Source organism: Oceanisphaera sediminis (assembly GCF_039539745.1).
Lineage (GTDB): Bacteria > Pseudomonadota > Gammaproteobacteria > Enterobacterales > Aeromonadaceae > Oceanimonas > Oceanimonas sediminis.
Genome location: NZ_BAABDS010000036.1, coordinates 171,244 through 228,336, shown reverse-complemented (window position 1 = coordinate 228,336; position 57,093 = coordinate 171,244). Strand labels below are relative to the sequence as shown.

The window sequence follows — 57,093 nt, the reverse complement described above, 5'->3', positions numbered from 1 at the left end:
GCTTGTAGTCGATTCTTTCCGGGGCTGACCTTTCTTTGGGCGGCCCTTTCCGCTATAAATCGGCTGTGCCAAGGTGTTTCCCTGCTCTATCCGCAACACGCTGAGTCCACGGCTGAACTCGGCTAGGGCCTGCTCTGCACCTTGCTGACAGGCAAAGCGTTTTTTGCATAATTGCTGGAACTGTTTGAGCTCACGCGTGCCGGTTTTGAGCAGATTTTTGGTGACCGTCTGTTGTTCACGTTTGGTGGCCTGTTCGCTGCGCACCAATAACCAGCGTTGCGGTACACCGGCATAATCGGCCTCGATCCAGTAGCCATGGTAGCCATCCCCCAAGGTCTCCAGTCGCTCCGTTTGTAGGTTCGAGACGGCATGCTTGGCATCCTTCAGTGTCATCGGCACTCGAGTCACGAATAGCTGCTCCTGCTGATGCAGGGCTGAAAGCGAATCGGCCGTATAGAGTGCGGCATCACCGACGAAATAACGGCTTTGCTGTGCGGCTTGCAGGGACTGCACATGCTGGCGGGTCACTTCCGCAAAGGCTTTCTGGTCATTGGTATTGCCGCTCAGCGCCTGCATGTAGACCGGCAGTCCAGCCTGATTCTCGCAGATCAGCTCCAGGATGACCTGATTCAGCTCTGGCCGATGATCTCGGCTACCAATTTGATGCAAGCAGGGTCCTCTTCGTCACGCTCATAGGCACCATCCACATGGAAGCTGGTGATCGAGGTGGACCGCCGTACTGTTCAATCCCAGCCGGGCGACGACTTGCTTGGCCATGACCTGGTAAAGCGCGGACACATCGGCCCCAACGTCCCAAGGCATCATCATTGAGATGCTCAGGCAGAATACCGGGGCGTAGCAGGCGTTCGGTGGGCTTATCGGCAAAAAACTGGGGAAACATGTGCAGATTGCGACTGTGAAATCCCGGACCATTGATGATCATGGCCACCAGGGCTTCACCGTGAGAGACCTGATAATCTCCTTGCTTCGGCACGATGGCATCGACCATCTGGGCCAGTCCCAGTTCACGGTACATTCCAGCCACCAAGCCTAGGTGATCGAGGTTTTTAATGCGATAAGAAGGAGTTGCCATGCTGCTGCCGCCAAATAGATGTAATAGATCAAACTGGCGGATCGGTGTCAAGCACCGGAAATCAGAAAATCAGGTGAGGAATGACGGATATTTAATTTTGTTTTCTGTTCAGCCAGCTCTTTTGGAAGTGCTGGCTGACAGTTTTCACTTGATTTTTTATTTATATCTTGTAGCCGAAAGCAAAGAAATCGTCTTTGTAAAATCTGACAATATTATCGTAATGCTTTTCAAAGGAGGCCTCTATTACGTTATCTTTTGTTGACTTTTTTTCATGCCGGTCGAATAACGAGGGGGGTATTTCATTTTCATTACTTTCAGGAAAAAAACCAAAAGGTAGTACTTCTTTTTTGTTCGGATGGCGAAAGCTTAAAAATAAATCTCTTGCCTTGCTTGTTGCGTTGCCCTCTAATTTGAATACATTAACATTCTGGTTCTTTGGTATAAATTCTATTTGAGGTCTTATATGGTTATCATATATGTAGCTATTTTTATAGTAGCTACTGAACATCTCCTCAACCCATTCATCTACACCTAGGCTCGTCAAGTGTTGCCTGCGCTGCCAATAGTACTCAGATTTGAATCTTATGAAAGGGTTTCTGACCACTGTGAAGATGGAGTCAAATGCATCAAGATTTAATATTTCGGACAGGGGTTGAGCGTGCAAGTGTTGAAAAGAAGACCTGTAAACGCTGAGCTCGCTTAGCGGTTTCCCTCTAATGGAAAAGCTTTCTCTCCATCCTAAATCATTACCTATTCTCTCTATGCTTGAGCCGGCAGATTTTGGTATGTGAATGAATAAAATATTTTTTTCATTTTTTGTGAAAATAGGCAATGGATACTCCTGATAAAATTGAAGTGTAACTTCCGCTGATTTACTGTTTATTATTTAAGTAAAGGGCATCTTTGGTAAAGGTAATCGATAATGATGCGTGTTTACGCCCCTAAAGTATATTTTAATATTTGGAAATATTTCGCCTAATCCAAGCATGTGGCCAGTGAGTGATATTCTGATTCAGCTCGCTTTCATTAAAGGGCCAGGAGGGTTGTTCTATGGTGAACTCTTCATGGCTGGCAACAAAGTCTAGCGCAGCTCGTGCCGGATTGTCCTGGTGCCAAGCGGCATAACCCCTTGGCACATCGGTCAGGTCTAACATGATGCCATCAGTGGCCACTATGTAGGAGCCGGGAGTGACCAAAGGCGCATAGGTATTTAGTTCGTCCATCACATGCTGGTAACTGTGGTTGGAGTCGAGGATCACCAGCACGGTTTCGCCGGGCTTGGCGAGGGCATGCACCCGGTCGACCACTTCCGGTGCGGTGGAACTGCCCTCAATCAGGGTAATGCGATCACTGAGTGGATGAGCTTCAATGGCGCTACGGTTATGAGGGCGGATTTCAATATCGATGCCGACGACCCGGCCTTTTTCCATTGCCTTGCACAGGCTGGAGTAAAAAATTAGCGAACCGCCGTGGGCCACGCCGGTTTCAATGATTAGCTCCGGCTGCAGAGCAAAGATGACTTCCTGAATGCGCAGCATGTCTTCTGGTAGCTGAATAATGGGGCGGCCCATCCAGCTAAATGTATATGTATATTTCTGATTCCAGCCGACTTTGACCCAATGACGTGAAATTGTTTCAAAAGCTTCTTTTGAGTACAGTGGGAGCGTTTTTTCTTTGTCGTTTTCTACAATGAATAAGGTTTCATTTTCAGTGTCTAGAGTTATTTTCATTTCTTGATTCTGCCTATAAGTTTTTTTTAACGATGCTAATTTAAATAAAGTTTTAGTTAATGTGAGGGTTTAAGTTTTTTAGTTTAAAGGCTCTTATTCCTTTCTCTAGTGGCGTGTGGCAACACCAGCTAAGTTTAGTGAGTTTATTGATGTCTGCAGTTATCAATGGCGGCTCGTCTTGGCGGTCAACGCTTAGGTTTAGTAGTGGAAAAGGATCCTGATTCAATTCCTCGGCCATGTGTTTGATCAGCTCGGCAAGCCGCACCGGCTGGCCGGAACCGATGTTATAGGCACCCTGAGCTGGGCTGGTTAACAGGGTCAGAAAAGCGGCGGCTACATCCGATACATGGATGTAGTCCCGGCGGGCCTCGGTATTGATGGCAAACGCTGGACGTTGGCCTAGCAAGGCGTCGCGCACCGAAGGCAGTAGCTTGCCCACGGGCTCCCCCTGGCCGTAGGGAAAGAAAACTCGTCCCCAGGCTAAACGGACTTGATGCCGGTGGCACAGAGTTTCGTACTGCAGACGGGTGGCGTTCTTGGCCTGGCCATACAGGCTGGCCGGGTTCAAGGCGGTCTCGTCTTCACAGCAGAGGCCAAGGGACCAGTCGTATTCGGCGCAGCTGCCCGCCGCCACCAGGTGTTGACCACCTTGGGCGATAAAGGCCTGGGCCAGGCGTTGGCTGGCCCGCTGCCAGTCGGTGTTCAGCGGCGAGTGCCAGAACTGCCCGGGTTCGGTGTACCAGGCCAGGTGCAGCAGATGGCTGGCTTCGCAGCCTTTAAGCCGCAGTGCCAGATCATCGTGCAACAGATCGGCCTGAATAAAGCCGCCATCACCTGGCGGTCGGTGTCGGCCCAGCGTCAGGGTATCTATGCCTCTTTGTTGCAGCGCATCAAGCACGTGCCGGCCGATAAAGCCGGTGGCGCCGGTCAGCAAGACTCTCATGCCTGCTCTGTCCCGTGTACCGTCAGCGCCGGAATGGCGACGACGAACCGGCTACCCCATTGGCGGACTGCGTCCAATTGTTGAATGAGTTCGTCGCGCAGGTTCCAGGGTAACAGCAGTACGTAATCGGGCTGGTCGTCCAGCAGGTGCTGCTCGGCCACGATGGGAATGCGGCTGCCGGGCATGAATTTGCCCTGCTTGGCCGGGTTCAGATCCACCACATAGGGCAACAGGTCCGGGCGCACGCCGGCAAAGTTCAGCAGGGTATTGCCCTTGGCGGCGGCGCCATAGGCCGCGACCTTGCAGCCTTGGCGCTTGGCGTTGAGCAAAAAGGCCAGCAGCTCATGCTTGATGTGCTCTGCCCGTTGCTGCAGGCCGGCATAAAAGGCCGGTTGTCTTATGCCGGCTTGCTCTTCGCAATTCACCCAGTGGGCCACGGCCGGCTCGATCGTTCGCTGGCCGGTGTCGGTCCGCTGGGCAAAGACCCGCAGGCTGCCGCCGTGGGTGGGCAGAGACTCAACGTCAAACACCGTCAGTCCGTGCTGCTGGAAAATGCGTTCCACCGCAGTCAGGGACAAATAGGAGTAGTGCTCGTGATAGATGGTGTCGAACTGGTTCTGCTGCACCAGATTCAGCAGATGGGGAAACTCAAAGGTGGCCACGCCATCAGGCGTCAGCAGCAGCGGAAAACCGGCGACAAAGTCATTTATGTCCGGCACATGAGCCAGCACATTGTTGGCGACCATCAGGTTCGCCTGTTGGCCCTCGTCGGCCAGGCGCCGGGCCAGAGCGCGGCCGAAGAAATCCTCGACCACGGTGAGTCCCTTGTCCCGAGCGGCCCGCGCCGTGCTGGCTGTGGGCTCGATGCCGTAGCAGGGCAGGCCGGCGGCCTGCACATATTGCAGCAGATAGCCGTCGTTGGCCGCCACTTCCACCACTCGTTGAGCGGTCGTCAGCCCGAAACGGCCGATCATGTCGTCCACGTAACGGCGGGCATGATCCAGCCAGGAGCGGGAAAATGAGCTGAAATAGGCGTAATCGGCGTCGAACAGCTGCTCTCGCTGAGCGTGGTCCTCGGTCTGCACCAGCCAGCATGCCTCGCACACCAGAATATGCAGCGGATACCAGGTCTCGGGCGTGGCCAGTTGCTCCGCGGTCAGGTAGGCATTGGAAGGCGGGGCGCTGCCGAGATCGAGAAACGATAGCGTCAGCTCATGCTGACAATGACGACATTTCATCTACTAACTCCTTCAAAGCCGGGCTCGATCAAGGGAAACGCCTGGTCCCGCGCCGACAGATTTTTGACAGCTAGCGGCCAGAGAATGGCCAGGGCCGGATCGTCGACGCGCAGGCCGGCCTCAAAGGCCGGTTCATAGCCGGCCGAGTGGCAATATATTAATTCGACATTCGGCGTCAGGGTCTGAAATCCGTGGGCGAAACCGGTGGGGATCAGCAGGGCGTTGTCCTCGTCGGCATCCAGGGTTTCGGCGTGCCAGTGCAGAAAAGTGAAGGAGTCGGGACGCATGTCCACCACCAGATCCCATATGCGGCCCTGCAGGCAACTGACCAGTTTCATTTCTTCATGGGGCGGACGTTGATAGTGCAGGCCTCGCACCGTGCCTTCATGTTGGGTAACGCTGTGATTGATCTGGGCAACCGGGCCCTGCCAGCCGGCTTGTTGCAGCGCCGTCGGGCAGAACAGGCGGCTGAACCGGCCCCGCTGGTCTTCAAAGCGGCGGCGGGTCAGGCGCTTCAGGCCCGGCAACGGCAGCTCGGTCACGGTAAAGGTGCTCATAAGAAGTCTGCCTCTTGTGCTGGCGCTATCCAGGGCTGGCCGCTGCGGCAGGCGGCGTCGAAATACTGTTGCAGCTGTTCCCGTGTTCGGGCCTGGCCGGTGGCGTAAAAGTGCCGGTACCAGGTCGCCGTCATGGCCAGGGCCTGCTCCAGGCTCCACACCGGCTGCCAGTTGAGCTCGGTGTGGGCCCGGGCGCAGTCGAGGTAAAGCTGCCGGGCTTCATGGGGCTGGGGAGTCGTGCCGGTGTGCCAGTTCAGTTCGGGCCAGTGTTCTTGCAGACTGGTCAGTACTTGCTGCACGGAGCGGTTATCGGCGAGTGCCGGGCCGAAGTTCCAGGCCTGAGCCGCGCTGGCGTCTCTCTCCAGCAGATGTTGCCCCAGCAGCAGATAACCTGACAGGCATTCCAGCACATGCTGCCAGGGGCGGGTGGAGTGGGGCGAACGTATCTCCAGCGGTTGCCCCTGGGCGAGGGCCCGCACCAGATCGGGGATCAACCGGTCTTCGGCCCAGTCGCCACCACCGATGACGTTGCCGGCCCGGGCGCTGGCGATCAGTAATGATGACTGGGGCGGTCCGAAAGAGCGACGGTAGCTGTCGATCAGCAGCTCGCAAGCGGCCTTGGAGGCGCTGTAGGGATCATGGCCGCCCAAAGCGTCGGACTCCCGGTAGCCCCAAGCCCATTCCTGGTTCTGGTAGACCTTGTCGGTGGTGATCATGACGGCGGCCCGAGCGCTGCTCACTTGGCGGCAGGCGTCCAGCACATGGGCACTGCCCATCAGGTTGCTGGACCAGGTATCCAGTGGCGCCCGGTAGGAACGCCGCACCAGGGGCTGGGCCGCCAGGTGAAACACCAGCTCCGGTTGAACTTGTTCGACCAGGCGCAGCACCAGTTCGGCATCGCGAATGTCACCACGCACATCGGTGGCGCTGGTGTTTAGCAGTTGCCAGTGGTTGGGCGTTCCTTCAGGATCCAGCGCCAGGCCGATGACCTCGGCTCCCAGCTCGGTGAGCCAGGCGGTCAGCCAGCTGCCCTTGAAGCCGGTGTGGCCGGTGACCAGCACCCGTTTGCCTTCGTAAATATTGCCGAATTGGATCATGCCCAGCACTTCCAGGGAGGAGTGCCGGTGGCCCAAAGATCTTCCAGCTGGTTCTTGTCCCGCAGAGTGTCCATGGCCTGCCAGAATCCAGCGTGGCGGTAGGACATCAGCTTGCCTTCATGGGCCAGCCGATCCAGCGGCTCGGCTTCCCAACTGGTCATGTCACCAGCGATATAGTCTATAACCTCGGGGTTGAGTACAAAGTAGCCACCGTTGATCCAGGCACCGTCACCGGCGGGTTTTTCCTGAAAGTTGTTGACCCGCTCTCCCTGCAGATTGAGCGCGCCGTAGCGGCCGGGGGGCTGAATGGCGGTAATGGTGGCGGGCTGGCCGTGGCTGTGGTGAAAGTTGATCAGTGCGCTGATGTCGATATTGGACACGCCGTCGCCATAGGTGAAGCAAAAGGGCTCGTCACCCAGGTGTTCCCGCACCCGCTTAAGGCGGCCGCCGGTCAGGGTGTGCTCGCCGGTGTCGATCAGCGTGACCCGCCAGGGCTCCACATAACGGTGGTGCACCTCCATACTGTTTTTCGACATGTCGAAAGTGACGTCGGACATGTGCAGAAAGTAGTTGGCGAAATACTCCTTGATCACATAGCCCTTGTAGCCGCAGCAGATGATGAAGTCATTAATGCCGTGATGGGAATACTGCTTCATGATGTGCCAGAGGATCGGTTTGCCGCCGACCTCGATCATCGGCTTGGGTTTGAGATGGGTTTCTTCCGAAATCCGGGTGCCGAGTCCACCGGCGAGTATGACTGCTTTCATGTCGATCCGTTTGCTAATCAATAAAGAGGGAGGCCGTCGATTTCCAGCAGCCCTGAAGTACCGAAGCGTTGCTCAAGCAAGCTGAGGATTTTATGTTCCAGATAGTGCTTAATTCTACTATCCCCACAATACAGTTCTGAAAAGTCATCGAGATAAAAACAATAGAAGTCATGCCGGCTCAGATAGTCCTTATTGCCAGAGATTCGTTCAGACTGAGTGCTGCTGCGTTGTTCGAAGTAACGCCGGTAATAGCAGGCTTCTTCAAGGAAATGCAGCTTGCCGTGCCATAACAGATGGCTGATAGTTACATGGTCTGCCGATATGGTCTTTCTTAGCACATGGCGCTGCAATGCCTGGCGGCGAAACAGAGAGTGAAAGATGGTGCAGTTGCCAAGCCCGGCGATGGAAGCCAGATATCGCTCCAGCCGATTATCAGAAGAGAAGTCGTATAGGGCTTCCTTGACCAGGCCGTGGCGTTGGCCGTTGAACACCGCATGGGGCTGGCCCAGCACCATGGCGGTCTGGGGGGAGCGGTCCAGCTCGGCGGCGGCGTAAACTAGGTAGTCGTCGGAGAGGTAATCATGGCCGCCCAGCCACATGAAATACTCGGACTGGCTGAGTGCAAAGGCGGCCTGAAAGTTGGGCATGGCACCTCGGTTTTCATGTTGCTGTAGCAAGGTAAAACGCTCGTCATTGCCGATGATATCGAGACATAGCTCGACACTTTGGTCGGTTGATGCGTTGTCGATGATAAGAAAATGCAAATCGTTCAGGGTTTGCCGTTTCAGCGAGGTCAGGGTTTCGCCCAGGTAGTCGGCCTCATTGTAGATGGGCACGCCGACGCAGACGCGGCTGGGGGCATGGGTGTAGCTTCCGGCCTTGATAATGCTGACTTGGCTCCAGTCCGCGGCCGTAGGCTCGGCGGCCGGCGCTGAGTGCGTTTTCAGCGGTTCGTCGATGACGGCGGCCTGGGTGCGGCGAATGGCATCTTGCGTGTTCATAGGGAGGCTTTTTAGGTAATCTGCGGCTTGGTCGATGTCCACGTTCTGAAGCAATTGATGTGCCAAGGCGTAGGATTCATATACCGCATGGAGCAAAAAGGCCAGTTTCAGGTGTTGGTTGGCACCAAGGGCGGCGCAGCGCTCAGCATTGGGAATAAAGACGGCGTCGGCGAAAAGCAATTGCTCATTGTGTGTGTCGCAGGCCTCCACCTTGTGCCGGTTGAACAGGCCGTGAAAGTTAAAGCCGAGCTCGTTCATTCGTTGCTGACACTCGGCGAGCGCCGCTTGCCCTTGATGGGTCGGCAAAAAATTGACCCGAATTTGGACCAGCAGCGGGTGGGCCAGGTTTTTTTTTCCGTTGGCAATAATGGCGCCGAGGTCATTCAGGTTGTCCAGCACCAGCCATTCTAGGGTATGAATGCCGGCGATATCGTCGAGCCGAATGGTATTAATGGGAACCTGTGCAATCTGCTGGTACTTCAATGCCGTCTGTTCGGGCTGCTGATCGAGGTCCAGTGGCAGCAAGGTTCCACTATAGGCGGGGTCTTGAGTAATGCTCAACATAACCTGTTCGCCATTGCCCAGGGTGGTCATGGGCACGTGTTGAAAATCACCATTTTGCTTCAATTGCTGGGCATTGGCGATGCGGCTTCCCGGATCGAGACACAAGGTGCTAAACGCATCCAGCTTATGAAAAACACTGAAGCGCTGTGAGCTAGAAAGAATGCCGCCATTATCCAGCGCTACTATCTTGCCGTTGAAACGAAACCGGAATTCATCCTCTTCAATCACCACGGGGGCTGCTGGTAATTGCAGCTTAATCTGTTCGGCTTCGTCTTCAAAGCGAGCCTGGCCTTCCTTATCCAGTATGAGTGCGGCGGGCGCCTTGTTTTCGCAGTGGCGCTGCCAGATGGCGCGCATGGCGTTACTGAAGTTACGAGCAAAACGGGGCGCATCACACAGCGGGGACTCCAGCAGCGCGGCCCTCAGATGGGAGCGGATATTCGACAGATTGTCCAGATCGCTGGCCAGGTGCACCACTATGTCGTGGTACTGCTGCCAGTCCTCGGCCACCAGTTGCCCCAGCCCTACATTGGTCAGGTGGGTGGCGGAATGGCGACCGGCAAAGGTGGGACCGGGCAGGGTGACCACGGGGACGCCCATGTACATTGCTTCGCAGGTGGTCAGACCGCCGGAATAGGGCCAGGGATCAAGGGCGATATCTATCTTGTTGTATGTTTGCAGCAGTTCGGCATGAGGAGAAGGGCCTTCTAGTAGAATACGATCTTCATTGATATCTAACTTGCTGAATTGCGCTTGGATATTGTTTCGCAAAGTTTCACTGCTGAATTGAAATCCTTTTAGCAGCAGTCGGGAGTTAGGCAAAGTGTGCATAATTCTGGCCCATTTTTCTAACAAAACAGCATTTAGTTTGGTTGGGTTGTTGAAGCAGCCAAGCGTGATGTAACCATTATATTTAGCCGGCGTAATATGTATGTCTGGAGTATAGATGGGCGAGTTGTAACAGATATAGTCATCCGGCATGCGAATGAGCTTCTCGGTATAAAATTCGTCTTCACCCTCGGGTGTTTCAATATTATCGCTCAGCAGATAGTCCATTGTGCTGAGTCCGGTGGTGTTGATTAGGCCGCCTACCCATTTGACCAGCAGAGGGGCAGGTTTCATGGACATGGTACGCATGTGGTTGCCACTGTTATGGCCGCAAAGATCGAACAGAATATCGATCTCATCTTCAATAAACTGTTGAGCTAGTTTCCGTTCGCTTAGATGAGTCACAGTCATCCATTTTGCGGACACATTTTTTATTCGTTGTGTTATGGCATCTTCAGACAGGTTAGTACTGTATGCATAAATTTTTATTTCATGGGTAGGTATCGATTCCAGAGCCGATGTAATCATCTGTCCCACGGGGTGGGTACGAAAACCATCAGAGATCATACCAATACGAAGAGTTTTGTCCGCTTTCAATGTGGTTGCAGGCTGACTAACTCTGAAGGATCTTTTCGCGTAACGCTCTTCCCAATTTTTATAAAGTTCTAACATCCTTTCTTTTGGATAGTTGGGGATGTAATGACAAAAGATAAGATAGTTATTGTACGCTGTGTCATCTTCACCAGAAAGTTTTATGGCTTCCAAGTAGCAACGTTCAGCCTCATTAAATAAGCCAACACCTTTGTAAAGATTAGCCAGGTTGTTCCAGTTGAAGTGGTGGGGTTTTCCATGTTTTATTATTTTTTCAAGGATGGCTGTTGCTTCACTATATCGGTTTAAGCCGCCCAGGATAATGCTTTTTTGCTCTTGGGTTAGTTGGTGTTCTGGCTGAGACTTTTCTGCAACTTCAATGTGATGGAGTGCAATTTGATTTTTATTGGCGTTATGATATAGCTTCGCCAACTCAAAGTTGGCTTCATGGTGATTTGGAGCAAGTGTTAAAATATTGTGGAAGCACCGAAGAGCATTTTTCGTTCCTCCTGAATCGCGATGGATTTTTCCTTTAAGCAGCAATACGGGAATGTCGTCAGAGTTCTCTGCCAAAGCTTGCTGTAGGGCACATATTGCTTTTTCCGGCTGCGAAGAGTGAAAATATTGTAGAGCCTTGTTCAAAATAAGGTTTGTTTGATCAGCATAATGAGCATGCTTTTCTATATTGCTTTTACTCTGCGCCATGAGACAGCCTCAATAGTGATAATATGACCCGTTACAAACAGCAGAACAGGATACAACCAGAAACCGTTGATGGTCTACCTTGAGTGTGCCTGAACAGCCGGGAGTAAATGAGTCCTAAAGTTGGTGGAGCCTGAGCCGATACCTAATGCACCCAAGGGAGCTGCGTAGTAAAAATTTTCCTAAAGTCATTTTTTTCACAGCCGATACCCTGAACAACACGACCTGACCGGCAGTGTGCCGGCAACCCTCAACGGAGAGTTTATTATGGCGATTACAGTCAACACCAACGTCACCGGCATGACCGCCCAGCGTAACCTGAATCAGTCTTCCAATGCCCTGGCCACCTCCATGGAGCGCCTGGCCACCGGCAGCCGCATCAACTCCGCCAAGGACGATGCCGCCGGTCTGCAAATATCCAATCGTCTGAACTCTCAGGTTCGCGGCCTGGGTGTTGCGATGAAGAATGCCAGTGACGGCATCTCCATCGCGCAGACCGCCGAAGGCGCAATGAACGAATCTACCAACATTTTGCAGCGTATGCGTGACCTGGCTCTGCAGTCATCTAACGGCACCAACTCTGCGGACGATCGCAAGGCAATACAGAAAGAAGTATCTGCCCTACAAAGCGAACTGACTCGCATTGCCGAGACTACCTCCTTCGGTGGTCAGAACCTGATCGACGGTACCTTCGGTAGCCGCACCCTGCAGGTAGGCGCCAACTCCAACGAAACCATCGACTTGAGCCTGAAGAGCGTGGCTGCCAATGCTATCGGCTCCAACCGGGTGACCCTAGCTGCCGGCACAACAGCAACGGCAGGACTGGGTGGTGGTATTACCGCCGTCGGTGCAATAACTACAGCAACTAACAATGGTATTGCTGCCGATACCATTACTATCAATGGCTCCGAGACCGCAACCGTGGCAGTTGCAAGTGGTGATTCGGCCAAGACCATAGCCTCAAACATCAACTCCGAAAGTGCCAACACCGGTGTAACCGCCGAAGCTCGCACCGAAGCGGTGATTTCTGGTCTGAGCGCTGCGGGTCAAATCAGTTTTGAACTGAATGGTACTGCTATTGCGGCTAACGTTTCCGATAAAAATGATTTGTCTACTTTGGCAGATGCTATCAACGCCAAGTCTTCTGAGACTGGCGTTAAGGCAACCGTGGACGGCGGCGAATTGACCATCGTTAACGACAGCGGCGAAAACATCAATATTGAAGACTTTAAGGGTGCAAATGCCACCCTGCAGGGTAAAGACATTGATGGCAACGATGCCGGTGATGCCGTGGCTCTGGCTACCGGTGCTCTTGACAGTACCATCGTGGCTGGCTCCATCCGCACCAACTCTAATGAGTCGTTCGCGCTTTCAGCGACCGGTGCAGCTACCACTCTCAACTTAACTGCAACTGCCGAGTTTTCTAAGCTTAATGCAGTTTCTGAGTTGGATTTTTCTACTCAAGGCGGCGCTCAGTCGGCAATTTCCGTTCTCGACGGTGCCATCGGTATGATCGACTCCCAGCGCTCCGACCTGGGTGCCATGCAAAACCGTCTGAACAGCACCATCAACAACCTAGCCAACACCCGTGAAAATGCGGCGGCCGGTATGTCTCGCATCAAGGATGTGGATTTTGCCCAAGAAACCGTGAACCTGACTAAGCAGCAGATTCTGCAGCAGGCCGGTACTTCTATTCTGGCGCAAGCCAAGCAAATCCCGCAGGCGGCACTGTCACTGCTGGGTTAATCGCTTAAAGCTACTACCGGGGGCTTTGCCCCCGGTTTTTCGCTGTTTAGCTTAATTTTCTGAAAATAAGGCAATTAAGCTAAACAGCGTTTTCATCAAGGTAAATGTGCACTGGCTACCAAGGCCCAAGGACATGACGATGGATACTCTTCCCGTAACGCAAAAAATACCTGTGCTGACCTCGGACGCTGGCCAAAAGCCTCAGGCTACAACTCAACCGGCGGGCAGTGAAGCCACGCAAACGACCCAGGCAGTGCAGGCGGCAGACAAGCCTGTAGCCTCAGAGCTTTCTACCGAACAGCTGGAAGAAATGGCCGGTCAGATGGAGTCTTTCATCGGCAGTTTCAACCGGGGGCTCAAGTTCAGAGTGGATGAAGAGTCGGGGCGAAATGTAGTGACGGTGGTAGATAATCACAGCGGTGATATCATTCGCCAGATCCCGTCTGAAGAACTGCTGGATGTGATCACCCGTCTGGCAGAAGCCTCTGGCGGGTTAATCGACACCAAAGCATAGGAGACAGCATAATGTCCGGTATCAAGTTACCCGGGGTCGGCTCCGGCTTTCCGATTCAAAGTTTTGTGGATGCCACCGTCGCCGGTGAACGGGCACCTAAAGAGAAGATGTTAGCCCGCCAGGCCAATGACATTAACGTACAGCTGTCTTCTTATGGCTCACTGAAAGGGGTGCTCAGCGAGTTTAAAGACTCGCTTAAAAAGCTGGGTGAAGAAGAGGCCTTTCAAAAGCGATCTACCAGTTTCAATAACAGTGGTTTTGCCAGCGCCACCGCCGATAAAACAGCAGTGGCCGGTAGCTATACCCTGGTAGTGAAAGAGCTGGCCGAGGCTCACAAGCTGGGCACCGCGTCCATCCCCAAGGCGGACGCGGAGAAAAAGCTGGGTTCGGGTACCCTGACCCTGGGGGTAGGTGACGAGTCGTTTACGGTCGCGATCGATAAAGAGAAAAGCACTCTGGCCGAAGTCGCCGAGGCAGTGAACAACTCGGAAGATAACAAGGGTGTGCGTGCCACCGTGGTCACCGACGATACCGGTTCACGGCTGGTCTTCTTTGCCGATAAAACCGGTACCGAAAGTCAGATTACCGTGTCGGCCACCGGCAATGCAGATGGCGAAGGCGGGGCCGATCTCGCGACGCTGGATGACGCCCTGACCACGGTGCAGGCCGCCAAAGACGCGGTGGTGACCATAGACGGCGCCACCGTGACCAGTCAGACCAACGAGATAGAAAATGCCATTCAGGGCGTGACCCTGGATCTGAAAAAGGTCAATGACACCACGACCGACAGTGAAAAGCCCAATACCAAGCTGACCATCGGTTACGACAAGAAAACGGTAGAAAGCAATCTCAAGGACTTTGTGACGGCGTTCAACAAGGTGATGGGAACCATCAACCAGCTTACTGCTTATGATGCAGAAACCGAGCGGGCCGGTCCGTTGAACGGCGACGGCAGCACGCGCAATTTAACGTCACAAATTCGTAACATGCTGAGCGAGCCGATAGAAGGTGCGGTTGCCCCCATCAAAACATTGACCGACCTGGGCATTACCAGCAAGCAAGACGGCACCATAGAACTGGACGAAGATATTTTGAAAGAGCAGGTAGAGGATAACTTTGAACGCATTGGTTTGTTGTTTGCGTCCGAAAAGGGGGTATCCAACAAGCTGGACGAGATGCTGGAAAGTTTCGTCGGCAAGGAAGGTGTGTTAACCGAACGCGATAAATCGCTGAACGAGCAAATGGCAAAGCTCGATAAAGACGCTGTTGACTTTGAGCTTTATATGGAAAAGTTTGAAGAGCGTACCTATAAGCAATTTACCAGCATGGATATTATGGTTGCACAGTTGAACCAACAGCTTAGTGCGGTCACATCCGCTTTTGCCAATATGCCTGACTTTAGTGGTGGCAAGCAGTGACGACCGCGTTGGAACAATTGGCAGAGCTGGATCGAGATTTGCTTATCGCGTTGTCGAACTCAGAGCAGCTGGATGAACACTGGCTGTCAGAGCAACTGGACGAGCGCGCTACCTTGTTACAGGCTGTTATTAAGCAGGCTGATGTAACACCACTGCAGTCGAGCGAACTGATTGCTCGCTCAAGAAAGTTAAAAGAAGCCGCCGAAAAGCTACAGAAGCAACTGGGTGAGCGGCTTAAAAAAATGAATAAAGGCCGTCGCTCAGTGCAGGCTTATCAATCTGTTAAACGTAATTAGACGTAATTTAGGAGTAACTCATGCGCGGCTCAATGAAAGCCTATAAATCGGTAGCACTAGACAGCCAGAAAACCGTGGCCAGCCCTTATAAAGTGGTGCAAATGCTATTGGCCGGTGCCTTGGAACGGCTGGCCAAGGCGCGGGTAGCCATAGAGCAGGAAAAACCGGCTCAGCGTGGCGAGCTGTTGGGCGGAACCATGATGATTGTTGCCGAGCTGCGCATGGCACTGGATCATGATGCGGGTGGCGATATAGCGGCCAACCTGGATAACCTCTATGAGTTCATCATGGCAGAGCTGGTGCTGGCCAATACCGAAAACAGTATCGACAAGCTGGAAGCCATCAGTGGCTTGCTGCGCGACATTAAAGAAAGCTGGGATGCCATTCCTACCGAGCAGCAGCAGGTTCCTGCTTAAGCGCTGACTCTTATCGCGGCGCCGATATTCGGCGCCGCTTTCTATGAATCATGTTTTTATCACAAGCTTTTACCCTTGTTCTTCCTGCAATATCCCCTATCCGGATCATCGCTTTTCTCGTTGTAAAAATCGAGCTTCATTCGTTTTTTCGCTCGGTATGGATATGGCCGTTGTGTAGCGGTCAGTGTCATAAATTTGCCAGCCCTTCCGCTCACTAACCCATTTTCGGTTTAAAACCAATCGGCTCTTAATGCTTAATTGATCCAGATCAACGATGAAGGCGCTTACGCGATCTTATCTGTCGAGTTATTTTGACGCACGTGTCAGAATTACGACTCTTCGGGTTCATATCGGCACCATCATGGTGCTATGCTATGACCGATTTCGGGATAATAATCGAGTAAATACTCAGAATAACCAATTGAATAGAAAGGATATTTACCCTATGGGCTTTAACGGCTGCGTCCTGATCATGGACCACAACCAGGAGCGACGCTCAAGGCTTGAAGCCATCCTTTCCTTTATGCAGGTAACATGGCGCAGTGGCAACCGGGCCGACGATTTAGCCTGGCTGCAGAGCCAGCCGCAAAACATGACGGTGCTGGTGGGCGAGGCCGATGTTTCCCTGTCCAGCCTGCTGGAGACGTTTCCTCACCATGCCTTTATCTGCCTTAACAAGACCGACTGTCGGGCCGACAACCTGCTGGGTGCCCTGACCGAGCTGACCTACGGTGAGCTGACCGCCTTGCTGACTCAGGCCCAGCAATGGCAACCGGTGCGGTCGTCCAGCGAGCAGGATGCGGGTCTGCAACAGTTGCTGATTGGCGACAGCGCCCCCATGCAAGAGGTGAAAAAGCTGATCCGTCAGGTAGCGGGCAAGCCGGCCAATGTGTTGTTGCTGGGCGAGTCGGGCACCGGCAAGGAAGTGATTGCGCGGGCCATTCATTTATTGTCGTTGCAGGCCGAAGGGCCGTTCGTGCCCATTAACTGCGGCGCCATTCCGGCCGAGTTGCTGGAAAGCGAGCTGTTCGGTCATGAGAAAGGTGCCTTCACCGGTGCGGTGGCGGCGCGCAAGGGCCGCTTCGAGCTGGCCGAGGGCGGTACCCTGTTTCTGGATGAAATTGGCGACATGCCGTTGCCGATGCAGGTCAAGTTGTTGCGAGTGTTGCAGGAACGTACCTTCGAGCGGGTGGGGGGCACTCGCCCCATCAAGGCAAAAGTACGGGTGATTGCCGCCACCCATCGCGATCTGGAGCAGATGATTTATGAGCAGCGCTTTCGGGAAGATCTCTATTACCGCCTGAATGTGTTTCCGATAGAAACGCCGGCCTTGCGCCAGCGGCAGGACGATATTCCTTTGTTGCTGAATGAGCTTATCGGTCGTCACCGGCTCACTCATGGTGCCGAGCTGTCTTTTTCAGCGGACGCCATCGCCTCGCTGCAGGCCTGGCACTGGCCGGGCAACGTGCGCGAGCTGTCCAACCTGGTAGAGCGCATGTTTATTCTGTGCCCCAATCAGGTGGTGCAGCAGAAAGACTTGCCGGCGAAATACCGTTTTTTGAGTGACGAACAGCTGGCGGTACAGCCTTTCGACGAACTGGACGAACGAGATGCGCTGTCGTCGATATTTCAGTCCGCTGACGAGCCGGCCGAAGACGAAGCCGATTTTTTCGACTTTCAGGCTATCGACGATATGGGGCTGGAAGAGCCGGAGCCGCTTGCTCCCTCGTTGTCGGCCGAAGGCGTCAACCTCAAGGAGATGCTGGCCAATATCGAGATGGACATGATTGGCCAGGCGCTGGAAGTGAACGAAGGCATAGTGGCCCGCGCCGCCGAGCACCTGGGCATGCGTCGCACCACCCTGGTCGAAAAAATGAAGAAATACGGTATCAGCCGAGAATATTAATCCATTCCCAATGACACCCCCTCCCAGCCGCCCCCTGGGGCGAATCTGCCGTTATGCCTGTGGCGCCGCTGCCAAGGGGGAGGGGGGGCTGCAGAAGGGGACCTCTCGAGTTTTCCTAAATGGCATGCTTATTGAATAACCGGTTCAACACTTCCTCAATTGTCGCCATCTTATGTTCAGTGATCCGGCCCTGTTGCCACAAGCGTCGTCAGATACGCCCTTGAGTATGGACTTATTGCTGAACGCCATGCCCAGCGGTGTGGTCTGGCTGGACGGCCGGGGCCGGGTACGGCTTGCCAACCCGGCGGCCCGGGCCATATTGGGTGAGCCCCTGCAGGACATCGCCTGGCCCGAGGTGATTGAACGGGTGTTTGCGCCCCAGCCGGATGACGGCCTGCAAATATCGCTCAAGGACGGTCGACGCATACAGCTGGCCATTTCCCATATAGAAGGCCAGCCCGGCCAGCTGATCCAATTGACCGACATGACGCCCACTCGAACCTGGGTTGAGCAGCAAAGCCACGCTCGGCGGCTGGCGGCGCTGGGGCAAATGGCGGCCACCCTGGCCCACCAGATTCGCACCCCCCTGTCTGCGGCCATGCTATATGGCGCCAACTTGTCTGCGCCCAGCCTCAACGAGGCACAACGGGCGCAGTTTCAGCAGCGGCTGATGGCGCGGCTGAGCGACATAGAGCGTCAAATAAGCGACATTTTGCTGTTTGCCCGGCCCGAGCAGAGCTCCATCGCCGAAGAGCTGGAGCTGAACGCGCTGCTCGGCGAGTGTGCTGAGGCCGTCATGCCTCTGCTGGCGGCCGAAGGGGCTACCCTGGACCTTGCTCCGGCACAGCCGGTGCACGTGCTCGGCAATGCGCACGCCCTCAAGGGTATCATCCTGAATCTGCTGGAGAATGCGACAGAAGCCGGAGCGATCCGAATCGCGCTGACGGTGCTGTCGGCACCGAATAATGAAGTCGAAATTCGGGTGCAGGATAATGGCAAGGGCATGGACGCCAGTCTGCTTAATCGGATTTTCACCCCGTTTTTTACCACCCGCAGCCAGGGCACCGGCCTGGGGCTGGCGGCGGTCATGGCGGTGATGAGTGCCCATCAGGGCCGGGTCACGGTGCAGTCGGTACCGGCGCAGGGCAGCCGTTTCAGCCTCTTTTTGCCGCAAGGGGTAAGGAATGAAGAATAAAGGGGAAACAGAGATTAAGGAGGCATCTTCATGACACATGATGTACAGCCCGATGTGGTTGATCTTCTTATCGTCGAAGACGATTCGGGTTTGCAGCAGGCGCTGCAGGATACCCTGCTGCTGGCGGGGTTTTCCTGCGCCGCGGTCAATAGTGCCGAGGCGGCCATCGTCTGGCTGCAGGAGCGGGCGGCGCGGCTGGTGATCACCGATGTGCAGATGGCCGGCATGGACGGCCTGGGGTTGCTCGGCTGGATCAATCGTCGCATTCCCGGCCTACCGGTGCTGGTGATCACCGCTTATGCCCAGGTTGCGGGGGCGGTGGCCGCCATGCGTGCCGGTGCGGTGGATTATCTGGCCAAGCCGTTTACCCCCGATGCGCTGCTGGCGGTGGTGTCGCCTTATGTGTCGCAACACAGGTCGTGCCATACGTCGCAAGAAGCGGCAGACGGCGGCGATCCCGTGGTGGGGGATGCCGGCAGCATACAGTTGCTGCAACTGGCCACCCGGGTGGCGGAGTCGGGCGCCAGCGTGATGATCAGTGGCCCCAGCGGCACCGGCAAAGAGGTGCTGGCGCGTTTTATTCATCGTCGCTCCGAGCGGGCCGAGGGCGCCTTTGTGGCCATCAACTGTGCCGCCATTCCCGAGAACATGCTGGAAGCCACCCTGTTCGGTTATGAAAAGGGGGCCTTTACCGGGGCGGTGCAGGCCTGCCCCGGCAAGTTTGAGCAGGCCAATGGCGGCACCCTGCTGCTGGACGAAATTACCGAAATGGATCTCAACCTGCAGGCCAAGTTGCTGCGGGTGTTGCAAGAGCGGGAAGTGGAGCGCCTGGGCGGGCGCAAGACCATTCGGCTTGATGTGCGGGTGCTGGCCACCAGCAACCGGGATCTGCGCCAGGCGGTGGCGGAAGGGCGCTTTCGGGAAGACTTGTACTACCGGCTTAACGTGTTTCCGTTGCACTGGCCGGCGCTGGCCGAGCGACCCGGCGACATTATTCCGCTGGCGGAATATCTGCTGCAGCGCCATGCGCGTGAGTTGGGGCGGGGCGTTTTGGTGTTGAATGACCAGGCCAAAGCGCGACTGCAGGCCTGGCACTGGCCCGGCAACGTGCGCGAGCTGGGTAACGTGATACAGCGAGCGCTGATACTGGCGCACGGCGAGGTGATTGAAGCGGCGGATATTCTGCTGGACGCCGCCTCATCCGTCGCACTCCCTGCCGCACCAACCGCCTCCGGGCGTGGTGAGCCGGATAGTGACCTCGGCAAGGAGCTCGCTACTCAGGAGCAGCAGCTTATTCTGCAGGCCTTGCACACCCACGCCGGCAGCCGTCAGCAGGTGGCGGAAAAACTGGGTATCAGCCCTCGCACCCTGCGCTATAAGCTGGCGCGCATGCGCGATGCCGGGATTAGCGTGCCGGTGTGAATTGAACCCTGAATGAGCAGATACAAGCCAGTAGGGTTGAATTCATTCGACCACATGCACTACGCCCTGGCTCAGGCAGTCCAATAAATTGGACCCTTCAAGTTCAAATAGAAGCCGGCGAGCAGATAAAGATAGACTGGCCCGTCGTTTGCATTATGATCTTCACGCTATTTATTTGACTGAGGATGACTGGGATGGACATTAGCGCAGCCGGACTATTAACAGACATGCAGGCCATCAAGGGCGAACTGCAACCGCTGACGCCACCCAATAGCGTAGCCCCGCAACAGGACTTTTCTGCCCTGCTGACCCAGGCGGTCAACAACGTCAATGGTCTGCAGCAAAGCACCGGCGATCTGCGCAACCGCTTCGAGCTTGGTGACGAGTCGGTCAGCCTGGAGCAGGTGATGATCTCGTCGCAAAAGTCGAGCATCGCTTTCGATGCCACCGTGCAGGTGCGCAACAAGGTGGTTGAGGCCTATAAAACCATCATGAACATGCCGGTATGAGGACTTGATTGGTGGCCGATAATCCGTTGGTGAATACCGACAAATCTGCCCTTGCCACCAGCGAGGACAACTCACTGGAAGCCCAGGAGCAAAAAAGCACGCCGTTCGCCTTGCTGGGCAACACCGACATTCTGCGCCAGGTCATTATTGTGCTGGCGCTGGCTATCTGTCTGGCGTTGGCGGTGTTTATTCTGCTGTGGGGCAAAGAACCCCAGATGCGCCCGCTGGGCGTATACAGCAATCAGGAATTGATTGAAACCCTCGACTTTCTCGATGCCCAGAAGGTCGAATACACCATAGACGGCAATACCGTGCTGGTGCGGGCCGATAAATTTGCCGATATTCAGCTTAACCTGCGTCGCTCCGGCCTGGATCAAAGCCCGCCCCAGGGGGATTCTATTCTGCTGTCCGACCCCGGTTTCGGCATCAGCCAACGCCTGGAGCGTGAGCGGCTTAACCTGAGCCGTGAACGGCAGCTGGCGCGGGTCATCGAACAATACAACAGCGTCGCCCAGGCCCAGGTGCTGCTGGCCATTCCCCGTGAAAACGTCTTTGTACGCGACAAGCGCCAGCCCAGCGCCACCGTGGTGCTGAACCTGCGCCGGGGCGGTACATTACGTCAGGAAGAAGTGGATGCCATCGTGGATACGGTGGCCTCGGCGGTGTCGGACATGACGCCGGATCGGGTCACGGTCACCGATCAAAACGGTCGCCTGCTCAACTCCGGCTCGCAAGACCCCTTGTCGGCCCGCACCCGTCGCGAATTTGAACTGCAGCAAAAGCAGGAAGCGGAGTATCGCCAGAAAATTGACGCCATTCTGAGTCCGGTGTTGGGGCTGGGCAATTACACCGCCGAGGTGGATGTACGGCTCGACTTCACCCGCAAAGAGCAGACCGTCAAGTCGTTCAATCCCGAGTTGCCGGCGGTACGCTCGGAAATGGTGATGGAAGACAATACGTCCGGCATGGGGGCTATTGGCATTCCGGGCGCCTTGACCAATCAACCGCCGGCCGAATCGGATATTCCCGAACAGGCCGGGCAGGCTCAGGAAAAACGAAGCAACGAACGTTCCCGACGCGAGGCGACCCGCAACTTCGAGCTGGACACCACCATCAGTCACACCCAGAGCGCCACCGGAGATGTGCGCCGGTTAACGGTATCGGTGGCGGTGGATCACAAGGCCATTACCAATGAGGATGGCACTACAGAGCGGGTCGCACTGACGCCGGAAGAGCTGACCCGTATCGATCGGCTGCTGCGTGGCGGACTGGGCTTCGACGTGAGCCGGGGTGATGCCATAGAGGTGGTGTCGGTGGCATTCAACCGGCCCCAGCTTGACGATATTGCCGGTGTGCCTTTCTACGAAAAAACCTGGTTCCTGCACCTCATGCGTATTCTCGGTGCGGTGATTGTGCTGATTGTGCTGTTGCTGACCCTGGTGCGCCCCATGGTCAGGCGTCTGCTGGGCAGCGATGAAAAGATGCCGGAAGAGGTGGATCTGGACGGCCAGAATGCGCTGCTGGGCAATGATGATCTGGCGCTGCTGGCGCAGCAGGCCGAGCAGGATGACGGCATGTTTGGTATTCGCGAGGGCCGTTTGCAACTGCCCGATCTGAACAAGGACGAAGACGTGCTGTCGGCCATTCGGGCCCTGGTGGCCAACGAGCCGGATCTGGCGGCACAGGTAGTGAGAAATTGGGTGAAAGCCGATGACTGATACTCAGCAACTGATGATTACCGATGAGCAGCGGCAACTGCTCACCAAGATGACCGGCACCGAAAAAGCCGCGCTCTTGATGCTGAGCCTGCGGGAAGAAGACGCGGCGCAGATATTTCGCCATCTCGATCCCAAGCAGGTACAGCGTCTGGGCATGAAAATGGCCTCGGTTGGCGACTTTGGTCCCGAGCGGGTGGGGGCGGTGCATCGGCTCTTTATCGAGGATATTCAGCGCTTCACCAAAATCGGCGTGGGCAGTCAGGACTTTGTGCGCAACGCCCTGGTCTCGGCGCTGGGTGAAGACAAGGCCGGACGCCTGGTCGAGCAGATTTCGGTCGGTGCCGGCTCGCGCGGGCTGGACTCGTTGAAATGGATGGATGCGCGCCAGGTGGCCAGCATCATTCATAACGAGCACCCGCAAATTCAGACCATAGTGCTGTCTTACCTCGAGCCGGAGCAGGCCGCCGAAATTCTGCAGCAGTTTGCCGAGCCGGTCCGGCTGGATTTGGTGATGCGCATCGCCGAGCTGGAAGAGGTGCAACCGGCGGCGTTGCAAGAGCTGAACGACATCATGGAAAAACAGTTCGCCGGTCAGAGTGGCGCCAAGGCCGCCAAGATGGGGGGCCTCAAGGCCGCCGCCAATATCATGAACTATCTGGATACTTCTATCGAAGGCACCCTGATGGACTCTATTCGTGATCAGGATGAAGAGATGAGCATGAAGATCCAGGATCTGATGTTCGTGTTCGAAAACCTGATTGATGTGGATGACCGCGGCATACAGATGTTGCTGCGTGAGGTGAACGGCGAGCTGCTGCAGCGGGCATTGAAAGGCGCGGATGACCAGCTCAAGGACAAGTTCCTGGGCAACATGTCCAAGCGAGCCGCCGAAATGCTGCAGGACGATCTGGACGCCATGGGCCCGGTACGGGTGAGCGATGTCGAGGTGGCCCAGAAAGAAATTCTGGCCATTGCCCGCCGTCTGGCCGACAGCGGGGAATTGATGCTGGCCAAGGGTGGCGGAGATGACTTCGTATGAGTCGTCATCCTTATTCCTCCGAGTATGATCGCATCCCCCGCGATAAAACGACGGACGCCGAGCACTGGCCCTGGCCAGAGATGACACAGCCTCGGGCCGAGCCAAGAGAACAGCAGGCGCTGAATATCAAGCGCCGGGCCGAGGTGGCCGATCCCGAGCCGATAGCGGAACCCGAGCCCGAGCCGCTGACCGCCGAGGCGCTGGAGGCCATTCGTCAGGCCGCCTACGAAGAAGGCTTTGAACAGGGCAAACAAGAAGGCCTGGTCGCCGGGCAGGAAGAGGGGCGCCTCACCGGGCTGCAACAGGGCCACGAGGCCGGTCTCAAGCAGGGGCTGGAACAGGGGCTGGCCGAAGGGCAGCAGCAAATAGAACAGCAGCAGCAGCAGTGGCAGCAGCTGCTTGAACAGTTGCAGGCACCGCTGGCGCAGATAGATCAGGTGGTAGAGCAAAGTCTGGTCACCCTGGCGCAGGAGCTGGCCCGTAATCTGCTCAAGACCGAAGCGACTACCTCGCCGCAGTTGTTGCTGGCCACGGTGCGTGAAGCGGTGGCGGCCTTGCCCGGGCATGAGGGAGACGTGACCCTGTTTCTGCACCCGGACGATATGGCCATTATCGAGCAGCATTTCGACGAAAAGAGCCGCCGTCAGCGACGGTGGGAACTGGTGAGCGAGCCGGATCTGGTCCGGGGCGATGTGCGGGTAAAAACCGCGTTATCCGAGCTGGATGTGAGCCTGGCACTGCGTATTGACGAGCTGATGGCCAACTTCATCAAGGCCAACTGGATTCGTTTCCATGACACTCCCTGAGCGGCTGGCGGCTTATCAGGCCAGGGGCTTGATGCCGGCCATGGCGGCCAGCGGCAAGCTGACCCGGGTGGTTGGCCTTACGCTGGAGGCGGTGGGCTGTACCGCCGCCGTCGGCAGTCAGTGCAAGATTCAGACGATGTTTGGTGAAATGGACGCCGAAGTGGTCGGTTTTGCCGACGACCGGCTGTTTCTGATGCCCAGTGAATCGCTCAAAGGCGTGATTCCCGGCGCCCGCGTCACGCCGGTGGGGCAAGGCGCCGGGGTACCAGTAGGCATGGAGTTGCTGGGGCGGGTGATCGACGGCATCGGCCAGCCGCTGGACGGCCTGGGGCCCATCGTCACCAGCAATACCGCCGATTTTACCGCCCAACGGCTTAACCCGATGGCGCGCAAACCCATCGAAGCACCGATGGACGTGGGCGTGCGCGCCATTAATGCCCTGTTGACCGTGGGGCGGGGTCAGCGCATGGGGCTGTTTGCCGGCTCAGGCGTCGGCAAGAGTGTGCTGTTGGGCATGATGACCCGCGGCGCCAAGGCCGATGTGGTGATAGTGGGGCTGATTGGTGAACGGGGCCGGGAGGTCAAAGAGTTCATCGATGTGATTCTCGGCGAAGAGGGGCGCGCCCGATCCGTGGTGGTGGCGGCCCCGGCCGATGCCTCGCCGCTGATGCGACTCAAGGGCTGTGAAACGGCGTTGACGCTGGCGGAATACTTTCGCGATCAGGGACTCAACGTGCTGCTGCTGATGGACTCCCTGACCCGCTATGCCCAGGCCCAGCGGGAAATTGCGCTGGCGGTTGGCGAGCCCCCGGCCAGCAAGGGCTATCCGCCCTCGGTGTTTGCCCGCCTGCCGGCGCTGGTGGAGCGAGCGGGTAACGGCGCCGAAGGCCAGGGCAGCATCACCGCCTTCTTCACCGTACTGACCGAAGGGGACGATCTGCAGGACCCCATTGCCGATGCGGCCCGGGCCATTCTCGATGGTCACATCGTGCTGTCGCGTCAATTGGCCGACAGCGGCCATTATCCGGCCATCGATATCGAAAAGTCGATCAGCCGGGTAATGACGGCGGTGACCACCGATGCCCATCAGCAGCAGGCGCGTGCGGTCAAGCAGGCCTATGCCCTCTATCAGCAGAATCACGACTTGATCAACCTCGGCGCCTATCAGTCCGGCGCCGATCCCCGGCTGGACATGGCGATTCATGTTCGCCCCCGGCTGGATCACTTTTTGACCCAGAGCATGAAAGACGTGGTGGAGTTTCCCATGTGCCTGACCGATCTTGAAACCATCAGCAAACCGCTGTTGAGAGCCGGTTGATGAGTCGGGCATTACGGTTGTTGCTGGATCAGCTCGATGGTCAGGAACGCAAGGCGGCGGCCGAGCTGGGCGCGGCCCAGTTGCAGTTGCAACAGCTGGAACAACAGCAGCAGACCCTGAGCCAGTATCAGCGTCATTACAGTCAGGAATTTCAAAGCCGCGGCCAACAAGGCCTCAGCGCCCACCAGTTCGGGCACTTTCAGGGCTTTATCGACAAGCTGGAATTGTCTCAGCAACAGCAACAGCAGGGCTTGCAGCAGGCCAGGCAACAGCTGGAGCAAAGCCGCAGCGCCTGGATGGCGGTACGCACCCGCAAGCAGGCGATCGACAAGCTGATGGAGCGGGACGCCGAGCGACAGCGGCTGGAAAGCGCCCGTCAGGAGCAGAAAATGCTCGATAACCTTGCCATCTACCGGTTTCACAAAAAAAGTCTTTAGTGTTTGTTTGCCGAGTATCTTGCACTTGCCGCTGTGATCTTGCGTAACTGGTGCGTTCTTTGCATAAGCTATGACGTCGATTCGATGACAGACGGCACAGCCGCAGGATTTACGGGGATCACTTCATCATGACCATGAACATCATGTCTATGCGGGTTCAGGCCGGCACGGAAACGGGCGCTGGCGTCACCGAGGGTGATAACAGCGGGAAGTCCGGCCGGTTTGCCGATGTGCTGATGCAGCAGACCGACTCCGGAAAAAGTGCCACACCGGCGACGGCCAACCCTCGGCAGCCGGCTGCCGAAGCGCTGCCGGATGACGTTGATATCGCCGCTTTAGAAGCCGATGTGCAGGATGAAAGTGTAGCGTCGGCTGCAACCTCTTCATCGCAGGAAGAGACGGCGGATAATCGCGACGCGAAGCCGGAGAACAGCTCCGAGCCTGCCCCCTCGCTTTCTTCTTTGTCGGCAACCCTACCGACGACGCCAATCTCGGCGCCGAGCAATATGGCAGCCGAGTCCGCTCCGGCCGGTGAGCGTTCCACCGACGACACTGCCGGTGACGCACCGATACGCCCGGCATCGATGCCGACATCGACGAAAACCACTGCCGGTGCGGTGCTGCTTTCCGATATCGATACCGTACCGGCTGCGAAAGCAGAGACAGGAAACGAAGCTGAAGCCGAAGGCAGTGACACGGTGAAGGACGCGGCGAAGGGGGCTGTGATTGACGCCACCGACAGCCGGCGTCGGTCTGGCGTCGAGTCGTTAACCGACGCGGGTCGTTCGACAACCACAACAGCGCCAGCCTCGTCTTCCCGGCAGGAAAGCGGCAGTCCATTGCCACCGGCAACGGCGACGAAAGCCGACCGGCAAGCGCTCGACGCACGTTCGCCAGAGCAGACCCCCAAGGCTGGCCCTGCCGTCTTCGAAGGGGCTTCAGGCCAGGCAGCAGCACCGGTTACAGGTGCGCGGGAGCCGGTAGTGACTGCTCCTCAAGCGGTCGAGAACCCCGACGTTGTTGCGCTTGATGAAGTCGAAGGCCGTGCGGTACAGAAGCAGGCCGAGCGCACCACCGCCGAGGCGACGGCGGCGTCAGCCGCCTCGCGGAGCGAGTCAAGCCGGCAGAGCGAAACAGTGCCCGCGGCAAGTCGGCCAAAGATAACCGTGGAGGTCCCCCCGGCTGATACGCGCAGAGACACGGCAAACTCTCAGACGGCGGACTCGCTGGCAAATAAAGATGCCGTGGCGGTGCGGCAACAAGAGGCCACCTCGGCTCGCCCCCCCGAATGGCTGGCGCAAATAGAACATGGTCGCCGTTGGTCGCAACCCGACTTGCGGGCCGGCTCGCCGATGAATACCGACGATAACGGCAACGCCTTGCCGTCGGTTGATCTCGCCGAGGGCGATGGTGAACAGGAAAGCCAGGCGAAGCCGGTGAGCACCGCCTCGAACATGCCTGAACCTGCGCCGGCCTCCCTGTTGTCGAGCCAGTCTGGTGGCGAAGGGGCGCCGGCGATGAACCAGGGTCCCGTTAGTCATGATGCCGGTCTGGCGGTGGTGAACCGGGATGGCATTCAGACAGGCTCTACAGCCGAGCGCCCGGTGTTAGCGGATCGGGTGGTCACGCTGCAGCAAGGCGCACCGGAACAAAGCGCAAAACAGCTGTCGCAACAGGTACAGGTGATGGTGAGCCAGAATCTGCAGGAGGCGGAAATTCGTCTTGATCCGTCGAATCTGGGCGGTCTTCGAATTCAGGTGAAAATGGAGCAGGGGGAGGTGCAGGTCCAGTTTCTGGCCAGCCATCCTCAGGCCCGGGAACTGCTCGACCAGGCCTTGCCGCGGCTGAGAGACATGCTGAGCCAGCAGGGGCTTAACCTGAGTCAGAACCAGGGCCAGAGCCAGTCGGGCAGTCAGCAGGGCGGGTTCAACCAGGCCGCGCAACAAGATGCCCAGCAGCAGTCGCAACAGCAATCGCAACAGAATGCCCAACAAGGGGGCGAGGGGCGCAGTCATGGCCCGCGTGGCTACGGCTCACTTGCCGGTGATGAGCCTCAAACGTCTCTGGCGGGCGAGGCTCGATTGTCGAACCGTAGCGATGACGCCGGCAGAATTGATTTTTTTGCATGATTCAAATGGGTAAACTACGCGTTTGCCGTAAGGATGAAGGGATAGCATGGCCGATGATCTGATCATGCCCAGGGTGGCATGGTACAAACGTAAACTCGTCTGGGTAATCGTATTGCTGCTGGTGGTCGCCGGCGGCGGTGCGGCCTGGTGGCTGATGCCCGCTTCACAGAATGTCGAGGCGGAGCCGGTGGTCGACAATCAGGCGCTGTATGTCGGCCTGCCCCGGCCCTTTATTTTCTCGGTACCGGCCGGGCGGCGGGAACGTCTGGTGCAGGTGGAACTGCAATTGATGGTAAGGGGACTGGCCGATGAAACCAGGGCCAAGCAGCATCTGCCGTTGCTGGAAAGTGTGCTGCTGACGGTGTTGAGCCGTCAGAGTGCCGATAATTACCTGTCTGCCGATGGCAAGCAGGCGGTACGGCAGGAAGCGCTGAATGAATTGAACAGGGTGTTGACGGAAGAGCTGGGAGCACCGCTGATAGAAAAAGTGCTCTTTACCGGTATCGTAATGCAATAGGTGAGTCGTGAGCGATCTGTTATCTCAGGATGAAATTGATGCCCTGCTACACGGGGTGGACGATGTAAAGGAAGAGGAGAGCAACGACAGTAATGGCGTTGCCATGTTTGATTTTTCTTCGCAGGATCGCATCGTTCGTGGGCGCATGCCGACGCTGGAAATGGTTAATGAGCGCTTTGCCCGGCATATGCGTATCAGCCTGTTCAACATGATGCGCCGCACCGCCGAAGTGTCGGTCAACGGGGTGCAAATGCTCAAGTTCGGCGAATACGTGCATTCGCTGTTTTTGCCGACCAGTCTCAACATGGTGCGTTTTCGCCCGCTCAAGGGCATAGGTCTGGTCACCATGGAAGCGCGGCTGGTGTTTATTCTGGTCGACAACTTCTTCGGTGGTGACGGCCGTCATGCCAAAATCGAAGGCCGTGAATTTACCCCCACCGAGCGCCGGGTGATACAGCTGCTGCTGAAGCTGGTGTTCGAGGATTACAAAGAGGCCTGGGCGCCGGTCATGGACGTGGAATTCGAGTACCTGGACTCGGAAGTGAACCCCACCATGGCCAATATCGTCAGCCCCACCGAGGTGGTGGTGGTCAGCTCCTTTCATATCGAGCTGGATGGCGGCGGCGGTGATTTTCACGTAACCCTGCCTTACGGCATGCTGGAGCCCATTCGCGAGCTGCTGGATGCCGGCGTGCAAAGCGACAAGGGTGAAAACGATTTGCGCTGGGGCAAGGCGCTGCGCGATGAAATTCTCGATGTGGGGGTGGATATGTCGGTAAAGCTGCTGGAAAAAGAGCTGAGCCTGCGCGATATCATGGAGCTGCAGGCCGGCGATATCATTCCGGTGGAGATGCCCGAGCATTTGCTGGTGTCGGTAGAAGACTTGCCCAGTTTCCGTGGTCAGCTGGGGCGGGCCGGCGAGAAAATGGCCGTGCGGATCAGCGAGAAAATCAAGAAGCCGGAAACGGTCAAGACCGAACTGAGTCACGTCACCCGCCGTGGCGTACGTATTGACGGTGAAGCCGAGCTGGAAGAACTGGAAAGAACCATTGAGGATGCATCATGAGTGATGAACAGAACGAGCTGGATGATGTCTGGGGCGAGGCGATGGCCGAGCAGACGTCGCAGAGCGAAACAAAAGAGCAGGACTCGGTCAAGCGGGCCGAGCTGAATGACTTCAATGACCCGACCGAAAGCCCCTTGTCCGGTGACGAGCGTCGAAAACTTGACGCCATTCTGGATATTCCGGTCACCATTTCGATGGAAGTGGGCCGCACCCGCATCAGCATTCGCAACCTGCTGCAGCTGAACCAGGGATCTGTGGTGGAGCTGGACCGGCTGGCCGGCGAGCCGCTGGATGTCATGGTTAACGGCACCCTGATCGCCCATGGCGAAGTGGTGGTGGTGAACGACAAGTTCGGTATTCGGCTGACCGATGTGATCAGCCAGACCGAACGCATCAAAAAGCTTAAATAATGCGGCTGTTATCGATATTACTGCTGCTGCCGGCCTCGGTGCTGGCTCAGGGGCCGGAAGTCCGTTGGGATTCATGGGCCCTGTCATCGATGCTGGTGATTGGGGTGATCCTGGTGTTGGGCTGGCTGCTGCGCCGCCTGCGGGGCGCCTCGCTGCTGGGTGGTAGCCGTCAGCTCAACATAGTAGCCTCGCTGGCGCTGGGCCAACGCGAGCGTTTGCTGGTGGTGCAGGTGGGTGAAGAGCAGTGGCTGCTCGGCGTTACCGCCCAGCAAATATCGGGTCTGGGCAAGCTGGAACAACCGCTGGCACCGGAACAGGCAACGTCTCTGTTGTCGAAACAGAGGGCGAGGCGGACGGAAAGGGGCGGCCATGAGTCGTCTTAGTCGCTATCTGCCCCTGTTATTACCGATGTTGCTGCTGGCCGGGCCGGCCATGGCCCAGCAGGGCATGTCGGCGGTGACGGTGACCACCAACACCGACGGCAGCCAGGAATACAGCCTGACCCTGCAGGTGCTGGCGCTGATGACGGCGCTGTCTTTTTTGCCGGCCATGGTCATCATGATGACCTCGTTCACCCGCATCATCATAGTGTTGTCGATTCTGCGTCAGGCGCTGGGGCTGCAGCAAAGCCCCAATAATCAGGTGCTGATCGGCATCAGTCTGTTTTTGTCCTTTTTCATCATGTCGCCGGTGCTGGATCGGGTGAATGCGAATGCGCTGCAGCCCTATCTGGCGGAAGAAATCGACTCCCGGGAAGCATTGGCCCGGGCCGAGCTGCCGATACGTGACTTCATGCTGGCCCAGACCCGGGTCAAGGATCTGGATACCTTTCTCAACATCGCCGATATCCAGGTGGACAGTGAAGCCGAGGTGCCGCTGCGGGTCTTGATACCGGCCTTCGTGACCAGTGAGCTGAAAACCGCCTTTCAGATAGGCTTCATGCTGTTTCTGCCCTTTCTGGTGATCGATTTGGTGGTGGCCAGTATTCTGATGGCGATGGGTATGATGATGCTGTCGCCCATGCTGATTTCGCTGCCGTTCAAGCTGATGCTGTTCGTGCTGGTAGACGGCTGGAACCTGATCATGGGTACATTGGCCAACAGCTTTGGCCTGGGAGCGGGATAGTGAGCCCGGAAACGTTCGTCGACATCTTTCGCAGTGCGCTCTGGCTGGTGACGGTGCTGGTATCGGCGGTGATTCTGCCAAGTCTGGCCATCGGCCTGGTGGTGGCGGTGTTTCAGGCGGCCACCTCCATCAACGAGCAGACCCTGAGCTTTCTGCCGCGTCTGCTGGTGACCCTGGGCGCCCTGGCGGTGGGTGCCCACTGGGGCTTTGATATGCTGATGGATTTCTTTTACGAGATGATTTACCAGATCCCGCAGGTGGTTGGGTAATACAAAGCTGTCAGCTATCAGCTATCAGCTATCAGCTGTCAGCTATCAGCTATCAGCTATCAGCTATAAGCGACCCGAGTATTTTGTAGGCGCCAATTTATTCGGCGCAAACGGTTAGACAAATCAGAATAGACAGGCGGAACGCAAATCGCCCAGTCACCGATTGTTTGTCTGACAGCTGACAGCTTACAGCTTGCCGCTTTGTTTTCGGAGACGATGTTTGAACTACAGCACCGAGCAGATCCTGATGTGGCTGGCCGCTTATCTCTGGCCCCTGTGCCGCATCGCCGGCATGATGATGACCATGGTGATGTTTGGTGCCCAGCTGACGCCGGCCTACAACCGCGTATTGCTGGCGCTCGCCACCACCCTGGCGGTGGCGCCGGTGCTGCCTACCATGCCCGAGGTGGCGCTGTTTTCGGTCGGTGGCTTTCTGATCACCGGCCAGCAGGTACTGATTGGCGCAGTGATTGGCCTGTTGTCCCAGTTTCTGGTGCAAACCTTCGTCACCGCCGGCCAGATCATCGCCATGCAGACCAGCCTGGGTTTCGCCACCATGGTCGATCCGCTCAATGGCCAGTCCGCCCCGGTGGTGGGGCAATTGTATCTGATGCTGGGCACCCTGCTGTTTCTGGCGCTGAACGGTCATCTGGTGATGATTGAAGCCATCGTGCTGAGCTTCGACACCCTGCCGGTGGCGATGAATGGTTTGTCGGTCACCAGTTGGGAAAATCTGGCCGGGCTGCTGAGCCTGCTGTTTCAGGCGGCGGTGGCCATGTCGCTGTCGGCTATCGTCGCCATGTTGTTGATCAACCTGACTTTCGGGGTGCTGACCCGGGCCGCGCCCCAGTTGAACATCTTCAGCGTCGGCTTTGCGGTCAGCATGGTATGCGGCCTGTTTATTCTGTGGCTGACCCTGGGCGGATTTCTGGGGCATTTCGAAAACCAGTGGCTACGGCTGCAAACGGTGATGTGTGACACCCTGCTACTGACTTGCGAAGGAGGCTGAATGGCGGAGTCGGACGGTCAGGAAAAAACAGAACAGCCTACGGAACAACGCCTTCGCCAGGCACGAGAAAAAGGCCAGATCCCTCGTTCCAAGGAGTTGGGTACCGCCGCCGTACTGTTGAGTGCGGCGCTGGGACTGATGATGGTCGGCGACTCGCTGGGGCTGGCCATGGCGCGGCTGTTTGAACGCAACTTTCAGGTCGACAGGGCCGCGCTGTTTGATCCCGAGGCCATGATGCCGGCGCTGCGTGACTCGCTGATGGGGCTGATGTGGCCTCTGTTTGGGTTTTTTGCCATCGTGTTGGTGGCGGCGCTGGTGGGCAACAGCCTGCTCGGCGGTGTTAACTTCAGCAGCCAGGCGATGCTGCCCAAGCTGGATCGCATGAGCCCGATGAAGGGCTTCAAGCGAATGTTCGGCATGCAGTCGCTGGTGGAGCTGCTCAAGTCCATTGCCAAGGTGGTGTTTATCGCCACCCTGGCTATCTGGCTGTTGTGGGGCCAGTTTGACAATATTCTGCGTCTGAGCGACGAAACCCTGCCCGCCGCCATGGTCGGCTCGGTGGAGTTATTGCTGAACATGGGCCTGTTGCTGTGCATGGCTCTGCTGCCCATCGTGGCCATCGATGTGCCGTTTCAGATCTGGAATCACACCCGCCAGCTGAAGATGACGCTGCAGGAGATCAAGGACGAATACAAGAACACCGAGGGCAAGCCCGAGGTCAAAGGCCGTATTCGTCGTTTGCAGCAGGAAATGGCCAACCGCCGCATGATGGGCGAAGTGCCCACCGCCGACGTGGTGGTGGTCAACCCGACCCATTACTCGGTGGCCTTGCGTTATGACAAGGACAAGCCCGGCGCCGCCCCCATGGTAGTGGCCAAGGGGCTGGATGAAATCGCGCTCAAGATTCGGGAAATCGCCCGGGAATACGAGGTGCCGGTGATTTCGTCTCCGGCCCTGGCGCGAGCCGTGTATCACTCCACCAAGCTTGACCGGGAAATTCCCGACGGCCTCTTCGTGGCCGTGGCCCAGGTGTTGGCCTATGTATTCCAGCTGAACGCCTGGCGCAAGGGGCAGGGCAACCGCCCGGTACCGCTGAAGGAAGACCTGCCGATACCGGACGAATATAAGGCCTGAGCTAGCTATAAGTCATGAGCTATAAGTCATGAGCTAAAAGCTAAAAGCCTGTTTCTTAGTCACAAGTCTGTCAGTCCATAAAATATGCACAGAGGCAACTGGGTAGCCTCTTCCGACACGCTGAACCGCATCCCTGCGACGCTCAGCACATGACGTCCTGTCATGTGATGGTCGGCTGAGGCTATCCCAGCCGCCTCTTTTCGGGCTCGAAGTCGTCGGTGAGCACCACTGACAGACCACTCCGTTGCCGACGGGAGGGCAAAGGGTGTCTGCTCAACCGACCATCCGCGCCAAGGATGGCGCGGCTGAGCCCCCAGGGAGGGGTTTACGGCGTGTCGGCTGAGCAGTGCGCTTTGCCTGATGGCCTCGTTAAGTTCAACAAAAACTTGTGACCAAGAGACAGGCTAAAAGCGCCAAGGGAGCCGCTTACGGCTGATCGCTCAAAGCTTACAGCTGAAAATGGCCTGTTTATTGCATATTAAGCCGCATCAATTCTCGTCTACACAGCAGTGGCAATGGCATTCAAGGACACGCTTTCACAAATCGGACCCTGGTCCTCCTGGTTCAGTAAAGGGCTGGGCACCCCGCTGCTGGTGCTGGCGGCACTGGGCATGGTGGTGTTGCCCATTCCCGCCCTGCTGCTCGATGTACTGTTCTCGTTCAATATTTCCCTGGCGCTGGTGATCCTGCTGGTGGCGGTATACAGCCAGCGGCCGCTGGACTTTGCCGCCTTTCCTACCGTGCTGCTGGTCGCCACCCTGTTGCGGCTGGCGCTGAACGTGGCCTCGACCCGGGTGGTACTGCTGGAAGGGCACGAGGGCGGCAATGCGGCCGGTAACGTGATTGAGGCCTTCGGCTCCGTGGTGATCGGCGGCAACTATGCGGTCGGTCTTATCGTGTTTCTGATCCTGATGATCATCAACTTCGCGGTGGTCACCAAGGGGGCCGGCCGTATCTCGGAAGTGAGTGCCCGTTTTACCCTGGACGCCATGCCCGGCAAGCAGATGGCCATCGATGCGGATTTGAATGCGGGCCTGATCAATCAGGACGAGGCGCGACTGCGCCGGGATGAAGTGACCCGTGAAGCCGACTTCTACGGCTCCATGGACGGTGCGTCCAAGTTCGTCAAGGGCGATGCCATCGCCGGCATCATGATCCTGTTTATCAATATCATCGGTGGTTTCATCATCGGCATGGCCCAGCACGGGCTGCCGTTCGGCGAAGCGGCCGAAATCTATACCCTGCTGACCATAGGTGACGGTCTGGTGGCGCAGATTCCCTCGCTGCTGCTGTCGATTGCCGCCGCCATTATCGTGACGCGTCAGAATACCCGTGAAGACATGGGCCAGGCGATGCTGGGGCAGCTGTTCGACAACCCCAAGTCGCTGGCCATTGCCGCCGGTATCCTGATCACCATGGGTCTGGTGCCGGGCATGCCCCATTTTGCCTTTCTGCTGCTCGGCGGGTTGGCGGCCTTTGCGGCCTGGTGGACCATCAAACGCAATGCGCGTGATGCACAGCTTGCGGTAGAGCAGGAGCAGTCGCCGACGGTGCCAAGTACCGAGGTGAAGGAGCTGAGCTGGGACGACGTGGCGCAGGTCGACACCATAGGCCTGGAAGTGGGTTACCGGCTGATAAGCCTGGTCGATCAATCTCAGGGCGGCGAATTGCTGAGCCGCATCAAGGGGGTGCGCAAGAAACTTTCGCAGGAGCTGGGCTTTCTGATCCCCGCCGTGCATATTCGCGACAACCTGGAGCTGGGCCCCAATCAGTATCAGATCACCCTGATGGGGGTGAGCTCCGGCGCGGCCGACATTTATCCGGATCGGGAGCTGGCCATCAACCCCGGGCAGGTCTTCGGGCCGGTACAGGGTATCGACACCCGGGATCCCGCCTTCGATCTGGAGGCCACCTGGATTACCAAAGACCAGATCGAACAGGCCCAGAGCCTGGGTTACACGGTGGTGGATGCCGCTACCGTGGTGGCCACGCACCTCAGTCAGCTGCTGACCAACCATGCCGCCGTCTTGCTGGGCCATGAAGAAGTGCAGAACCTGGTGGATCAAATCGGTCGCAGTCAGCCCAAGCTGGTGGAAGGGCTGGTACCCAACACCATGAGTCTGGCGCTGGTGACCAAGGTGTTGCAGAGCCTGCTGCATGAAGGGGTGACCATTCGTGACATGCGCACCATTCTGCAGACCCTGACCGAGTACTCCACCAAGAGCCAGGATCCGGAAGTGCTGACCGCCGCCTGTCGTATTGCCCTGCGCCGTTTCATGGTGCAGGAGATAGCGGGCACCGAGCGCGAGCTGCCGGTCATCACCCTGGCGCCAGAACTGGAACAGATATTGCAGAACTCTTTGCAGGCCGGCGGTGCGCAGGGCAGCGGCATCGAGCCCGGCCTGGCCGAACGCATGCAGCAATCGCTGGCACAGGCGGCGGCCAATCAGGAAATGGAAGGGCAGGCGGCGATTTTGCTGACCTCCGGCATGTTGCGCACCACCTTGGCGCGCTTTGTAAAACACACGATTCCCAGTCTGCGGGTCTTGTCCTATCAGGAAGTACCTGATGACCGTCAAATCCGCATTGTGGCGTCTGTTGGCCAGCAGTAGCAGGGTGGTAGTTTAAATGAAGATAAAACGATTTTTCGCCAAAGACATGAGAGCCGCCCTGGCCGAGGTGAAGGACGTGCTCGGCGCGGACGCGGTGATCATGTCCAATAAAAAAGTGTCCGGCGGTATCGAAATAGTGGCGGCGGTGGACGACGACGACACGCCGGTCACCCCGGTGCAGCGGCCGCTGCGGGATGACAATGTCAGAATTTCGTCGCAGGCCCGTCAATTTATTTCTCCGCTGGATGCAAAGCAGCAGTCGGAAACCCTGCAATCGCTGTTGATGCGGGGGCGCAGTGAAGCCTCTCCCCAGACCCTGGCCGAGCAGTCCAGCTGGAAGGAGCCGGCGCTGACCCCGGAGGCGGGCAAAGCGCCGCGTCAGGAGCCGCGAATGGGGACGAAAGAGCCCCAGGCTCAGCCCCAGTTGCACGACAGCCGCGAGCACAAGCGCAGGGAAGGGGCCAAAGACAAAGAGTTGAATGCCATGCGTCAGGAAATTGCCAGTATTCGACGCTTGCTCGAACATCAGGTGTCGGGGTTGATGTGGCAGGAGGTGGAACGGCGCGAGCCGGTCCGCGCCATGCTGATCAAGCACCTGAACGGCCTGGGATTCAGCGATGTTTTTTCCGACCAGCTGGCGATGATGGTGCACGACACAGCGGCACCGCATGAAGCCTGGAGCCAGATTGAAACCGCGCTGTGTCAGCAGTTGATGACCGGTGAAGACGAAATTCTGCGCCAGGGCGGCGCCGTCGCCCTGCTGGGCCCCACCGGGGTCGGCAAAACCACCACCATCGCCAAGCTGGCCGCCCGCTTTGCGTCCCGCTATGGCGCCGACCAAATTGCCTTGATTACCACCGACCACTACCGGATTGGTGCCCATGAACAACTGCAGACCTACGGTCGCATCATGGGCGTGGTGGTCAAGCAGGCGCGTACCTATCAGGAGCTGGCTCAGGCACTCTATCAGCTGCGTCATCGGCGGTTGGTGTTGATTGACACCGCCGGTATGGGCCAGCGGGATCTGCGATTGAACGAACAGCTCGATACTCTGGTGGGCGATAAACAAATCAAGATTCGTAACTATCTGGTGCTGCCGGCCACGGCCCAGCGCCGGGTATTGCAGGAAGCGGTGGATCATTTTCGTCGCATTCCCCTGGCCGGTTGCATTCTGACCAAGCTGGACGAAAGTCTGTCACTGGGAGATGTGCTGGATATCAGTATTCAGAACAGTCTGCCCATCAGCTATATCACCGACGGGCAGCGGGTGCCGGAAGATCTGCGCCTGGCGGATGCCCTCGAGCTGGTCAGGCAGGCATTGGGAACCATGGAGCAACGTCGGGAAGAGCCTCACTACTGGGAGTCCTCCGAGTTCGACGAAGAGGATGCGCGTTTTTATGAATAATTGGTTTCAGGACCAGGCGAGTGGACTGCGGCTTATGCAAAAAACAAGCAGAGTACAGGTTATTTCGGTGACCGGCGGCAAGGGCGGTGTGGGCAAAACCAACATTACCCTCAACATGGCGTCGGCCATGGCGGCGCAGGGCAAGAGGGTCATGGTGCTGGATGCGGATCTGGGGCTGGCCAACGTCGATGTCTTGCTGGGCATTCGAGTCACGCGCAATCTGTCCCACGTGTTGCGCGGGGAGTGCACCCTGGACGAGGTGCTGGTGGAAGGGCCGCAGGGCGTCAAGATCATACCGGCCACGTCCGGCAACCAGTCGATGACCGAATTGTCGCCGCTGGAGCACGTGAGCCTGATCCGCGCCTTCAGCGAAATGCAGACCCCGATTGATATTCTGCTGGTGGATACCGCCGCCGGTATCTCCGACATGGTGCTCAGTTTCTCCCGCGCCGCGCAAGAGGTGATAGTGGTGGTGTGCGACGAGCCCACCTCGATCACCGATGCCTACGCCCTGATCAAGATTTTGTCCCGGGATTACGGCGTGTTCCGCTTCAAAATCGTGGCCAACATGGTGCGCAGCCAGCGCGAAGGTCAGGAACTGTTTACCAAGCTGACCCGGGTGACCGATCGCTTTCTGGATGCGGCGCTGGAACTGGTGGCCTGTGTGCCGTTCGACGGCAATCTGCGGCTGGCGGTACGTCGCCAGACCCTGGTGGTCAATCAATATCCCACCTCACCATCGGCCATGGCGATCAAGCAGCTGGCCGGCAAGGCACTGAGCTGGCCGGCACCCCAGCGGGCCGGTGGCCACCTGCAGTTCTTTATCGAAAAATTGTTGAATCCTCCGGCGGTCGAGTTAGATGTTCGGGGGGAATAAGGCGCTGGTCTATGCCAGACAGCAGGGTAACCAGCTGGTAGAGCGTCATGCGGGACTGGTGCGTCGCATCGCCCATCACCTGCTGGCGCGATTGCCGGACAGCGTGCTGCTGGACGATCTCATCCAGTCGGGCATGGTCGGGTTGCTGGAAGCCGCCCGCAACTTCGATGCCGGCAAGGGCGCCAGCTTCGAGACCTTTGCCGGCATTCGCATTCGCGGCGCCATGCTGGATGAAATTCGCCGTGGTGACTGGGTGCCGCGCTCGGTACACAAACACAGCCGGCAGATAGCCGATGCCGTGGCCGCGGTACAGCGTCGGGAAAGACGCAATGCCAACGACCGGGAAGTGGCCGAAGAGCTGGGCGTGAGCCTGGACAGCTATTACGCCATGCTGCGCGATACCAGCAACGGCAAAATCCTGGAAATGGACGAATTTGAAACCGGTGTCGACCATCATGCGGAGCAAGGCTCTCATGTGGCCAGTCCGTTTGAAGACATGGCCCGACAACGTTTTCTCGGCGCCCTGTCGAGCCATATCAAGACACTGCCCGAGCGCGAGGCCCTGGTGCTGTCTTTATATTACGACGAGGAGCTGAACCTGAAAGAGATAGGCCAGATACTCGAAGTGAGCGAATCCCGAATCAGCCAGATCCACAGCCAGGCCATGCACCGTTTGCGCGCCAGGCTGAAAGAATGGAAAGAGTGAAATAAAGCCATAAGCCATAAGCCATAAGCGGTAAGTCAGACTGTTGCAGTTGGAGAGTCGGTGTGGTGCTTGTGAGCTTTCAGCTTTCAGCTTTCAGCTTTCAGCTTTCAGCTTTCAGCTTAAGGCTTATAACTGACAGTGTTGTGTTTATTAAACAATCGAAATCAAGGATTTGGCATATTTTAGTGTGCCAATAGCGCAATATACGATTTAAGTTAAGGTATACCGGGTCGATATAGTTAAGATACTTGTCGTGATCAGCGGCCGCAGACTCGGCTGATAGGAGGAAATGCTTGGACAAGAACATGAAAATCCTCATCGTGGATGATTTTTCCACCATGCGCAGGATTATTAAAAACCTGCTGCGGGATCTCGGATTCAATAATACTCACGAGGCCGACGACGGCACCACCGCCTTGCCCATGCTCAAGGGGGGCGGCTTCGATTTTGTGGTCACCGACTGGAACATGCCCGGCATGCAGGGTATCGACTTGTTACGCGCCATTCGAGCCGACGACAAGCTCAAGCATCTGCCGGTATTGATGGTCACGGCGGAAGCCAAGCGCGAGCAGATTATCACCGCCGCTCAGGCCGGCGTGAACGGCTACGTGGTCAAGCCTTTTACCGCCGGCACTCTCAAGGAAAAACTCGAGAAGGTTTTCGAGCGAATCGGATAAAAAGGCAGAGCAATGGCATTACAGAAAGGAACCATCAGCCTAGAACAGGCTCGCATACTGGTAGCCATGCTGGAGCGGGGGGATCAGGACGGCGCCGACCGTTATCTTACCGATGTCTGCATGCCGCAGGCGAAAGATCTGGTCGAACAGGTCGGACAACTGACCCGGCAACTGCATGATGCGTTGCAGGAATTTCGCAACGATCCACGTCTGCCCGAGCTGGCAGAAAATGAAATTCCCGATGCCAGGGAGCGGTTGAGCTACGTCATCGACATGACCGACAAGGCGGCCAACCGTACCATGGATGCGGTGGAAGCCAGTCTGCCCATTGCCGACCGACTCGGCGATCGCATCCAGCAGATAATGCCGGGCTGGCGTGAGTTAATGCAGCGCCAATTGGAGCTTAACAGGTTCAAGGAGCTGTGCTATCAGCTCGACGATTTTCTACAGAGCTCCGAGCAGGATTCCAATCAGCTAAGGCAGTTGCTGACCGAAATCCTGATGGCGCAGGATTATCAGGATTTGACCGGGCAGATGATTCGCCGGGTGATCAACCTGGTGCAGGAAGTGGAAGCCAAGCTGGTGGCCATTCTGTCGGTCTTTGGTCGTTTACCGGGTATGGAAGACGCTCAGGCGATGCCGGCGAACGCACCAGTCTCGGCCATTGAAGCCGAAGGTCCGATCATCAATAAAGAGCATCGTAATGATGTGGTCTCGGATCAGGACGGCGTAGACGATCTGTTGTCCAGTCTGGGATTCTAAGGAGAGAGCATGGGCTTTGAGGTAGACGAGGATATTCTGCAGGACTTTCTGGTGGAAGCATCGGAAATTCTGGAGCAATTGTCGGAGCAGTTGGTGACACTGGAGCGCCAGCCGGACGATAAAGACTTGCTGAATGCGATTTTTCGCGGTTTTCATACCGTCAAGGGTGGTGCCGGTTTTCTGTCGTTGACTGCTCTGGTGGACACCTGCCACAAAGCCGAAAACGTGTTCGATATTCTGCGCACGGGTCAGCGTCACGTCACCTCCGAGCTGATGGACGTGATACTGCGGGCGCTGGATACGGTGAACAACATGTTTGCCGAAATCCAGAACCGGCAGGAGCCGACCCCCGCCGATCCGTTATTGCTGGAAGAACTCAAGCGCTATTGCCGGCCGGCCAGTGAAGATGAGGCGGCCGTCGCTCCGGTTGTCACGGCGGCGGCTGATGCCACCATCGCCGACCTCGGCGAAGCCGACTATCGGCAGATGCTGGACCAGCTTGCGCCCGATACGTCGGCCGACAGCGTATCCGAACCGGCGTCAGGCGCCTCGGCCGACAATAGTGCCGCCGGTGACGGCGACGACATCAGCGACGATGAATTCGAAGCGCTGCTGGATCAGTTGCACGGCGCCGGCAAGCACAGCGGTGTGCCCGCCTCTGCCGCCTCTGCCGCCTCATCGCCATCGGCCAGCCAGAGCACGGATGACGGTGGTGACGAGATAGACGATCTCGAGTTCGAGGCGCTGCTGGATCAGTTGCATGGTGCCGGCAAGGGCCCGTCGATTGCGGCAGAGGAGGCCGTTAGTACTCCGGCGCAGGCTGCCCCGGCTCAACAAGCACCGGCGGCCGTGACGGCATCTGCACCTGCGGCGCCGAGCGCCGACAAGGCCGCCGCCAAGGCGCCGGCGCATCATAACGCGCCACCGGATACCTCGGTACGGGTGGATACCAGGATCCTCGATAACATCATGAACATGGTGGGCGAGCTGGTGCTGGTGCGTAATCGCCTGCTCAGCCTCGATGCCAATCATGACGATGAAGACATTTCCAAGACGGTCGCCAACCTGGATGCGGTCACCGGTGACCTGCAGGGCGCCGTGATGAAAACCCGGATGCAGCCGATCAAGAAGGTCTTCGGCCGCTTTCCGCGGGTGGTGCGTGATATGGCCCGCAACATGGGCAAGGAAATCAACCTGGAAATGGTCGGGGAAGACACCGACCTCGATAAAAACCTGGTTGAGGCGCTGGCCGATCCCCTGGTTCACCTGGTGCGTAACTCCTGTGATCACGGCATCGAAATGCCGGCAGAGCGGGAAGCAGCCGGCAAAGCGCGAGCCGGCGTTATTCGGCTGACGGCTTCGCAGGAAGGGGATCACATTCTGCTCGGTATCGAAGATGACGGTGCCGGTATGGATCCGGAGAAGCTCAAGGGCATCGCCATGAAGCGGGGCATTCTCGATGCGGATGGCGCCGCCCGCATGAGCGACGGCGAGGCCTATAACCTGATTTTCGCCCCCGGTTTTTCCACCAAGCAGGAAATTACCGACGTCTCCGGCCGCGGCGTGGGCATGGATGTGGTCAAGACCGGTATCAACTCGGTCAATGGCTCTATCGTGATCGACTCGGAGAAAGGCAAGGGCACCCGGCTGCAGATCAAGGTGCCGCTGACCCTGGCGATACTGCCGACCCTGATGGTGCTGGTGGGCAAGCAGACCTTTGCGCTGCCGCTGACCAACGTCAACGAAATCTTCCATCTCGACCTGACCCGCACCAGCTCGGTGGATGGCCAGCTGACCATAGTGGTGCGCAATCACGCCATTCCGCTGTTCTACCTGCAGGACTGGCTGCTCAAGGGCGAGCGTCAGCCGCGTAAAACCCAGGGGCATGTGGTGATAGTGGTGGTGGGTAACCAGCAGGTCGGTTTTGTGGTCGATGGCCTTATCGGCCAGGAAGAAGTGGTGATCAAGCCGCTCGACCAGCTGTTGCACGGTACGCCCGGCATGGCCGGCGCCACCATTACCAGCGATGGCGGCATCGCGCTGATCCTGGATCTGGCCGGTTTGATCAAAGCCTATGCCCGGCGTTACGCCTGATAATAAAAGGGAGTGAGAGGATAATAATGGCTATACGGGTGTTAGTGGTTGATGATTCCAGTTTTTTTCGGCGTCGTGTCAGCGAGATCCTGAATCGGGATCCCTTGTTAACCGTGGTGGATACCGCCGCCAATGGCCAGGAGGCGGTGGAAAAGGCCCGCTTGCTGCGCCCCGACGTGATCACCATGGACATCGAAATGCCGGTGATGGACGGTATTTCTGCGGTGCGCGCCATCATGAAGGCGACGCCCACGCCGGTGCTGATGTTTTCTTCGCTGACCCACGACGGTGCCCGGGCCACGCTGGATGCGCTGGACGCCGGCGCCATGGACTTTCTGCCCAAGCGTTTCGAAGACATCGCCCGCAGCAAGGAAGAAGCGATTCTGCTGCTGCAGCAGAGGGTCAAGGCCATTTCCCGTCGTCGCGCCGTTGCTGCGCCTGTGTCTCGGTCCTCGACGATCGGGGCTGCCAGTGCGGCGGCGCGGGTTCGACCTACGCTGGCCAGCACCCCTGCCGGCCGCGGTTTTGCCGCTGCCACTCCGGTGGTGGCCGAGCCGGTTGTCGAGCGCCGCAGCCTGCCTCGTCGCAGTGGCAAGCATTATCAACTGCTGGCCATCGGCACCTCCACCGGTGGCCCGGTTGCCCTGCAGAAGGTGTTGACCCGGCTCCCGGCCAACTTTCCCCATCCCATCGTGCTTATCCAGCATATGCCCGGTACCTTTACCAGCGCCTTTGCCGCCCGACTCGACGGTCTGTGCCAGATTCGGGTCAAGGAAGCAGAAGACGGCGATCAATTGCGTCCGGGGCACGCCTACCTGGCACCGGGTGGCAAGCAGATGTTGTTTGAAGGCCGCGCCGGTAACGCCCGGTTGCGGGTGATCGACGGCAATGACAAGGTCAATTACAAGCCCTGTGTCGACATCACCTTCGCGTCGGCCGCCAAAATCTATGGCGGCAATGTGCTGGCGGTGGTGCTGACCGGCATGGGGGCAGACGGTCGCGAAGGCGCCCGGCTGCTGAAAGAGCAGGGGGCCAGCATCTGGGCCCAGGACGAAGAAAGCTGCGTGGTCTACGGCATGCCCCAGGCGGTGGCCAAGGCCGGTATTGCTACCGAATCCCTGCCCTTGTCGCTGATCGGCGATGCCATCAATAACGAGATCGGCGGCTGATATGGCATTGGCCGGGCTGCTGTTGGCGCTGGTTTGCATCACCCTGGCTCAGTGGTGGCATGGGGGCAGCCTGTGGGGGCTGCTGGACGGCCCCGCCCTGTTGATCGTCTGTGGCGGGACCCTGGGGGCGGTGATGCTGCAAACGCCCTGGCCCCAGTGCAAGGCGGCACTCAAGGCGCTGAAGGTGCTGTTCGCTCGCCAGTCCTGGCCTTTTCATGAACAGGCCTCGCGGCTGCTGCACTGGTCGCACGAAGCCCGGCACGGCGGCTTTCTGGCCCTCGAGTCCAAAACCGAGTTGCATGAACTGGACCGCTTTACCCGTCAGGGATTGCAATGGCTGGTGGACGGCACCGAGCCGGCGGCGCTGGAACGGCTGCTGGATAATGAACTGGATCGGCTGGAAGAGCAGAAAGAGCTGGAAGCCCGGGTGTATGAAGCCATGGGCGGCTACAGCCCGACCATCGGTATTATTGGTGCCGTGCTGGGGCTGATTCAGGCGATGTCGAACCTGGATGATCCGGGGGAGCTGGGCCGAGGCATAGCGGTGGCCTTTGTGGCCACCCTGTACGGCGTGGGGCTGGCCAACCTGTTGCTGTTGCCGCTGGCCAACCGCTTGCGGGCCATCTACCGGCTTGAACTGCGTTATCGTGAGCTGACCGCCATCGGCCTGCTGGCCATCGCTCGCGGCGACGGCAGCCTGTCGGTCAGTCGACAGCTGGCCCAGTATCAGGGGCAGCGTCAATGAGGCGCCGCTCTCTGGCATCGGGATCTGACAGTGCCGGACTGGATCGCTGGCTGGTGTCTTATGCGGACTACATGACGCTGGTGTTTGCGTTGTTTGTGGTGCTGTATGCCATTCATGCCAGCAAGACCGAGCTGCAGCAACCCATGCTGGATGGCATGCAGCAGGCGCTGGTGCGTCTGAGTGGCGATGCCTTGCCCGCCACGGCGGCGATGAGCAGCACGACGGTTGACGCCGAGTCTGCCGCCATCGGCACCGATGCGCCGTTGCAAACGACCGGGCTGGAACGGCTGCAAGCCGAGCTGGCGCTGCAGCTGGCACCGCTGATCGAACAACGGCGGGTCGAACTGGAAAACGACGGCGACTGGCTGACCCTGAGTTTTGACGGCAAGCTGTTGTTCGCCAGCGGCAGCGCCTTGCTGGGGGGCAACGGCGAGCCGGTGCTGAGCACCCTGCTGCCGGTGCTGGTGCCGGTTGACCACTTTATTCGGGTGCGGGGCTATGCCGACAATCTGCCGGTCAGCAACGAGCTTTATGCTTCCAACTGGCAGCTCTCTGCCGAGCGGGCACGGGTGGTGCTGGAGTGGTTGCTGAAGCGGGGGATTGCCGCCCCGCGCCTGGCGCTGGAGGCCTTTGGCGAATTTCATCCTCGGGAGCAGCGTTTGGGCGAGCGGGGGCGGGCACTCAACCGGCGGGTTGAAATTGCCATTTCCGCACAGCGCTGGCAACCCAGAGCCACCCTGCCGTCACGGCCGCTGAACACGGAGCAGAGCCAGGCGCTGCGGGAGTATGAACTGCCCGGCGGTGGCATACGAATCGGTACATCAACAGAAGACGGGGCTAACCGGTGATTGTCTGGACAGTAGCAAATCAGAAAGGCGGGGTCGGTAAAACCACCACAGTCGTGGCGCTCGCCGGTTTGCTGGCGCAGCGCAACAAGCGGGTGCTGCTGATCGACACCGATCCACACGGCTCCCTGACCTCCTATTTCAATTATGATATGGATACCTTGCCGCACACCCTGTTCGATCTGTTTCAGGCCCCGCGACCGACCCGAGCCCTGTTTGAACAGGTGGCGCTGAAAACCGACTTCGATGGTCTGACGCTGTTGCCGGCGTCGATCTCTCTGGCGACGCTGGAGCGTACCTCCAGCAGCCGTGAAGGCATGGGGCTGGTGCTGAAGCGCCTGCTGGCCGAGCTGCGGGATGATTTTGACGTGGTGATTATCGACTGCCCGCCGGTGCTGGGGGTCATGATGGTCAATGCGCTGGCCGCCTGTGATCGCATTCTGGTGCCGGTGCAGACCGAGTTTCTGGCCATCAAGGGGCTGGAGCGGATGGTCGGCACCTTTAAACTGATGCACAGAGCCAGAAAAGACGGCTTCAACTATACGGTGGTGCCCACCATGTACGATCAGCGCACCCGGGCTTCGGTACAGAGTCTGGAGAGCCTGAAACAACAGTATGGCGAGCGTCTCTGGCCGGCGGTGATTCCGGTAGATACCAAGTTTCGCGATGCCAGCCTGCGCCACGAACCTCCTTCTTATTCCGCCAGGGGCAGCCGGGGGGTCTATGCCTATCAGACCCTGCTGCGCTACCTGTGGCAGCTCGATGGCGTGGAGACGGCATTATGAATCAACGACACACCGACGCCCTCGACGATTATTTCGGCGCCCTGCTGGAAGAAAGTCCGTCCCGAGTGGAGCCTGAGTGGCAGCAAGCGCCCTCGCCAGCGCCGGCCGAAGTCCCTTTAGTGTTTGCCGACCCGGCCGAAGAGGAACGGCGTTTGGGGCTGGAAGCCCTGCTGGCCCGGGTGGCCGAGCTGAAAGAAGAAGAAAGTCTGCCGCCGGTTGATCCCGTGGCGCCCGAACCGGCAATAATGATGGAGGCCAGGGTCGAGCCGACCTCGGCCATTCCCGAACCGACCATTCCCGAACCGACTATGGTTGAACCGACACCGGTAGCGGCCGTTGAGCCCGAGCCGGTGCCCGTTGCCGCCGAGACACCGGCCGCCGCCGAATGGCGTAACATGGATACCGAAAGCAGCTTTCAGGCCTTGTTTTTCGAGGTGGCGGGCATGACCTTTGCGGTACCGCTGACCCATCTTGGGGGCATCTATCAGATGACCAAGCTGACCAGTCTGTTCGGCAAGCCGAACTGGTTTGCCGGTGTGCTGACCGAGCGGGAACGCCAGCTTTATGTGGTGGATACCGCACGCTGGGCCATGCCCGGCCACCAGGCACAGGAACAATACCAGTATCTGGTGACCCTGGGGGAAAGCAACTGGGGGCTGGGTTGCCATCAGTTGAAAGGCACGGCCCTGCTGACGCGGGATCAGGTAAAATGGCGCGCCACACCGGGCTCGCGGCCCTGGCTGGCGGGCATGGTAAAAGAAAAAATGTGCGCCCTGCTACATGTGGATGCCTTGATTGGGCTGCTGGAGCAGGGTAAGAATATCGACGGACAACAAGTCTGAGCAGGCATAAGGGTAATCTATGAACAGTCATCGCAATGTAGCTGAAAATCTGGCCGAGGGTGAAGTATTGCAGTGGGTCACGTTCCGTCTCGATAACGAGACCTACGGCATCAATGTGATGCAGGTGCAGGAAGTGTTGCGTTATAGCGACATAGCGCCGGTACCGGGTGCTCCGAATTATGTGCTGGGCATCGTCAACCTGCGCGGTAACGTAGTGACGGTACTGGATACCCGGCTGCGCTTCGGCCTGCATCCTGCGGAGCTTACCGACAACAGCCGCATCGTGATCATAGAAGCGGAAAAACAGGTCATCGGTATCCTGGTCGACAGCGTGGCCGAGGTGGTGTACCTCAAGTCGTCCGAAATCGAAACCGCCCCCAATGTCGGCACCAATGAAAGCGCCAAGTTTATTCAGGGCGTGTGCAACCGGGAAGAGGAGCTGTTGATTCTGGTGGATCTGGACAAGCTGTTGTCCGACGACGAGTGGGACGAGCTGGGCCAGCTGTAATGTGGTTGCAACCGGCGTTTATACTGGCGCTGTTGGCGCTGATGCTGGGCATGGTCGCGCTGTTTGTGGCCTGGTCGATGTGGCGTCAGAGTCAGCGCAAGCTGGAGGCCATGAGCCGCTTGATGCGTGAGCTGACCCGTACTCGGGACAGCTATCGCAAGCAGATAGAAGAGCTGCAGGCGGCCAATATCGGTCTTGGTGACAAGGTAACCGAGTTGCACCGTCAACTGGGGCAGTTAAGTGAGCAGCAGCAGGAGCTGGCGCTGAAAGATCCCCAGGGCAAGCTCTACAGCCGGGCTACCCGCATGGTGCAACTGGGGGCCGATATCGACGAAATCATGGCCGAGTGCGACATGCCGAGGGCCGAAGCCGAGCTGCTGCTTTCCCTGCATCGTAAACAGTAAAAGCGGAAACGTCGCTCGCCGTTTCGTCTGTGGCAACCTTGCTTCAGCGCAATAAATCACGCGATTTTGTCCTTCACCGGGTGAAACTAAGGCCATTACGGGCGCCGTGTGTTAGACTGGCGCCCATTTTAATGGTTTGAATTATCAACGATTATGCTTGAAGCCAGAGCCTTGACCTGTGTCCGTGAAGAGCGCACCTTGTTCAGCGAGTTATCCCTGAAGGTGGCGCCCGGAGAGCTGGTGCAGATAGCCGGCCCCAACGGGGTCGGTAAAACCAGTCTGCTGCGCTTGCTGGCCGGCCTGTCGCGGCCTTACGGCGGCGAGGTACTCTGGCAGGGCGAGAACATAGAGCAGCACAGAGACGACTATCATCAGGACCTGCTCTATCTCGGCCATCAGGCCGGCATCAAACACGAACTGACCGCCTTCGAGAATCTGGCCTTTTTCCGCCGCATGCACCACGCCGACAGCACCGCCAGTTTGTGGGACGTACTGGCGATGGTGGGCCTGGCGGGGCTGGAAGATCAGGCCGCCGGTCAGCTGTCTGCTGGTCAGAAACGGCGGGTGGCACTGGCCCGGCTGTGGCTGGGTGGCCCACGGCTGTGGATCCTCGATGAGCCCTTCACCGCCATCGACAAACACGGCGTCAGGGTGCTGGAACAGCTGCTGCTGGATCACACCGACGCCGGCGGCATGGCATTGATCACCACTCATCAGGATTTATCCCTTTGTGCCGACCGGGCACGCATTCTGCAGCTGACCCCTTATCAGGAGGAGCCGGCATGATCTCCATGTTTACCGGGGTACTGCGCCGCGAGCTGGTGTCGGCCCTGCGTCGGCGCGCCGATATTCTCAACCCGCTGTGGTTTTTCGTAATCGTCATTACCCTGTTTCCCCTGGGCATAGGCCCGGAGCCGACCCTGCTGGCGCGTATCGCCCCCGGTATCGTGTGGGTGGCGGCGCTGTTGTCGTCGCTGCTGGCGCTGGAGCGCTTGTTCCGGGACGACTTTATTGACGGCACCCTGGAACAATTAATGCTGATGCCCTGTCCTTTAGGGGTACTGGTGCTGGCCAAGGTCATGGCGCACTGGTTGCTGACCGGTTTGCCGCTGTTGCTGCTGTCGCCCCTGGTGGCGGTATTGCTCAGCCTGGACATGGTGGGCTTTCAGGCGGTGTTTCTGACCCTGTTGCTGGGCACGCCAATCCTGAGCCTGCTCGGCGCCATTGGGGTGGCACTCACAGTAGGCATCGGCAAGGGAGGCGTGCTGTTGAGCCTGCTGACCCTGCCGCTGTATATTCCGGTGCTTATTTTTGCCACCTCGGCCATAGAGGCGGCCAGTCTGGGCGTGCCCTATGATGGTCAGCTGGCGATTCTGGCGGCCATGCTGGTGGGCAGCATGACCCTGGCACCCTTTGCTATCGCTTCTGCGCTAAGAGTGAGTGTGAACTAACGGAGGTCAAGTTGTTTTGAATGACGACTTTGGGATATCTTATGCCCCGGTACACTCGTTTTTTTGTGAACAATTTATGTAACGTTTTTAACAACGTTTTCAACAACGTTTTTCAATAACGTTTTTTATAACAATGCGTAATACAAAAAAAGGTCTGTGAGCAAGATGTGGAAATGGTTACATCCCTATGCCAAGCCAGAGCAAGCCTATCGGCTCGCCGGTCTCTGGCTCCCCTGGTTTGCCGTGTTCAGCGTGGTGTCCTTTGTCATCGGTCTGGTCTGGGGGCTGGCCTTTGCGCCGGCGGATTATCAGCAGGGCGACTCCTTTCGTATCATTTATATTCATGTGCCCGCCGCCATTCTTTCCATGGGCGCCTATTCTTCGATGGCCATCGCCGCCTTCATCGGCCTGGTGTGGCAGATCAAGACCGCCGACATGGCGGTGGCGGCCATAGCGCCGGTGGGCGCCGTGTTCACCGCCATTGCCCTCTTTACCGGTGCCGCCTGGGGCAAGCCCATGTGGGGCGCCTGGTGGGTGTGGGATGCGCGTCTGACCTCGGAGCTGATTCTGCTGTTTCTCTATCTGGGGGTGATTGCGCTCTATAACGCCATTTCCGACAAGGTGCTGGCCGGCCGTGCCGCCGGTATTCTGGCGCTGGTGGGGGTGATCAACCTGCCCATCATTCACTATTCGGTAGAGTGGTGGAACACCCTGCATCAGGGGGCCAGCATCACCAAATTCGACCGGCCGTCCATTTCCAACGACATGCTCTGGCCCTTGTTGATCATGATACTGGCCTTCAGCTGCTTCCTGGGGGCCCTGACCCTGATGCGGCTGCGCAACGAATTGATCCGGCGCGAGTCCCATCGTCCCTGGGTACTGAAACTGGCGGAGGAACAGGATGAAATTTGATAGCTGGTCCGCATTCTGGGCCATGGGCGGCTACGGCTTTTATGTGTGGCTGTCTTTTGGTTTGACCCTTTTTGCTCTGGTGGCGCTGCTGGTATCGACCATGGCCACCAAAAAAAGCCTGCTGCGTGCAGTCAAACAGAAACAGGCCCGGGCGGCCCGTCGTAAAGCCGCCCAGAAGTTGGAGAATACCTTATGAACCCTAGGCGTAAAAAGCGCATGGCCCTGCTGCTGGCGGTGGTGGTCGGGCTGTCGGTGATGACCGGGCTGGTACTCTATGCCCTGCAGCAGAATATCGATCTTTTCTATACTCCCACCGAGCTGGTGCAGGGCAAGGGGGAAGAAAAAATCAAGCCGGAAGTGGGCCAGCGCCTGCGTATCGGCGGCATGGTGGTGCCGGGTTCGGTGAGCCGTGATCAGCAAAGCCTCAAGGTCAGCTTCGATCTGGTGGATGCGGGTGGTGAAGTCATTACCGTTATTTTCGACGGCATACTGCCGGACCTGTTCCGGGAAGGGCAGGGTATCGTGGCCCAGGGCCACCTGGACGATGCCCGTACCATTACCGCGTTTGAAGTATTGGCCAAGCACGATGAAGAATACATGCCGCCGGAAGTGGCCGAAGCGCTCAAGGGAATCGAGCACGTTAAACCCGAATATTCCCAGGAGCAGCTGAAAGGAAGCCGGTCATGATTCCAGAAATAGGGCAATTTGCCCTGATCCTCGCCCTGGCGGCGAGTTTGATACTCAGTATTTATCCCTTGCTCGGGGCCGTTCGCGGCAACGTCAACATGATGTTGCTGGCGCGGCCACTTTCCTACGCCATGTTGGGTTTTCTGCTGGTGTCGTTCGGCTGCCTGACCTGGGCCTTTATCGATCACGACTTTACCGTGCGCTATGTGGCGTCCAACTCCAACAGCCTGTTGCCGCTGGAATACCGCATCTCCGCGGTGTGGGGCGCTCATGAAGGCTCGCTGTTGCTGTGGGTACTGACCCTGGCCGGCTGGACCGCCGCCGTGGCCCGCTTCAGCCGGGCCTTGCCGCTGGATGCGGTGGCGCGGGTACTGAGCGTGATGGGCATGATTGGCGTGGGCTTTTTGCTGTTCGTCATCATTACTTCCAATCCTTTCGAGCGCACCCTGCCGTTCTTTCCGGTCGATGGCCGGGATCTCAACCCGTTGCTGCAGGATCCGGGGCTGATTTTCCATCCGCCCATGCTTTACATGGGTTATGTAGGCTTTTCGGTCGCCTTTGCCTTCGCCATCGCCTCGCTGATGACCGGCAAGCTGGACGCGGCCTGGGCGCGCTGGTCCCGTCCCTGGACCATGGCGGCCTGGATTTTTCTGACCTTGGGTATCGCGCTGGGCTCCTGGTGGGCCTATTACGAACTGGGCTGGGGCGGCTGGTGGTTCTGGGATCCGGTAGAAAACGCCTCCTTCATGCCCTGGCTGGCCGGCACCGCGCTGATCCACTCGCTGGCGGTGACCGAGAAGCGGGCCACCTTCAAGGCCTGGACCGTATTGCTGGCGATCATGGCGTTCTCGTTGAGTCTGCTGGGTACCTTTCTGGTGCGCTCCGGGGTACTGGTATCGGTGCATGCCTTCGCCTCGGACCCGACCCGCGGACTCTTTATTCTGGTGTTCCTGATGCTGGTGGTGGGCGCCTCGCTGCTGCTCTACGCCATCAAGGGCGCCGAGGTAAAAAGCCACGGCAAGCATGAGCTGGCCAGCCGCGAAAGCATGCTGCTCGGCAACAACATAGTGCTGATGGCCGGTCTGGTGGTGGTGTTCATCGGTACCTTGCTGCCGCTGGTGCACAAGGAACTGGGCCTGGGCAGTATTTCCATCGGCGCGCCCTTCTTCAACAGCCTCTATGCCTGGTTGATCATTCCCTTCGCCCTGCTGTTGGGCGCCGGGCCCTTGTTCCGCTGGCGTCGCCAGAGCATGAAGGAAATCAACGGCAAGCTGCTGTTTGCGGCGTTGGCCAGTGTGGCCATCGGCGCCTTCCTGCCCTGGTATTTTGCCGAAAACTTTGAAATCTGGGCGGCGATCGGCCTGGGGCTGGGTGCCTTTATCGTGATCACCAGCCTGCAGGAAACCTGGGTTCGCGCCACCCATCGCCATTCATTCGGGACCGGGGTACGCAAGCTGGGTAACAGCCACTGGGCCATGTTCCTCGGTCATATCGGTCTGGCGGTTACCATCATCGGCATCAGCTGCACCCAGCTCTACAGCATAGAGCGGGACGTGCGCATGTCGGCCGGCGACAGCGTGACCTTTTCCGGTTACACCTTTACCTTCGAGGGTACACAGCAGGCCGACGGCGCCAACTACGAAGGTTTCAAGGGCGTGATAGCGGTGAGCAAAAACGGCCGCGAGCTGCCCAAGCTGCATGCGGAAAAACGGCTCTATCTGGTGCAGCGCATGCCGATGACCGAAGCCGCCATCGATGCCGGTTTTACCCGTGACCTTTACGCCGCCCTGGGTGAAGAGCTGGATGACGGCGCCTGGGCGGTACGACTCTATTACAAGCCCTTTATTCGCTGGGTCTGGTTCGGTGCCGTACTGATGGCCGTTGCCGGTGTCATTTCCATGGTCGACAAGCGCTACCGCTTCGGTGGTAAAGCCAAGCAGGAGGCCGCATGAATCGTCGCGTCCTGATCCTGTCGATCCCGCTGCTGCTGTTTCTGGGGGGCTGCATCTTCCTGTACAAGGGGCTGTTTTCCGATCCGCGCAAGCTGGAGTCGGTGCTGCTGGATCAACCGGTGCCGGAGTTTGCCCTGACCTCGTTGCAGAACCCGGAGCAGCAGTTCAACCGGGATATCTTTACCGGCCAGCCCATGCTGCTCAATGTATGGGCCACCTGGTGCCCGACCTGCTATGCCGAGCATGAATATCTTAACGAGCTGAAGGCCAAAGAGGGGATCTACATCGTCGGCATGAACTACAAGGACGAGCGGGACAAGGCGCTGCGCTGGTTGAAGAACCTGGGCAATCCCTATGCCATCGATCTGTACGATCCTCGCGGCATGCTGGGGCTGGATCTGGGCGTTTACGGTGCTCCCGAGACCTTTCTCATCGACAGCCAGGGGGTGATTCGTTACCGCCATGTGGGCGATGTCAACGAGCAGGTATGGCAGCAAACCCTGAAACCGATTTTTGAGCGAATGGAGTAAAGCGATGCGTTTATGCTCTGTGCTGATCTTGCTGGCGGGGCTGTGGCTGCCGCCGGCCATGGCCGCCATCGATGTCTACGAGTTCGACTCCCCCCAGCAGGAAGAGACCTTCCGCGAGCTGACCCGGGAGTTGCGTTGCCCCAAATGCCAGAACCAGGATATTGCCGACTCCAACGCCGAGCTGGCCAAGGATCTGCGCGAAAAGACCTACACCATGTTGCGCGAGGGCAGCAGCAAGAAGGAAATCATCGATTTCATGGTGGCTCGCTATGGCAACTTTATTCTCTACCAGCCGCCGGTAATGGCATCGACCCTGATCCTGTGGCTCGGCCCCGTGCTGGTGATGCTGCTGGGGCTGGCGATCGTGCTGGTACGGACGCGAAAAAAATCGCGAAACAGCGCAGCCGGCGCCGATAGCGCCTTGAGCGAGCAAGAAAAACGGCGCCTGGCCGACCTGCTGAACAAAGACAAAGAGAGCTGATATGACCTTATTCTGGATCGCCAGCGGCCTGCTGACGCTGCTGCTGGCACTGGTAATAATATTGCCCCTGACCCGAGGCCGGGCCGAGTCCAGCCACAGCCGTAATCAACTCAACACCCGGCTCTATCGGCAACGGTTGCAGGAGCTGGAGCAGGACCGGGATCAGGGTCTGCTGGATGAAGGGGAATCGGCGGCCCAGGAGCTGCAGAAAAGCCTGCTGGACGACGTGGTAGCCGAAACGCCGCAACAATATCGCCACGGTATCTGGCTATGGTTGCCGGCGGTGTTGATCGTGGTGGCGGTGGCCTATGCCGGCTACTGGCAGTTGGGGGCGTATCGACATGTGGTGGAATGGCAGGATAACGCCGCCCGCCTGGGTGAGTTGTCGAACAAGGTATTGATTGACCCGGATGCCGAGGTGACCGAGCAGGACATGAAAGACCTGATCCAGTCACTGCGCACCAAGCTGCACCAGAGCGGCGATGATTTTCGTGGCTGGCTGCTGCTGGGACGGCTGACCCTGGAAATGGGCGACGGCGAAACGGCCCGCGATGCGCTGGAAAAGGCGCTCAAGCTGACCGATACCCCGAATGCGGTGATCGTTCCTTACGCCGAGGCCCTCACCATGACCGGTGAAGCGTTGCGTGCCGAGAACATGATCAAGCAGGTGCTGGCACAGGATCCGAACAATCTGGAGGCCTGGTCGGTGTTTGCCTTCATGGCGGTACAGCAGGATAACCTGACCGCGGCCATCGCCCGCTGGCAGCAGATTCTGCAACGGATGTCACCGGATAACCCGCGCTATGCGATGATTGAACGCTCGGTGGCCTTTGCCGAGCGGCGATTGACAGAAACCGATAATGCGCCGGTGACCGGGCCGCGCTTCGAGGTGGAAGTCAATGCCGCCAGTGCCGTGCCTTATCATCCGGGTGCCGTGCTCTTCGTCTATGCGGTAGACGCCAAAGGCGGTGAAATGCCGTTGGTAGCCCGTCGTATCGAGCAGCCGTCATTTCCGCTGACCATCACCCTGTCCAATGCGGATGCCATGGTGGCGAGCAACAACCTGAGTGGACGGGATTCGGTGGTGATCAAGGCGCGAATTGCCCCCAGCGGTAACGTGACCGACGCCACCGATGCCTGGGAAGGTCGCAGCGGTGTGCTGGGCACCGAAGAAGATAGTCAGCTGTCCATCTTCATCGATACGCCCTTGTAATGCGGCCGGGCCGACGGGCCTGACCGCCATGAGCGATAATAAGAAATAACAAAAACGATAAGGTTCATATTATGTGGCGAACATTGATTGTGACGGCGAGCATGACTCTGGCAGGTTGTGCCGCCCACGAGGGCGTGGATGTGCCACGTACTAACGATCCTTTCTCACCGGCAATACCGGCCGATTATGGTCGGGCGACGGCCGATGATGCCCGTGACCCTTTCGAGCCGGTCAACCGGGCCTCCTGGGTCATCAACTACGATGTGCTGGATCCTTATGTGGTCCGCCCGGCGGCCCACGCCTATGCGGATTATGTGGCCAAGCCGGTCAGAGACGGGCTGCAGAACGTGGTGCTCAACCTGGAAGAGCCGGCCAGCTTCGTCAACCATCTGGTGACCGGAGATTTTCCCGGCGCCGGTACCAACCTGGTCCGCTTCGGGGTGAACAGCACCGTCGGCGTGCTGGGTTATTTCGACGTGGCGGAAAAAATGACGCTGTCGCGTCGCTCCAAGGATTTCAGTCAGGTGATGGGGCAGATGGGCATCGGCGATGGTCCTTTTCTGATGCTGCCGGTACTGGGGCCAACCACGCTACGCCAGCTTTCCGGCGACATGGTCGACAGCCTCTATTTTCCCTACGACGTGATGAGCTTTGCGCTGCGTACCGGTAAATGGGCGCTCGACGGCCTGTACCAGCGCAGCGAGCTGATAGAGCGTGAACCCATTATCGACAATTCCCTCGACCCTTATGGCCTGACCAAGGATCTCTATCTGCAGTATCAGGATACCAAGATAGGCAAGGAATTCGAGCCGGCCTCGGACGAAGAGCTGGAAGCCTTCATGGACGAGATTGACGGGTAAGGCGTGAAGCTCAACGTCTTGGGGAAGCGCCGGTCTGCTCCTCCCCCTTGGTCGCGGCTTCACAGACAGAACGGCGATTTTTGCGCCAGGGGGAGGCGGGGTGGGGGTGTCATCTTCGAACTTTGACAGTAACCCCTCCCCAGCCCTCCCCTTGCGTTGCACTTCGCAGTGGTTCTGCAAATCCGAGGCCAAGGGGAGGGAGCAAGCGGTACGGGGGGGTCATCACCTCATTCCTCACTCCTCACTCAGGGCTTTCCGGTAATGCCGCCGCTGACGATAAAGGTGGTCATCTTGCTGGCAGCTACGTCCAGCAGCTGGATCTTGTCCTTGTCGACCACGATAAGGTTGCCGGCAAAATTGTAGGACTGGGGCAGGTAGACCGCGACCTTGCCCGGCAGGCCAAACTCCGCCATGTCTTCCCGGGTGATAAAACCCAGCAGTTGCATCTCGCCTCCCATCAGGCTGACCGCCACCGGTTTGTTGAACCTTTTGTTATCCCCGATCAGCGCATTGAACAAGTCGCTTAGCGAGTTGTAGAGCAGCTTGACCAGCGGGATCCGGGACAGCACGCTGTGGAACAGCGACAGGAAAAAACGGCCGAGATAAAAAGAGGCGAACATGCCGGTCAGTATGATCACCGCCAGGGTCAGCAGGCCACCGGCCAGATCGGCAATCCAACCAGTTTCCAGCCCCGGAACCACCAATTGCAACACCGAGCCCAGTGCCGAAAACAGGGTTTCGTTCAGCAGATTGAAAATCAGGTAGACCAGATACACCGTCAATACGAACGGCAGCAGGATCAACAGACCCTGAAAGAAAAAACGAAGCAGTCGTTGCATCAGCAGGCTCCGATAAAAGGGACCGCATCATGGCAGATACCCAGCGCAATAACAGCTGAAATCAAGGGTGCTGTGTCAGGCGAAGTCGTGCGGTTTCAAGGGTTAACGGCCAGCCTTGAAGCGGCGAAAGAAACACATCCACTTTCGATACCAGGGCGGGCGGAACTGTCGGCTTCGTTCGGCGGCAAACAGCGCCTTGTGCAGCAACATGGCACTGGGCCGATAGC

57 protein-coding genes and 1 pseudogene (2 of these 58 cut by a window edge) are annotated in these 57,093 nt (G+C 57.9%); 47 read left to right on the top strand and 11 right to left on the bottom strand.

Annotated features, from left to right (window positions below):
• The 9 genes and pseudogenes from ABD827_RS12280 to ABD827_RS12240 form a co-directional block, all read right to left on the bottom strand.
• Positions 1-1,093 (bottom strand): annotated as a pseudogene (locus ABD827_RS12280) (IS1634 family transposase) (it extends 492 nt beyond the left edge of the window).
• Positions 1,094-1,253: 160 nt separating this feature from the next.
• Positions 1,254-1,925, bottom strand: a complete 672-nt coding sequence (locus ABD827_RS12275) for a sulfotransferase family 2 domain-containing protein (protein WP_344965038.1) — start codon at positions 1,923-1,925, stop codon at positions 1,254-1,256.
• A gap of 121 nt (positions 1,926-2,046) precedes the next feature.
• Positions 2,047-2,823, bottom strand: coding sequence for a cephalosporin hydroxylase family protein (locus ABD827_RS12270; RefSeq protein WP_344965036.1), 777 nt, complete (start codon positions 2,821-2,823; stop codon positions 2,047-2,049).
• A 52-nt stretch (positions 2,824-2,875) separates the two neighbouring features.
• The gene (locus ABD827_RS12265; RefSeq protein WP_344965035.1) at positions 2,876-3,766 is read right to left on the bottom strand and encodes an NAD-dependent epimerase/dehydratase family protein; all 891 of its coding nucleotides are present in this window, start codon (positions 3,764-3,766) and stop codon (positions 2,876-2,878) included.
• Positions 3,763-5,004: a methyltransferase domain-containing protein gene (locus ABD827_RS12260; protein ID WP_344965034.1), complete on the bottom strand. Its 1,242-nt coding sequence runs from the start codon at positions 5,002-5,004 to the stop codon at positions 3,763-3,765. The genes ABD827_RS12265 and ABD827_RS12260 overlap by 4 nt, the downstream gene beginning before the upstream one ends.
• Complete coding sequence (locus tag ABD827_RS12255; RefSeq protein ID WP_344965033.1) at positions 5,001-5,561, bottom strand: dTDP-4-dehydrorhamnose 3,5-epimerase family protein; 561 nt, start codon at positions 5,559-5,561, stop codon at positions 5,001-5,003. The genes ABD827_RS12260 and ABD827_RS12255 overlap by 4 nt, the downstream gene beginning before the upstream one ends.
• Positions 5,558-6,658, bottom strand: a complete 1,101-nt coding sequence (gene rfbG / locus ABD827_RS12250; RefSeq protein WP_344965031.1) for a CDP-glucose 4,6-dehydratase — start codon at positions 6,656-6,658, stop codon at positions 5,558-5,560. Before rfbG ends, ABD827_RS12255 begins: the two co-directional genes overlap by 4 nt.
• A complete protein-coding gene (gene rfbF / locus ABD827_RS12245) occupies positions 6,655-7,425 on the bottom strand; it encodes a glucose-1-phosphate cytidylyltransferase (RefSeq protein ID WP_344965030.1) in 771 nt (256 codons plus the stop codon). Before rfbF ends, rfbG begins: the two co-directional genes overlap by 4 nt.
• A 17-nt stretch (positions 7,426-7,442) precedes the next feature.
• On the bottom strand, positions 7,443-11,114 hold the full coding sequence (locus tag ABD827_RS12240) for an O-linked N-acetylglucosamine transferase family protein (RefSeq protein ID WP_344965029.1): 3,672 nt from the start codon (positions 11,112-11,114) through the stop codon (positions 7,443-7,445).
• A gap of 264 nt (positions 11,115-11,378) precedes the next feature.
• Between ABD827_RS12240 and ABD827_RS12235 the strand changes: the two genes are divergently transcribed.
• From ABD827_RS12235 to ABD827_RS12005, 47 genes are all read left to right on the top strand, one after another.
• On the top strand, positions 11,379-12,857 hold the full coding sequence (locus tag ABD827_RS12235) for a flagellin (RefSeq protein ID WP_344965027.1): 1,479 nt from the start codon (positions 11,379-11,381) through the stop codon (positions 12,855-12,857).
• A gap of 139 nt (positions 12,858-12,996) precedes the next feature.
• Positions 12,997-13,371 carry a flagellar protein FlaG gene (locus ABD827_RS12230; protein WP_344965025.1) on the top strand — a complete coding sequence of 125 codons (375 nt, stop codon included), beginning with the start codon at positions 12,997-12,999 and terminating at the stop codon, positions 13,369-13,371.
• An 11-nt stretch (positions 13,372-13,382) separates the two neighbouring features.
• Positions 13,383-14,789, top strand: coding sequence for a flagellar filament capping protein FliD (gene fliD, locus ABD827_RS12225; protein WP_344965024.1), 1,407 nt, complete (start codon positions 13,383-13,385; stop codon positions 14,787-14,789).
• Positions 14,786-15,085: a hypothetical protein gene (locus ABD827_RS12220; RefSeq protein WP_344965023.1), complete on the top strand. Its 300-nt coding sequence runs from the start codon at positions 14,786-14,788 to the stop codon at positions 15,083-15,085. Before fliD ends, ABD827_RS12220 begins: the two co-directional genes overlap by 4 nt.
• A 20-nt stretch (positions 15,086-15,105) precedes the next feature.
• Positions 15,106-15,501 carry a flagellar export chaperone FliS gene (gene fliS / locus ABD827_RS12215; protein WP_344965022.1) on the top strand — a complete coding sequence of 132 codons (396 nt, stop codon included), beginning with the start codon at positions 15,106-15,108 and terminating at the stop codon, positions 15,499-15,501.
• 445 nt (positions 15,502-15,946) lie between these two features.
• On the top strand, positions 15,947-17,407 hold the full coding sequence (locus tag ABD827_RS12210; RefSeq protein ID WP_344965021.1) for a sigma-54 dependent transcriptional regulator: 1,461 nt from the start codon (positions 15,947-15,949) through the stop codon (positions 17,405-17,407).
• Positions 17,408-17,633: 226 nt separating this feature from the next.
• Positions 17,634-18,602 (top strand): sensor histidine kinase, encoded by a 969-nt coding sequence (locus tag ABD827_RS12205; RefSeq protein WP_344965064.1) that lies wholly within the window; start codon positions 17,634-17,636, stop codon positions 18,600-18,602.
• 30 nt (positions 18,603-18,632) lie between these two features.
• The gene (locus tag ABD827_RS12200) at positions 18,633-20,024 is read left to right on the top strand and encodes a sigma-54-dependent transcriptional regulator (RefSeq protein WP_344965020.1); all 1,392 of its coding nucleotides are present in this window, start codon (positions 18,633-18,635) and stop codon (positions 20,022-20,024) included.
• A 194-nt stretch (positions 20,025-20,218) separates the two neighbouring features.
• Positions 20,219-20,533: a flagellar hook-basal body complex protein FliE gene (gene fliE, locus ABD827_RS12195; RefSeq protein ID WP_298717834.1), complete on the top strand. Its 315-nt coding sequence runs from the start codon at positions 20,219-20,221 to the stop codon at positions 20,531-20,533.
• An 11-nt stretch (positions 20,534-20,544) separates the two neighbouring features.
• The gene (fliF, locus tag ABD827_RS12190; protein ID WP_298717837.1) at positions 20,545-22,251 is read left to right on the top strand and encodes a flagellar basal-body MS-ring/collar protein FliF; all 1,707 of its coding nucleotides are present in this window, start codon (positions 20,545-20,547) and stop codon (positions 22,249-22,251) included.
• Positions 22,244-23,290: a flagellar motor switch protein FliG gene (gene fliG / locus ABD827_RS12185; RefSeq protein ID WP_298717839.1), complete on the top strand. Its 1,047-nt coding sequence runs from the start codon at positions 22,244-22,246 to the stop codon at positions 23,288-23,290. The genes fliF and fliG overlap by 8 nt, the downstream gene beginning before the upstream one ends.
• Positions 23,287-24,096, top strand: coding sequence for a flagellar assembly protein FliH (gene fliH, locus ABD827_RS12180; protein ID WP_344965019.1), 810 nt, complete (start codon positions 23,287-23,289; stop codon positions 24,094-24,096). Before fliG ends, fliH begins: the two co-directional genes overlap by 4 nt.
• On the top strand, positions 24,083-25,414 hold the full coding sequence (gene fliI / locus ABD827_RS12175; protein ID WP_298717844.1) for a flagellar protein export ATPase FliI: 1,332 nt from the start codon (positions 24,083-24,085) through the stop codon (positions 25,412-25,414). Before fliH ends, fliI begins: the two co-directional genes overlap by 14 nt.
• Complete coding sequence (fliJ, locus tag ABD827_RS12170) at positions 25,414-25,851, top strand: flagellar export protein FliJ (RefSeq protein WP_344965017.1); 438 nt, start codon at positions 25,414-25,416, stop codon at positions 25,849-25,851. Before fliI ends, fliJ begins: the two co-directional genes overlap by 1 nt.
• Positions 25,852-25,979: 128 nt before the next feature.
• Positions 25,980-27,980, top strand: coding sequence for a flagellar hook-length control protein FliK (locus tag ABD827_RS12165; protein WP_344965016.1), 2,001 nt, complete (start codon positions 25,980-25,982; stop codon positions 27,978-27,980).
• A gap of 46 nt (positions 27,981-28,026) precedes the next feature.
• Positions 28,027-28,497, top strand: coding sequence for a flagellar basal body-associated FliL family protein (locus ABD827_RS12160; RefSeq protein ID WP_344965015.1), 471 nt, complete (start codon positions 28,027-28,029; stop codon positions 28,495-28,497).
• 7 nt (positions 28,498-28,504) lie between these two features.
• Entirely contained in the window at positions 28,505-29,563 is a 1,059-nt protein-coding gene (fliM, locus tag ABD827_RS12155) for a flagellar motor switch protein FliM (RefSeq protein ID WP_298717856.1), read from the top strand.
• A complete protein-coding gene (fliN, locus tag ABD827_RS12150) occupies positions 29,560-29,973 on the top strand; it encodes a flagellar motor switch protein FliN (RefSeq protein WP_298717859.1) in 414 nt (137 codons plus the stop codon). Before fliM ends, fliN begins: the two co-directional genes overlap by 4 nt.
• Positions 29,973-30,356, top strand: a complete 384-nt coding sequence (gene fliO, locus ABD827_RS12145) for a flagellar biosynthetic protein FliO (RefSeq protein WP_344965014.1) — start codon at positions 29,973-29,975, stop codon at positions 30,354-30,356. The genes fliN and fliO overlap by 1 nt, the downstream gene beginning before the upstream one ends.
• A complete protein-coding gene (fliP, locus tag ABD827_RS12140; protein WP_298717865.1) occupies positions 30,343-31,098 on the top strand; it encodes a flagellar type III secretion system pore protein FliP in 756 nt (251 codons plus the stop codon). The genes fliO and fliP overlap by 14 nt, the downstream gene beginning before the upstream one ends.
• Positions 31,098-31,367, top strand: coding sequence for a flagellar biosynthesis protein FliQ (fliQ, locus tag ABD827_RS12135; RefSeq protein WP_298717868.1), 270 nt, complete (start codon positions 31,098-31,100; stop codon positions 31,365-31,367). The genes fliP and fliQ overlap by 1 nt, the downstream gene beginning before the upstream one ends.
• 220 nt (positions 31,368-31,587) lie before the next feature.
• Positions 31,588-32,376, top strand: a complete 789-nt coding sequence (gene fliR, locus ABD827_RS12130) for a flagellar biosynthetic protein FliR (RefSeq protein ID WP_344965013.1) — start codon at positions 31,588-31,590, stop codon at positions 32,374-32,376.
• Positions 32,377-33,510 carry a flagellar biosynthesis protein FlhB gene (flhB, locus tag ABD827_RS12125; protein WP_344965012.1) on the top strand — a complete coding sequence of 378 codons (1,134 nt, stop codon included), beginning with the start codon at positions 32,377-32,379 and terminating at the stop codon, positions 33,508-33,510.
• Between the two features lie 515 nt (positions 33,511-34,025).
• Positions 34,026-36,122 (top strand): flagellar biosynthesis protein FlhA, encoded by a 2,097-nt coding sequence (gene flhA / locus ABD827_RS12120; protein ID WP_298717875.1) that lies wholly within the window; start codon positions 34,026-34,028, stop codon positions 36,120-36,122.
• A 16-nt stretch (positions 36,123-36,138) separates the two neighbouring features.
• Complete coding sequence (flhF, locus tag ABD827_RS12115) at positions 36,139-37,527, top strand: flagellar biosynthesis GTPase FlhF (RefSeq protein WP_344965011.1); 1,389 nt, start codon at positions 36,139-36,141, stop codon at positions 37,525-37,527.
• Complete coding sequence (locus ABD827_RS12110; protein WP_298717881.1) at positions 37,520-38,404, top strand: MinD/ParA family ATP-binding protein; 885 nt, start codon at positions 37,520-37,522, stop codon at positions 38,402-38,404. The genes flhF and ABD827_RS12110 overlap by 8 nt, the downstream gene beginning before the upstream one ends.
• Complete coding sequence (locus ABD827_RS12105; RefSeq protein WP_344965010.1) at positions 38,388-39,110, top strand: RNA polymerase sigma factor FliA; 723 nt, start codon at positions 38,388-38,390, stop codon at positions 39,108-39,110. The genes ABD827_RS12110 and ABD827_RS12105 overlap by 17 nt, the downstream gene beginning before the upstream one ends.
• A gap of 305 nt (positions 39,111-39,415) precedes the next feature.
• Positions 39,416-39,787 carry a chemotaxis response regulator CheY gene (cheY, locus tag ABD827_RS12100; RefSeq protein WP_425567994.1) on the top strand — a complete coding sequence of 124 codons (372 nt, stop codon included), beginning with the start codon at positions 39,416-39,418 and terminating at the stop codon, positions 39,785-39,787.
• A gap of 12 nt (positions 39,788-39,799) precedes the next feature.
• Positions 39,800-40,549, top strand: a complete 750-nt coding sequence (locus ABD827_RS12095) for a protein phosphatase CheZ (protein ID WP_344965008.1) — start codon at positions 39,800-39,802, stop codon at positions 40,547-40,549.
• A gap of 9 nt (positions 40,550-40,558) precedes the next feature.
• Positions 40,559-42,643 carry a chemotaxis protein CheA gene (locus ABD827_RS12090; protein WP_344965007.1) on the top strand — a complete coding sequence of 695 codons (2,085 nt, stop codon included), beginning with the start codon at positions 40,559-40,561 and terminating at the stop codon, positions 42,641-42,643.
• Positions 42,644-42,669: 26 nt separating this feature from the next.
• Positions 42,670-43,812 carry a protein-glutamate methylesterase/protein-glutamine glutaminase gene (locus ABD827_RS12085; RefSeq protein ID WP_344965006.1) on the top strand — a complete coding sequence of 381 codons (1,143 nt, stop codon included), beginning with the start codon at positions 42,670-42,672 and terminating at the stop codon, positions 43,810-43,812.
• Between the two features lies 1 nt (position 43,813).
• The gene (locus ABD827_RS12080; protein ID WP_344965005.1) at positions 43,814-44,557 is read left to right on the top strand and encodes a flagellar motor protein; all 744 of its coding nucleotides are present in this window, start codon (positions 43,814-43,816) and stop codon (positions 44,555-44,557) included.
• Positions 44,554-45,405: a flagellar motor protein MotB gene (locus ABD827_RS12075; protein WP_344965003.1), complete on the top strand. Its 852-nt coding sequence runs from the start codon at positions 44,554-44,556 to the stop codon at positions 45,403-45,405. Before ABD827_RS12080 ends, ABD827_RS12075 begins: the two co-directional genes overlap by 4 nt.
• Positions 45,402-46,187 (top strand): ParA family protein, encoded by a 786-nt coding sequence (locus tag ABD827_RS12070; protein ID WP_344965001.1) that lies wholly within the window; start codon positions 45,402-45,404, stop codon positions 46,185-46,187. Before ABD827_RS12075 ends, ABD827_RS12070 begins: the two co-directional genes overlap by 4 nt.
• On the top strand, positions 46,184-47,029 hold the full coding sequence (locus ABD827_RS12065; RefSeq protein WP_344965000.1) for a chemotaxis protein CheW: 846 nt from the start codon (positions 46,184-46,186) through the stop codon (positions 47,027-47,029). Before ABD827_RS12070 ends, ABD827_RS12065 begins: the two co-directional genes overlap by 4 nt.
• Before the next feature lie 19 nt (positions 47,030-47,048).
• The gene (locus ABD827_RS12060; RefSeq protein WP_298717912.1) at positions 47,049-47,537 is read left to right on the top strand and encodes a chemotaxis protein CheW; all 489 of its coding nucleotides are present in this window, start codon (positions 47,049-47,051) and stop codon (positions 47,535-47,537) included.
• Entirely contained in the window at positions 47,537-47,941 is a 405-nt protein-coding gene (locus ABD827_RS12055) for a DUF2802 domain-containing protein (protein WP_298717915.1), read from the top strand. The genes ABD827_RS12060 and ABD827_RS12055 overlap by 1 nt, the downstream gene beginning before the upstream one ends.
• 150 nt (positions 47,942-48,091) lie before the next feature.
• Complete coding sequence (gene ccmA / locus ABD827_RS12050) at positions 48,092-48,727, top strand: cytochrome c biogenesis heme-transporting ATPase CcmA (protein WP_344965063.1); 636 nt, start codon at positions 48,092-48,094, stop codon at positions 48,725-48,727.
• Positions 48,724-49,392, top strand: coding sequence for a heme exporter protein CcmB (gene ccmB, locus ABD827_RS12045; RefSeq protein ID WP_298717921.1), 669 nt, complete (start codon positions 48,724-48,726; stop codon positions 49,390-49,392). Before ccmA ends, ccmB begins: the two co-directional genes overlap by 4 nt.
• A gap of 165 nt (positions 49,393-49,557) precedes the next feature.
• Positions 49,558-50,304, top strand: coding sequence for a heme ABC transporter permease (locus ABD827_RS12040; protein ID WP_344964999.1), 747 nt, complete (start codon positions 49,558-49,560; stop codon positions 50,302-50,304).
• Complete coding sequence (gene ccmD / locus ABD827_RS12035) at positions 50,294-50,500, top strand: heme exporter protein CcmD (RefSeq protein ID WP_298717925.1); 207 nt, start codon at positions 50,294-50,296, stop codon at positions 50,498-50,500. Before ABD827_RS12040 ends, ccmD begins: the two co-directional genes overlap by 11 nt.
• Positions 50,497-50,991, top strand: a complete 495-nt coding sequence (gene ccmE / locus ABD827_RS12030) for a cytochrome c maturation protein CcmE (RefSeq protein WP_344964998.1) — start codon at positions 50,497-50,499, stop codon at positions 50,989-50,991. The genes ccmD and ccmE overlap by 4 nt, the downstream gene beginning before the upstream one ends.
• Positions 50,988-52,943, top strand: coding sequence for a heme lyase CcmF/NrfE family subunit (locus ABD827_RS12025; RefSeq protein ID WP_344964997.1), 1,956 nt, complete (start codon positions 50,988-50,990; stop codon positions 52,941-52,943). Before ccmE ends, ABD827_RS12025 begins: the two co-directional genes overlap by 4 nt.
• The gene (locus tag ABD827_RS12020) at positions 52,940-53,473 is read left to right on the top strand and encodes a DsbE family thiol:disulfide interchange protein (RefSeq protein WP_298717937.1); all 534 of its coding nucleotides are present in this window, start codon (positions 52,940-52,942) and stop codon (positions 53,471-53,473) included. Before ABD827_RS12025 ends, ABD827_RS12020 begins: the two co-directional genes overlap by 4 nt.
• A 4-nt stretch (positions 53,474-53,477) precedes the next feature.
• Positions 53,478-53,954 (top strand): cytochrome c-type biogenesis protein, encoded by a 477-nt coding sequence (locus tag ABD827_RS12015; protein ID WP_344964996.1) that lies wholly within the window; start codon positions 53,478-53,480, stop codon positions 53,952-53,954.
• Position 53,955: 1 nt separating this feature from the next.
• Positions 53,956-55,167, top strand: a complete 1,212-nt coding sequence (gene ccmI, locus ABD827_RS12010) for a c-type cytochrome biogenesis protein CcmI (protein ID WP_344964995.1) — start codon at positions 53,956-53,958, stop codon at positions 55,165-55,167.
• Positions 55,168-55,238: 71 nt separating this feature from the next.
• The gene (locus tag ABD827_RS12005; protein WP_298717947.1) at positions 55,239-56,027 is read left to right on the top strand and encodes an MlaA family lipoprotein; all 789 of its coding nucleotides are present in this window, start codon (positions 55,239-55,241) and stop codon (positions 56,025-56,027) included.
• 245 nt (positions 56,028-56,272) lie between these two features.
• Here the strand turns inward: ABD827_RS12005 and ABD827_RS12000 are convergent, their stop codons facing one another.
• Positions 56,273-56,866 (bottom strand): DUF502 domain-containing protein, encoded by a 594-nt coding sequence (locus ABD827_RS12000; RefSeq protein ID WP_298717950.1) that lies wholly within the window; start codon positions 56,864-56,866, stop codon positions 56,273-56,275.
• Between the two features lie 102 nt (positions 56,867-56,968).
• A protein-coding gene (locus tag ABD827_RS11995; RefSeq protein WP_344964994.1) for a hypothetical protein crosses the window boundary here: on the bottom strand, positions 56,969-57,093 show its 3' portion. 169 nt of this gene lie beyond the right edge of the window; 125 of the gene's 294 nt are visible here — the last part of the coding sequence; its start codon lies beyond the right edge, outside the window — the gene reads right to left on this strand; the stop codon is at positions 56,969-56,971.

Coding starts and splice junctions, on each gene's coding strand:
- ABD827_RS12055 (WP_298717915.1), top strand. CDS start 47,537: ATGTGGTTGCAACCGGCGTTTATACTGGCGCTGTTGGCGCTGATGCTG.
- ABD827_RS12065 (WP_344965000.1), top strand. CDS start 46,184: ATGAATCAACGACACACCGACGCCCTCGACGATTATTTCGGCGCCCTG.
- fliJ (WP_344965017.1), top strand. CDS start 25,414: ATGAGTCGGGCATTACGGTTGTTGCTGGATCAGCTCGATGGTCAGGAA.
- flhA (WP_298717875.1), top strand. CDS start 34,026: ATGGCATTCAAGGACACGCTTTCACAAATCGGACCCTGGTCCTCCTGG.
- ccmD (WP_298717925.1), top strand. CDS start 50,294: ATGAAATTTGATAGCTGGTCCGCATTCTGGGCCATGGGCGGCTACGGC.
- fliI (WP_298717844.1), top strand. CDS start 24,083: ATGACACTCCCTGAGCGGCTGGCGGCTTATCAGGCCAGGGGCTTGATG.
- ABD827_RS12235 (WP_344965027.1), top strand. CDS start 11,379: ATGGCGATTACAGTCAACACCAACGTCACCGGCATGACCGCCCAGCGT.
- ABD827_RS12230 (WP_344965025.1), top strand. CDS start 12,997: ATGGATACTCTTCCCGTAACGCAAAAAATACCTGTGCTGACCTCGGAC.
- rfbG (WP_344965031.1), bottom strand. CDS start 6,658: ATGATCCAATTCGGCAATATTTACGAAGGCAAACGGGTGCTGGTCACC.
- fliS (WP_344965022.1), top strand. CDS start 15,106: ATGCGCGGCTCAATGAAAGCCTATAAATCGGTAGCACTAGACAGCCAG.
- ABD827_RS12110 (WP_298717881.1), top strand. CDS start 37,520: ATGAATAATTGGTTTCAGGACCAGGCGAGTGGACTGCGGCTTATGCAA.
- ABD827_RS12210 (WP_344965021.1), top strand. CDS start 15,947: ATGGGCTTTAACGGCTGCGTCCTGATCATGGACCACAACCAGGAGCGA.
- ccmI (WP_344964995.1), top strand. CDS start 53,956: ATGACCTTATTCTGGATCGCCAGCGGCCTGCTGACGCTGCTGCTGGCA.
- fliH (WP_344965019.1), top strand. CDS start 23,287: ATGAGTCGTCATCCTTATTCCTCCGAGTATGATCGCATCCCCCGCGAT.
- fliO (WP_344965014.1), top strand. CDS start 29,973: ATGCGGCTGTTATCGATATTACTGCTGCTGCCGGCCTCGGTGCTGGCT.
- ABD827_RS12040 (WP_344964999.1), top strand. CDS start 49,558: ATGTGGAAATGGTTACATCCCTATGCCAAGCCAGAGCAAGCCTATCGG.
- fliE (WP_298717834.1), top strand. CDS start 20,219: ATGGACATTAGCGCAGCCGGACTATTAACAGACATGCAGGCCATCAAG.
- ABD827_RS12165 (WP_344965016.1), top strand. CDS start 25,980: ATGACCATGAACATCATGTCTATGCGGGTTCAGGCCGGCACGGAAACG.
- rfbF (WP_344965030.1), bottom strand. CDS start 7,425: ATGAAAGCAGTCATACTCGCCGGTGGACTCGGCACCCGGATTTCGGAA.
- ABD827_RS12270 (WP_344965036.1), bottom strand. CDS start 2,823: ATGAAAATAACTCTAGACACTGAAAATGAAACCTTATTCATTGTAGAA.
- ABD827_RS12090 (WP_344965007.1), top strand. CDS start 40,559: ATGGGCTTTGAGGTAGACGAGGATATTCTGCAGGACTTTCTGGTGGAA.
- ABD827_RS12255 (WP_344965033.1), bottom strand. CDS start 5,561: ATGAGCACCTTTACCGTGACCGAGCTGCCGTTGCCGGGCCTGAAGCGC.
- ABD827_RS12240 (WP_344965029.1), bottom strand. CDS start 11,114: ATGGCGCAGAGTAAAAGCAATATAGAAAAGCATGCTCATTATGCTGAT.
- ABD827_RS12080 (WP_344965005.1), top strand. CDS start 43,814: ATGGCATTGGCCGGGCTGCTGTTGGCGCTGGTTTGCATCACCCTGGCT.
- ABD827_RS12025 (WP_344964997.1), top strand. CDS start 50,988: ATGATTCCAGAAATAGGGCAATTTGCCCTGATCCTCGCCCTGGCGGCG.
- fliD (WP_344965024.1), top strand. CDS start 13,383: ATGTCCGGTATCAAGTTACCCGGGGTCGGCTCCGGCTTTCCGATTCAA.
- fliP (WP_298717865.1), top strand. CDS start 30,343: ATGAGTCGTCTTAGTCGCTATCTGCCCCTGTTATTACCGATGTTGCTG.
- cheY (WP_425567994.1), top strand. CDS start 39,416: ATGAAAATCCTCATCGTGGATGATTTTTCCACCATGCGCAGGATTATT.
- fliN (WP_298717859.1), top strand. CDS start 29,560: ATGAGTGATGAACAGAACGAGCTGGATGATGTCTGGGGCGAGGCGATG.
- ccmE (WP_344964998.1), top strand. CDS start 50,497: ATGAACCCTAGGCGTAAAAAGCGCATGGCCCTGCTGCTGGCGGTGGTG.
- flhF (WP_344965011.1), top strand. CDS start 36,139: ATGAAGATAAAACGATTTTTCGCCAAAGACATGAGAGCCGCCCTGGCC.
- ABD827_RS12060 (WP_298717912.1), top strand. CDS start 47,049: ATGAACAGTCATCGCAATGTAGCTGAAAATCTGGCCGAGGGTGAAGTA.
- ABD827_RS12260 (WP_344965034.1), bottom strand. CDS start 5,004: ATGAAATGTCGTCATTGTCAGCATGAGCTGACGCTATCGTTTCTCGAT.
- ABD827_RS12000 (WP_298717950.1), bottom strand. CDS start 56,866: ATGCAACGACTGCTTCGTTTTTTCTTTCAGGGTCTGTTGATCCTGCTG.
- ABD827_RS12265 (WP_344965035.1), bottom strand. CDS start 3,766: ATGAGAGTCTTGCTGACCGGCGCCACCGGCTTTATCGGCCGGCACGTG.
- ABD827_RS12205 (WP_344965064.1), top strand. CDS start 17,634: ATGGACTTATTGCTGAACGCCATGCCCAGCGGTGTGGTCTGGCTGGAC.
- ABD827_RS12015 (WP_344964996.1), top strand. CDS start 53,478: ATGCGTTTATGCTCTGTGCTGATCTTGCTGGCGGGGCTGTGGCTGCCG.
- ABD827_RS12200 (WP_344965020.1), top strand. CDS start 18,633: ATGACACATGATGTACAGCCCGATGTGGTTGATCTTCTTATCGTCGAA.
- ABD827_RS12105 (WP_344965010.1), top strand. CDS start 38,388: ATGTTCGGGGGGAATAAGGCGCTGGTCTATGCCAGACAGCAGGGTAAC.
- ABD827_RS12095 (WP_344965008.1), top strand. CDS start 39,800: ATGGCATTACAGAAAGGAACCATCAGCCTAGAACAGGCTCGCATACTG.
- ABD827_RS12075 (WP_344965003.1), top strand. CDS start 44,554: ATGAGGCGCCGCTCTCTGGCATCGGGATCTGACAGTGCCGGACTGGAT.
- flhB (WP_344965012.1), top strand. CDS start 32,377: ATGGCGGAGTCGGACGGTCAGGAAAAAACAGAACAGCCTACGGAACAA.
- ccmB (WP_298717921.1), top strand. CDS start 48,724: ATGATCTCCATGTTTACCGGGGTACTGCGCCGCGAGCTGGTGTCGGCC.
- ABD827_RS12160 (WP_344965015.1), top strand. CDS start 28,027: ATGGCCGATGATCTGATCATGCCCAGGGTGGCATGGTACAAACGTAAA.
- ABD827_RS12020 (WP_298717937.1), top strand. CDS start 52,940: ATGAATCGTCGCGTCCTGATCCTGTCGATCCCGCTGCTGCTGTTTCTG.
- fliG (WP_298717839.1), top strand. CDS start 22,244: ATGACTGATACTCAGCAACTGATGATTACCGATGAGCAGCGGCAACTG.
- ABD827_RS12085 (WP_344965006.1), top strand. CDS start 42,670: ATGGCTATACGGGTGTTAGTGGTTGATGATTCCAGTTTTTTTCGGCGT.
- ABD827_RS12005 (WP_298717947.1), top strand. CDS start 55,239: ATGTGGCGAACATTGATTGTGACGGCGAGCATGACTCTGGCAGGTTGT.